Annotated in this window: 56 protein-coding genes (1 of these 56 only partly in view); 29 read left to right on the top strand and 27 right to left on the bottom strand. The window is 57.1% G+C overall.

Translation table 11 applies throughout. From position 1 onward, the window contains the following. On the top strand, positions 1-1134 hold the 3' portion of the coding sequence (locus tag MKR05_RS12645) for a glycoside hydrolase family 127 protein (protein ID WP_072422186.1). Its footprint begins 816 nt before the window's first position; only the last 1134 of its 1950 coding nucleotides appear in the window; its start codon lies off the left edge, out of view; its stop codon occupies positions 1132-1134. A gap of 74 nt (positions 1135-1208) precedes the next feature. Here MKR05_RS12645 and selB read toward each other — a convergent pair whose 3' ends face one another. The 5 genes from selB to MKR05_RS12620 all read right to left on the bottom strand — a co-directional run bounded on the left by selB (position 1209) and on the right by MKR05_RS12620 (position 6750). After that, complete coding sequence (gene selB, locus MKR05_RS12640; RefSeq protein WP_284118617.1) at positions 1209-3050, bottom strand: selenocysteine-specific translation elongation factor; 1842 nt, start codon at positions 3048-3050, stop codon at positions 1209-1211. Next, positions 3047-4435: an L-seryl-tRNA(Sec) selenium transferase gene (gene selA / locus MKR05_RS12635; RefSeq protein ID WP_023291342.1), complete on the bottom strand. Its 1389-nt coding sequence runs from the start codon at positions 4433-4435 to the stop codon at positions 3047-3049. The genes selB and selA overlap by 4 nt, the downstream gene beginning before the upstream one ends. 105 nt (positions 4436-4540) lie before the next feature. Then, entirely contained in the window at positions 4541-5149 is a 609-nt protein-coding gene (locus MKR05_RS12630; protein WP_004152043.1) for a glutathione S-transferase, read from the bottom strand. Between the two features lie 92 nt (positions 5150-5241). Further along, positions 5242-6378: an HlyD family secretion protein gene (locus MKR05_RS12625; RefSeq protein WP_023291343.1), complete on the bottom strand. Its 1137-nt coding sequence runs from the start codon at positions 6376-6378 to the stop codon at positions 5242-5244. Positions 6379-6381: 3 nt separating this feature from the next. Next, positions 6382-6750, bottom strand: a complete 369-nt coding sequence (locus tag MKR05_RS12620) for a DUF3302 domain-containing protein (protein ID WP_032454354.1) — start codon at positions 6748-6750, stop codon at positions 6382-6384. A gap of 538 nt (positions 6751-7288) precedes the next feature. Here MKR05_RS12620 and mtlA point away from each other — a divergent pair. The 3 genes from mtlA to mtlR all read left to right on the top strand — a co-directional run bounded on the left by mtlA (position 7289) and on the right by mtlR (position 11041). Continuing rightward, complete coding sequence (gene mtlA / locus MKR05_RS12615) at positions 7289-9196, top strand: PTS mannitol transporter subunit IICBA (protein WP_023291345.1); 1908 nt, start codon at positions 7289-7291, stop codon at positions 9194-9196. A 100-nt stretch (positions 9197-9296) separates the two neighbouring features. Beyond that, entirely contained in the window at positions 9297-10445 is a 1149-nt protein-coding gene (mtlD, locus tag MKR05_RS12610) for a mannitol-1-phosphate 5-dehydrogenase (protein ID WP_023291346.1), read from the top strand. Next, entirely contained in the window at positions 10445-11041 is a 597-nt protein-coding gene (mtlR, locus tag MKR05_RS12605; RefSeq protein ID WP_002922401.1) for a mannitol operon repressor MtlR, read from the top strand. Before mtlD ends, mtlR begins: the two co-directional genes overlap by 1 nt. Here mtlR and MKR05_RS12600 read toward each other — a convergent pair. After that, entirely contained in the window at positions 11030-11254 is a 225-nt protein-coding gene (locus MKR05_RS12600; protein WP_044525039.1) for a hypothetical protein, read from the bottom strand. The two genes, mtlR and MKR05_RS12600, sit on opposite strands and share 12 nt — an antisense overlap. Before the next feature lie 272 nt (positions 11255-11526). Here MKR05_RS12600 and MKR05_RS12595 point away from each other — a divergent pair, with 272 nt between their 5' ends. The 5 genes from MKR05_RS12595 to trmL all read left to right on the top strand — a co-directional run bounded on the left by MKR05_RS12595 (position 11527) and on the right by trmL (position 16360). Next, positions 11527-11889, top strand: a complete 363-nt coding sequence (locus MKR05_RS12595; protein WP_002922410.1) for a YibL family ribosome-associated protein — start codon at positions 11527-11529, stop codon at positions 11887-11889. A 282-nt stretch (positions 11890-12171) separates the two neighbouring features. Then, entirely contained in the window at positions 12172-13827 is a 1656-nt protein-coding gene (lldP, locus tag MKR05_RS12590; protein ID WP_023291347.1) for an L-lactate permease, read from the top strand. After that, positions 13824-14597 (top strand): transcriptional regulator LldR, encoded by a 774-nt coding sequence (gene lldR, locus MKR05_RS12585; RefSeq protein ID WP_004205041.1) that lies wholly within the window; start codon positions 13824-13826, stop codon positions 14595-14597. Before lldP ends, lldR begins: the two co-directional genes overlap by 4 nt. Then, positions 14597-15781: an FMN-dependent L-lactate dehydrogenase LldD gene (gene lldD, locus MKR05_RS12580; protein ID WP_004205042.1), complete on the top strand. Its 1185-nt coding sequence runs from the start codon at positions 14597-14599 to the stop codon at positions 15779-15781. The genes lldR and lldD overlap by 1 nt, the downstream gene beginning before the upstream one ends. Before the next feature lie 105 nt (positions 15782-15886). Continuing rightward, positions 15887-16360, top strand: a complete 474-nt coding sequence (gene trmL, locus MKR05_RS12575; RefSeq protein WP_023291348.1) for a tRNA (uridine(34)/cytosine(34)/5-carboxymethylaminomethyluridine(34)-2'-O)-methyltransferase TrmL — start codon at positions 15887-15889, stop codon at positions 16358-16360. Between the two features lie 102 nt (positions 16361-16462). Here the strand turns inward: trmL and cysE are convergent, their stop codons facing one another. The 5 genes from cysE to MKR05_RS12550 all read right to left on the bottom strand — a co-directional run bounded on the left by cysE (position 16463) and on the right by MKR05_RS12550 (position 19692). Next, positions 16463-17284 carry a serine O-acetyltransferase gene (gene cysE / locus MKR05_RS12570; protein ID WP_002922426.1) on the bottom strand — a complete coding sequence of 274 codons (822 nt, stop codon included), beginning with the start codon at positions 17282-17284 and terminating at the stop codon, positions 16463-16465. Positions 17285-17357: 73 nt separating this feature from the next. After that, positions 17358-18377, bottom strand: coding sequence for an NAD(P)H-dependent glycerol-3-phosphate dehydrogenase (gene gpsA, locus MKR05_RS12565; RefSeq protein WP_101995456.1), 1020 nt, complete (start codon positions 18375-18377; stop codon positions 17358-17360). Then, positions 18377-18844 carry a protein-export chaperone SecB gene (secB, locus tag MKR05_RS12560; RefSeq protein WP_002922428.1) on the bottom strand — a complete coding sequence of 156 codons (468 nt, stop codon included), beginning with the start codon at positions 18842-18844 and terminating at the stop codon, positions 18377-18379. Before secB ends, gpsA begins: the two co-directional genes overlap by 1 nt. 60 nt (positions 18845-18904) lie before the next feature. Next, positions 18905-19156 carry a glutaredoxin 3 gene (gene grxC / locus MKR05_RS12555; protein WP_002922429.1) on the bottom strand — a complete coding sequence of 84 codons (252 nt, stop codon included), beginning with the start codon at positions 19154-19156 and terminating at the stop codon, positions 18905-18907. 104 nt (positions 19157-19260) lie between these two features. Beyond that, positions 19261-19692: a rhodanese-like domain-containing protein gene (locus MKR05_RS12550; RefSeq protein ID WP_023291350.1), complete on the bottom strand. Its 432-nt coding sequence runs from the start codon at positions 19690-19692 to the stop codon at positions 19261-19263. A 245-nt stretch (positions 19693-19937) separates the two neighbouring features. Between MKR05_RS12550 and gpmM the strand changes: the two genes are divergently transcribed. Genes gpmM through MKR05_RS12535 form a run of 3 tightly spaced genes read left to right on the top strand, consistent with a single transcriptional unit; the run spans position 19938 to position 23723 of the window. Then, positions 19938-21482: a 2,3-bisphosphoglycerate-independent phosphoglycerate mutase gene (gene gpmM, locus MKR05_RS12545; RefSeq protein ID WP_023291351.1), complete on the top strand. Its 1545-nt coding sequence runs from the start codon at positions 19938-19940 to the stop codon at positions 21480-21482. 9 nt (positions 21483-21491) lie between these two features. Then, positions 21492-22763 carry a murein hydrolase activator EnvC gene (gene envC, locus MKR05_RS12540; RefSeq protein WP_023291352.1) on the top strand — a complete coding sequence of 424 codons (1272 nt, stop codon included), beginning with the start codon at positions 21492-21494 and terminating at the stop codon, positions 22761-22763. Between the two features lie 3 nt (positions 22764-22766). Further along, positions 22767-23723 carry a divergent polysaccharide deacetylase family protein gene (locus MKR05_RS12535; RefSeq protein ID WP_023291353.1) on the top strand — a complete coding sequence of 319 codons (957 nt, stop codon included), beginning with the start codon at positions 22767-22769 and terminating at the stop codon, positions 23721-23723. 5 nt (positions 23724-23728) lie between these two features. Here MKR05_RS12535 and MKR05_RS12530 read toward each other — a convergent pair whose 3' ends face one another. The 3 genes from MKR05_RS12530 to kbl form a co-directional block, all read right to left on the bottom strand. Continuing rightward, positions 23729-24517 carry a glycosyltransferase family 2 protein gene (locus tag MKR05_RS12530; protein WP_023291354.1) on the bottom strand — a complete coding sequence of 263 codons (789 nt, stop codon included), beginning with the start codon at positions 24515-24517 and terminating at the stop codon, positions 23729-23731. A gap of 169 nt (positions 24518-24686) precedes the next feature. Next, positions 24687-25712 (bottom strand): L-threonine 3-dehydrogenase, encoded by a 1026-nt coding sequence (tdh, locus tag MKR05_RS12525; protein ID WP_004205051.1) that lies wholly within the window; start codon positions 25710-25712, stop codon positions 24687-24689. Positions 25713-25724: 12 nt separating this feature from the next. Next, positions 25725-26918 carry a glycine C-acetyltransferase gene (kbl, locus tag MKR05_RS12520; protein ID WP_065812615.1) on the bottom strand — a complete coding sequence of 398 codons (1194 nt, stop codon included), beginning with the start codon at positions 26916-26918 and terminating at the stop codon, positions 25725-25727. Between the two features lie 213 nt (positions 26919-27131). Here kbl and rfaD point away from each other — a divergent pair, with 213 nt between their 5' ends. The 5 genes from rfaD to MKR05_RS12495 are packed head-to-tail and all read left to right on the top strand — an operon-like array spanning position 27132 to position 32161. Further along, a complete protein-coding gene (rfaD, locus tag MKR05_RS12515; RefSeq protein ID WP_023291355.1) occupies positions 27132-28064 on the top strand; it encodes an ADP-glyceromanno-heptose 6-epimerase in 933 nt (310 codons plus the stop codon). Positions 28065-28072: 8 nt separating this feature from the next. Then, complete coding sequence (rfaF, locus tag MKR05_RS12510) at positions 28073-29131, top strand: ADP-heptose--LPS heptosyltransferase RfaF (protein WP_044525043.1); 1059 nt, start codon at positions 28073-28075, stop codon at positions 29129-29131. Positions 29132-29134: 3 nt separating this feature from the next. After that, positions 29135-30106, top strand: coding sequence for a lipopolysaccharide heptosyltransferase RfaC (gene rfaC, locus MKR05_RS12505; protein WP_284118623.1), 972 nt, complete (start codon positions 29135-29137; stop codon positions 30104-30106). Next, positions 30106-31014, top strand: a complete 909-nt coding sequence (locus MKR05_RS12500) for a sugar glycosyltransferase (protein WP_050533481.1) — start codon at positions 30106-30108, stop codon at positions 31012-31014. Before rfaC ends, MKR05_RS12500 begins: the two co-directional genes overlap by 1 nt. Continuing rightward, positions 30992-32161, top strand: coding sequence for an O-antigen ligase (locus MKR05_RS12495; RefSeq protein WP_284118624.1), 1170 nt, complete (start codon positions 30992-30994; stop codon positions 32159-32161). Before MKR05_RS12500 ends, MKR05_RS12495 begins: the two co-directional genes overlap by 23 nt. A 44-nt stretch (positions 32162-32205) precedes the next feature. Here the strand turns inward: MKR05_RS12495 and MKR05_RS12490 are convergent, their stop codons facing one another. Continuing rightward, positions 32206-33285 carry a glycosyltransferase family 9 protein gene (locus MKR05_RS12490; RefSeq protein WP_044525046.1) on the bottom strand — a complete coding sequence of 360 codons (1080 nt, stop codon included), beginning with the start codon at positions 33283-33285 and terminating at the stop codon, positions 32206-32208. Between the two features lie 18 nt (positions 33286-33303). After that, a complete protein-coding gene (locus MKR05_RS12485) occupies positions 33304-34266 on the bottom strand; it encodes a polysaccharide deacetylase family protein (RefSeq protein ID WP_023291361.1) in 963 nt (320 codons plus the stop codon). Between the two features lie 111 nt (positions 34267-34377). Between MKR05_RS12485 and rfaQ the strand changes: the two genes are divergently transcribed. The 7 genes from rfaQ to coaD all read left to right on the top strand — a co-directional run bounded on the left by rfaQ (position 34378) and on the right by coaD (position 41312). Then, positions 34378-35454: a putative lipopolysaccharide heptosyltransferase III gene (gene rfaQ, locus MKR05_RS12480; RefSeq protein WP_050533484.1), complete on the top strand. Its 1077-nt coding sequence runs from the start codon at positions 34378-34380 to the stop codon at positions 35452-35454. Further along, on the top strand, positions 35451-36578 hold the full coding sequence (locus tag MKR05_RS12475; RefSeq protein WP_048335567.1) for a glycosyltransferase family 4 protein: 1128 nt from the start codon (positions 35451-35453) through the stop codon (positions 36576-36578). The genes rfaQ and MKR05_RS12475 overlap by 4 nt, the downstream gene beginning before the upstream one ends. A gap of 2 nt (positions 36579-36580) precedes the next feature. Next, a complete protein-coding gene (locus MKR05_RS12470; protein ID WP_023291364.1) occupies positions 36581-37675 on the top strand; it encodes a glycosyltransferase in 1095 nt (364 codons plus the stop codon). A gap of 29 nt (positions 37676-37704) precedes the next feature. After that, positions 37705-38694 (top strand): glycosyltransferase, encoded by a 990-nt coding sequence (locus MKR05_RS12465; RefSeq protein WP_248569195.1) that lies wholly within the window; start codon positions 37705-37707, stop codon positions 38692-38694. A 91-nt stretch (positions 38695-38785) separates the two neighbouring features. Then, complete coding sequence (gene waaA, locus MKR05_RS12460; RefSeq protein WP_004205065.1) at positions 38786-40060, top strand: lipid IV(A) 3-deoxy-D-manno-octulosonic acid transferase; 1275 nt, start codon at positions 38786-38788, stop codon at positions 40058-40060. Next, a complete protein-coding gene (locus MKR05_RS12455; RefSeq protein ID WP_048335571.1) occupies positions 40060-40836 on the top strand; it encodes a glycosyltransferase family 2 protein in 777 nt (258 codons plus the stop codon). The genes waaA and MKR05_RS12455 overlap by 1 nt, the downstream gene beginning before the upstream one ends. Continuing rightward, positions 40833-41312 (top strand): pantetheine-phosphate adenylyltransferase, encoded by a 480-nt coding sequence (gene coaD / locus MKR05_RS12450; protein ID WP_004205067.1) that lies wholly within the window; start codon positions 40833-40835, stop codon positions 41310-41312. The genes MKR05_RS12455 and coaD overlap by 4 nt, the downstream gene beginning before the upstream one ends. Before the next feature lie 123 nt (positions 41313-41435). Here the strand turns inward: coaD and mutM are convergent, their stop codons facing one another. The 4 genes from mutM to radC all read right to left on the bottom strand — a co-directional run bounded on the left by mutM (position 41436) and on the right by radC (position 43687). Beyond that, a complete protein-coding gene (mutM, locus tag MKR05_RS12445) occupies positions 41436-42245 on the bottom strand; it encodes a bifunctional DNA-formamidopyrimidine glycosylase/DNA-(apurinic or apyrimidinic site) lyase (RefSeq protein WP_032454367.1) in 810 nt (269 codons plus the stop codon). Positions 42246-42380: 135 nt separating this feature from the next. Then, positions 42381-42548, bottom strand: coding sequence for a 50S ribosomal protein L33 (gene rpmG, locus MKR05_RS12440; RefSeq protein WP_002922510.1), 168 nt, complete (start codon positions 42546-42548; stop codon positions 42381-42383). A gap of 20 nt (positions 42549-42568) precedes the next feature. Next, on the bottom strand, positions 42569-42805 hold the full coding sequence (gene rpmB, locus MKR05_RS12435; RefSeq protein WP_000091955.1) for a 50S ribosomal protein L28: 237 nt from the start codon (positions 42803-42805) through the stop codon (positions 42569-42571). Between the two features lie 216 nt (positions 42806-43021). Then, a complete protein-coding gene (radC, locus tag MKR05_RS12430; protein ID WP_101990873.1) occupies positions 43022-43687 on the bottom strand; it encodes a RadC family protein in 666 nt (221 codons plus the stop codon). Between the two features lie 172 nt (positions 43688-43859). Here radC and coaBC point away from each other — a divergent pair, with 172 nt between their 5' ends. From coaBC to slmA, 3 genes are all read left to right on the top strand, one after another. Beyond that, positions 43860-45074, top strand: a complete 1215-nt coding sequence (coaBC, locus tag MKR05_RS12425) for a bifunctional phosphopantothenoylcysteine decarboxylase/phosphopantothenate--cysteine ligase CoaBC (protein ID WP_004205070.1) — start codon at positions 43860-43862, stop codon at positions 45072-45074. Continuing rightward, on the top strand, positions 45052-45510 hold the full coding sequence (gene dut / locus MKR05_RS12420) for a dUTP diphosphatase (RefSeq protein ID WP_004145270.1): 459 nt from the start codon (positions 45052-45054) through the stop codon (positions 45508-45510). Before coaBC ends, dut begins: the two co-directional genes overlap by 23 nt. Positions 45511-45634: 124 nt before the next feature. Further along, complete coding sequence (gene slmA / locus MKR05_RS12415; RefSeq protein ID WP_004205072.1) at positions 45635-46231, top strand: nucleoid occlusion factor SlmA; 597 nt, start codon at positions 45635-45637, stop codon at positions 46229-46231. A gap of 45 nt (positions 46232-46276) precedes the next feature. On the opposite strand, the gene pyrE is transcribed toward slmA, so the two are convergent. From pyrE to MKR05_RS12385, 6 genes are all read right to left on the bottom strand, one after another. Continuing rightward, positions 46277-46918 carry an orotate phosphoribosyltransferase gene (gene pyrE, locus MKR05_RS12410; protein WP_004205073.1) on the bottom strand — a complete coding sequence of 214 codons (642 nt, stop codon included), beginning with the start codon at positions 46916-46918 and terminating at the stop codon, positions 46277-46279. A gap of 65 nt (positions 46919-46983) precedes the next feature. Beyond that, positions 46984-47700: a ribonuclease PH gene (gene rph, locus MKR05_RS12405; RefSeq protein WP_023319338.1), complete on the bottom strand. Its 717-nt coding sequence runs from the start codon at positions 47698-47700 to the stop codon at positions 46984-46986. Positions 47701-47796: 96 nt separating this feature from the next. Next, positions 47797-48936: an ABC transporter permease gene (locus MKR05_RS12400; RefSeq protein WP_023291369.1), complete on the bottom strand. Its 1140-nt coding sequence runs from the start codon at positions 48934-48936 to the stop codon at positions 47797-47799. Further along, positions 48923-49840, bottom strand: a complete 918-nt coding sequence (locus MKR05_RS12395) for an ABC transporter ATP-binding protein (protein ID WP_023291370.1) — start codon at positions 49838-49840, stop codon at positions 48923-48925. The genes MKR05_RS12400 and MKR05_RS12395 overlap by 14 nt, the downstream gene beginning before the upstream one ends. Beyond that, positions 49833-50798 carry an HlyD family secretion protein gene (locus tag MKR05_RS12390; protein WP_044525051.1) on the bottom strand — a complete coding sequence of 322 codons (966 nt, stop codon included), beginning with the start codon at positions 50796-50798 and terminating at the stop codon, positions 49833-49835. Before MKR05_RS12390 ends, MKR05_RS12395 begins: the two co-directional genes overlap by 8 nt. Positions 50799-50887: 89 nt before the next feature. Further along, complete coding sequence (locus MKR05_RS12385; protein ID WP_044525052.1) at positions 50888-52588, bottom strand: lysophospholipid acyltransferase family protein; 1701 nt, start codon at positions 52586-52588, stop codon at positions 50888-50890. A gap of 623 nt (positions 52589-53211) precedes the next feature. Here MKR05_RS12385 and MKR05_RS12380 point away from each other — a divergent pair. Next, positions 53212-54075: a YicC/YloC family endoribonuclease gene (locus tag MKR05_RS12380; RefSeq protein WP_002922636.1), complete on the top strand. Its 864-nt coding sequence runs from the start codon at positions 53212-53214 to the stop codon at positions 54073-54075. A 44-nt stretch (positions 54076-54119) separates the two neighbouring features. On the opposite strand, the gene MKR05_RS12375 is transcribed toward MKR05_RS12380, so the two are convergent. Further along, a complete protein-coding gene (locus MKR05_RS12375; RefSeq protein ID WP_050533487.1) occupies positions 54120-55385 on the bottom strand; it encodes a chloride channel protein in 1266 nt (421 codons plus the stop codon). A gap of 275 nt (positions 55386-55660) precedes the next feature. On the opposite strand from MKR05_RS12375, the gene MKR05_RS12370 reads away from it, so the two are divergent. After that, on the top strand, positions 55661-56278 hold the full coding sequence (locus tag MKR05_RS12370; RefSeq protein WP_002922654.1) for a trimeric intracellular cation channel family protein: 618 nt from the start codon (positions 55661-55663) through the stop codon (positions 56276-56278). Position 56279: the final 1 nt, after the last annotated feature.

Genomic DNA, 56279 nt, shown 5'->3' with positions numbered 1-56279 from the left:
GGCGTAGCGCACCTTGCACGCCTGAGCAAGAACGAAGGCAAACGCCAGGACTGCCTGCGGTTATGGAAAAACATGGTCCAGCGTCAGTTGTATATTACGGGCGGCATTGGCTCACAGAGCAGCGGGGAAGCCTTCAGCAGCGATTACGATCTGCCGAATGATACCGTTTATGCGGAAAGCTGCGCCTCTATCGGGCTGATGATGTTCGCGCGCCGCATGCTGGAACTGGAAGCCGACAGCCAATATGCTGATGTGATGGAGCGCGCGCTTTACAATACCGTTCTGGGCGGTATGGCGCTGGACGGTAAACATTTCTTCTACGTCAACCCACTGGAAGTGCAGCCCAAGGCTTTAAAATTCAATCATATTTATGACCATGTTAAGCCTGTTCGTCAGCGCTGGTTCGGCTGTGCCTGTTGCCCACCGAATATCGCTCGTCTCCTGACCTCGCTGGGACATTATATCTATACGCCACGCGAAGAGGCGTTGTATATCAATCTCTACGTCGGTAATCAGGCTGAGATCCCGGTAGGAGAAAAGACGTTACGTCTGCGTATCAGCGGTGACTATCCCTGGCAGGAACAGGTCAAAATTGTCATCGAGTCTCCGTCAGCATTGAACCATACGCTGGCGCTGCGTCTCCCGGACTGGTGCGAGGGGGCACAGCTCACCCTGAACGGCGCGCCGGTCACGCAGGATATACGCCAGGGCTATCTGCATATCCAACATCTCTGGCAGGAAGGCGACACTCTGATGCTAACGTTGCCGATGCCGGTTCGCCGGGTATATGGTAATCCGCTGGTTCGCCACCAGGCAGGCCAGGTGGCGCTGCAACGCGGTCCATTGGTTTATTGTCTTGAACAAGCTGATAACGGTGAGGCGCTGCATAACCTACTGCTGCCACGCGATGCCAGGTTCACGGTGTTTGAAGGAAAGGGGCTGTTTGCTCACAAAATGTTGATTCAGGCCCCAGGCTACAGAAAACATGCAGAAAACGCCGATGTGCAGAAGCTGTGGAGCTACGATCACCCTCTGGCCACCCCCCATTCACAGACGTTGACCTTTATTCCCTGGTTTAGCTGGGCAAACCGCGGAGAAGGCGAAATGCGTATCTGGGTTCGGGAAGCCGAATAAGGCCAGGCACAACGCGACCCCCTCTTCCCCGGCAACACACCGTTCGCTGTCCGCCGGGGAGCAGGCGTTAACGATTAGAGAAACAATGCCTTATCGCGCAGGATATGATCGTTGCCGCGACGGCGGGTGTAGCCAATCCGATCGAAATACTCGAGGATCTGGATCGCCAGCTTCCGCCCTACGTTTAAGGTATCGCGAAAATCCGCCGCGCAGGTTGAGCCGCGCAGCTGATCCAGCTCGCGCACCCGCTGGGCGAACTGCACAATGCGATCGTTGCGGTAGTAACGATCTTTGACGATCGCGGTAATCATCCCCTGCTGCGCCGCCTGGCGCAGCACCGCTCGCATCAGGGACTCTTCAACATGGACTTCGCGCGCGAGATCGCGCACCCACCAGGGATCATCGCCGAACAGGGTCTCCACCTTCCGCCAGACCGCCTGCTGCTCGTCGGTAAACCCGGCTTTATGCTCGGGCAGATGCAGCCAGCCGTGATGGCTGTGGACTAATCCGCTCTCGCGCATCTGCTCAATCAGCAGCAGCACCAGCGCTTCCTCTTCCATCGGCAGCGCGATGCGGCGCAGGCGCTCCCGGCCAGGGCCCGGCTCGTCGCGATGCTGCTCATGGTAGCGCGCCAGGGCATCCAGCAATTTTCGCTGCCAGCGGGCGGCAAGCGGCGCACTCAGCAGGCGCTGTCCGGCCTGCAGATAGTCCGGTCGCTGGATCAAGGCCGCCATTCCGGCTTCACTCAGCTGCCGCGCCCAGGCGAAGCGCTCAAGCCGGACGGCGTCCCGCTGCAGATGCAGCTCCAGGGCCTGCGCATCGTCAGCGCCGACCGCCGCCAGGGCGTGAAGCCACTGCAGATACTCCGGTTTACGCTTGCCGCGGCGCGGGGGATCCAGCGTCACCACCCGTGCGCCGGCCAGCGTTAAGCGAGCGGAGATATCGCGGAGCACCAGCCGGTCGTTATCCGCCAGCCACAGCGGAGTATCCAGCACCAGCTCCGCCAGGCCGCCCTCCAGGAGCGACACCCGGCCGGTGATGTGGCTGGCAGCGTGGTGAATATGCAGCGGCTGCCACTGGCTGAGCGGCGTATGGCACTGCAGTTCGACAATCACCCGCTCTGCAGGCTCCGGCGGCGGTGAGGAGAGCAGCCAGTCACCGCGGTGCAATGCCTCTTTCTGCGCATCGCCGACAATATTCAGCGCAATGCGCTGCCCGGCGTGCGCCTGCTCAACCGCTTGATTCTGGGCATGCAGGCCGCGGACGCGCATCGGCGTGTTGACGCCGGTGAGCCACAAAGTATCCCCGACCCGAACTCCGCCGGAGAGCGCCGTCCCGGTGACCACCAGCCCCGCCCCTTTGACGGTAAAGGCGCGATCCAGCGCCAGGCGAAAACGCCGCTGCTGTGGATGGGGGCGCTCCGCAAGCTGCAGCAGATGGCTGCGCAGTTCGGCAATACCGATGTTATCCACCGCCGCGGTGGGGAAGAAAGCGGCGGCGTCAAAGCCCAGTTCGCGCAGGGTCTGCTCGACCTCCGCCTGAACCTCCGCCACCCTGGCGGCCGCCACGCGGTCCGTCTTGGTGAGCGCTACCGTCAGCGTCGGCTTTCCGGTCAGCTGCAGGATCGCCAGGTGTTCGCGGGTTTGCGCCATCACGCCGTCATCGCAGGCCACCACCAGCAGCGCATGGTCGATCCCTCCCACCCCCGCCAGCATGTTGGACAAAAACTTTTCGTGCCCGGGCACGTCAATAAATCCCAGCACCCGCCCGTCCGGCTGCGGCCAGTAGGCATAGCCGAGATCGATCGTCATTCCCCGCGCTTTCTCTTCCGGCAGACGATCGGCATTTACGCCGGTTATCGCCTGCAGCAGCGTCGTTTTGCCGTGGTCAACATGTCCAGCGGTGGCAATAATCATCGTAACAACATCTCCATAAACCGGGTTTCATCTTCCAGACAGCGCAGGTCCAGCCAGAGCCGACCGTCATAAATGCGGCCAATCACCGGGCACGGCAGCGCGCGCCAGCGGGCCGCCAGCGCCTCCAGCCGGCTGCCGCGGCCGTCATGCGGGGTAAAGGTCAACGCCGCGCCAGGCAGACGGTCGACAGGTAACGAGCCGCTGCCAATCTGCGACTGGCAGGCTGCCACGTTGACGGCAAAATCAGCATAGTGTGCCGCCAGGGCAGGCTGCAGACGTTCGGCCTGCCGGCGGATTTCGTCCGCCGGGCGGGTGAGCAGGCGCAGCGTCGGTAAGGTGTCCCGCAGCGCTTCCGGATGCTGATAGAGGCGCAGCGTGGCTTCCAGCGCCGCGAGGGTCATTTTATCCGCGCGCAGGGCCCGCTTCAGCGGATGGCTTTGCAGGCGGGCAATCAGCGCGCGTTTGCCGACGATAATTCCGGCCTGCGGGCCGCCAAGCAGTTTGTCGCCGGAGAAACTGACCAGGCTCACCCCGGCGGCGATCATCTCCTGCGGCATCGGCTCCTTGGGCAGGCCATACTGACTGAGATCCACCAGCGACCCGCTCCCCAGGTCGGCCACCACCGGGACGTCCAGCTCGCGGCCGATGACCGCCAGCTCCGCTTCGTCGACGGCTTTGGTAAAGCCTTCAATGCTGTAGTTGCTGGTGTGGACCTTCATCAGCAGGGCGGTATTGTCATTCACCGCCTGGCGATAGTCTTTGGCATGGGTGCGGTTGGTGGTGCCCACTTCGTGCAGCTGACAACCCGCCTGGCGCATCACGTCGGGGATGCGGAACGCCCCGCCGATCTCCACCAGCTCGCCGCGGGAGACCACCACCTCCCTGCCGCTGGCGGTAGCCGCCAGCATCAGCAGAACGGCCGCCGCGTTGTTGTTCACGATACAGGCATCTTCCGCGCCGGTGATCTGGCACAGCAGATCGGCAATGGCGCGATCGCGATGGCCACGCCCGGCGTCGTCGAGATCATATTCGAGCGTCACCGGCGCGCGCATCGCGCTGGCGACCGCCTCCACCGCCGCCTCAGCCTGGATGGCGCGCCCGAGATTGGTGTGCAGCACCGTACCGGTGAGATTAAACACCGGACGCAGGGCGCTCTGCCTTCTGGCGGTCAGCCGCTGCGCGCAGGCGCTCAGCCAGTCATGGCTCCAGTCAGGCAGTGTCTGACACTGGCGGATCTGTTCCCGCGCCTCGTCCAGCATCTGGCGCAGTTGCGTCACCACCTGCGAATGGCCGTGCTGCGTCAGCAGGGAGGAAAAAGCGGGGTCGCGGAGTAAGCGGTCAATGGCCGGAAGCCGGGTATAAAGCGCACGAATTTCGGTAGTCATCAATGGGCCTGGCGGTAAGTTATTTTCCCCCCTCCCGACGGGAGAGGGAGTCAACAATCAGCGGCGATTGTAACGCCTCCTTGCGCAAACTGTTACCTGTCTGGGTCAAGTCCGCGGCGGTTCGGTGCGCGCAAAGCTGGCGCGCTGGAACAGCGCATCCACCAGCTTCACCAGCTGCGGCCGGGTGGCGCACCAGCCCGGCGCCACCCGGCGAAAGTTCAGGTAGGCGATGGCGCAGGCCGTGGAGATGGTCGCCAGATTGACCTCGTCGCCGCGCAGCGTCCCGTCCGCCGCGCAGGCTTCCAGCCTGTCGAGGCCGCGCGCCACTTTCTCCCGCTGGCGGAGCAGCTCTTGCTCTGACTGTTGGGCCGCGGGGCGAGCCTTTTCGCGCACCAGCGCCTGGGCGGCCTCCATCACCCCATCCGCCAGCGCCTCTAGCTGGCGCATCCTGAGAGCGGCTCTGGGATCGGCGGGGATCATCGGCGGCGCCACGCCCAGCAGCTCGAGATACTGGGCGATAACCGGGGAGTCAAACCAGCATTCGCCGTCATCCGTCACCAGCGCCGGCACCTTGCCCAGCGGGTTATAGCGCGCCACGCCGTTGCTTTCGCTGTAGGGGGATTCGTTGACAAACTCAAAAGGGATGCGCTTTTCCAGCAGGATCACCGATATTTTGCGCACAAAGGGACTGGTGTAGCTGCCGATCAGTTTCATAGCCTGCTCCTTATCGCCAACAAAGATATGAGTATGGCTCAGGGCGAGGTAAAAGGCAGGTGAGCATCCCGCTCAACCTGCCGCCGATCGCATTAATGATCGAGATAGAGGTAGTGCATCCAGCTGGTCATGCGCAGCAGCACTTTACGCATCACCGAAACGTGGGCGAAATGGTCGGAGTAGACCGCCACCTGAGCGTAGATGCCATCGGGTAGCGCATCAATTTCGGCATTCGGATCGAGCTCGATGGTCGCCAGCACGCCATCGCTGCCCGGCGTCACGGTCAGCGACTGCAACGCCCCCTGCGCCTGATAGGTCCCCCCGGGCACCACCGGTAAAATGCTCACCAGTTTACCGTGGAACACCTGTCCGGGCAGGGCATTAAACACCGCTTCCGCGTCGTCGCCTTTCTCCAGCCTTAACAGCGAATTTTGCCTGAACTGGGCGACGATCAGCCGTTTTTGCTCGGGGATAAACACCATCACCGGCCGCAGCGGCAGCGAGGCGGCGTAGGTCCCCGGACGGATCAACACCTGAGTGATATACCCATCGCTGGGCGCCCGCACAGTGGTCTGATCGAGATTATATTTCGCCTCCGCCAGCTGGGCGCGCAGGCTGGCCACTTGCGACTGTTCGCCGTTGATCATGCTATCCAGCTGGCTCTGGATCTGCGCCTGCTCCGCCACCGACGCCTTGACCAGCGCGTCCTGGGCCAGATAATTCTGCCTGGCGTTATCGATGTCGCTTTCCGAGAACGGATTCACCCGCGCCTGGCTGCCTTTCAGGTAGCGCTGATAGTCCTTGTATAAGCGATCGCGTTCCGCCGACACGCGGGTGGTGTTGGCCTGGGCTTCAGAGAGCTGCGCCTTGAGGGTGTTAATACTGTGCAGCGCTGTCACCAGGTCGGCCTGCAGGCGATCGACCCGCGCCTGGTAGCGCGCCGGGTCAATGGTAAATAACACCTCGCCCTTTTCGACGCGCTGATTCGCTTTGTCGGTGACGCTGCTGACAACCCCGGTCACCTGCGGCGTAATAGGAATAGATATTACCGCCTTTTGCGCCAGAAAGGTGTAAGGGTGGTTATAGTTCATTAATAAAATAAGCGCGCTAACAATAAATACGCCCCCCAGCGCCGCGGTGGGAACCGTCCATTTATTAACCGGTATTTTGAAGATTTTAAATATCGACCAGGCGATGGCCACGTAGGTCAAAATGATCAACAGATCCATAGTTTATTTCTCCGCCGCAGCGGTGGACTGTGGCCGCTGGATGGCCGCCACCTGATGTTCAAGGTCGCTCAGTCGTTGGCGAAGCTGTTGTATATCCGTCTCTTTTTCAGGTTCGTCGGGGTCCGTATTCGCCTTATGCTGCATGCCCCAACCGCGCTCAGGCTGGTACAGCGTGGCCCATATCCATAAAAACGGCCAGATGACGTGGAGCGTAAAAAGACTGACCCATCCGGCGACATGAATAGCATCGGAATGGGGGTGGTTGCGTTTTTTGGCAATCAAATAAGGAATATCGTGAATAATGATAATTCCATAAAAAATGACCAGAAAAACGAAGATCAGAACGCCCAGCGCAAAATAATTGAGAAACATAATTCCCTCGGCTTTACGCTAATAATTTATATGAATTTTAATCACGGCCCACTGATATCCGGACCGCTGATTTGAGCATAATTCACCCCTTTCATTTTTGCCATCCGGCGGAAAAAAGTTATTTAACAAACATGGTTGCTTAGTTACAGCGCCGCCTCGCCCTGGCCGCAAAACCGGGCCGAGATCACAGCGGTAAAAATCCACCGTGAAATTCTTTGTGATCAAAATCACAAACAAACAACAAAAACACGAAACAAAATTGTGACAAATATCACACAAAAACGCAGATTAGCGGCAAAAACGGCGGTCTGTTGTTTTTTTACACAGCTATTATGTGATCGCAATCACTACAAAACCCTCTCAGCCCCCTATATTCATGTGATCTAAATCACACTTAAGGGCGCTGGCTGGACAGCTAAACGATTCAGTGCCAGATTTCGCACTATCAATCAGGGCCCGGCTACCTCTGCCGCCACATTAACAACAAACCTCGGGCTTTTAGCCTGCGCGATACGCAAAACAGAAGAAGGGGTGTTTTATGTCATCCGATATCAAGATCAAAGTGCAAAGCTTTGGTCGTTTTCTCAGCAATATGGTGATGCCGAATATCGGCGCGTTTATCGCGTGGGGTATCATCACCGCGCTTTTCATTCCGACAGGGTGGTTGCCAAACGAAACGCTGGCGAAGCTGGTCGGTCCGATGATCACCTACCTGCTGCCGCTGCTGATCGGTTACACCGGCGGTAAATTAGTCGGCGGCGAACGTGGCGGCGTGGTCGGGGCGATCACCACCATGGGCGTTATCGTCGGCGCGGATATGCCGATGTTCCTCGGCTCCATGATCGCCGGCCCGCTGGGCGGCTACTGCATCAAGAAATTCGATAACTGGGTAGACGGTAAGATCAAATCCGGTTTTGAAATGCTGGTGAATAACTTCTCCGCCGGCATCATCGGGATGATCCTCGCCATTCTCGCCTTCCTCGGCATCGGCCCGGCGGTAGAAGTTCTGTCGAAAATTCTGGCGGCTGGCGTTAACTTCATGGTGGCGCACGACATGCTGCCGCTGGCGTCTATCTTCGTGGAACCGGCAAAAATCCTGTTCCTCAATAACGCCATCAACCACGGTATCTTCTCGCCGCTGGGTATTCAGCAGTCCCACGAGCTGGGTAAATCCATCTTCTTCCTGATTGAAGCTAACCCGGGTCCGGGGATGGGCGTTCTGCTGGCGTACATGTTCTTTGGCCGCGGCAGCGCTAAACAGTCTGCAGGCGGGGCGGCTATCATCCACTTCCTGGGGGGTATCCATGAAATCTACTTCCCGTACGTGCTGATGAACCCACGTCTGATCCTGGCCGTTATCCTCGGCGGGATGACCGGTGTCTTCACCCTGACCATCCTCAACGGCGGTCTGGTCTCTCCGGCTTCCCCGGGCTCTATCCTGGCGGTGCTGGCGATGACGCCGAAAGGGGCCTACTTCGCGAACATCGCAGCCATTATCGCCGCGATGGCGGTCTCCTTCGTCGTCTCTGCGGTTCTGCTCAAGACCAGCAAAGTCAAAGAAGAAGACGATATCGAAGCCGCAACCCGTCGTATGCATGACATGAAAGCGGAATCCAAAGGCGCCAACCCGCTGGCGGCTGGCAATGTCACCAACGACCTGAGCCATGTGCGTAAAATCATCGTCGCCTGCGACGCCGGGATGGGCTCCAGCGCCATGGGCGCCGGGGTACTGCGCAAGAAAGTGCAGGATGCCGGCCTGAGCAACATCTCGGTCACCAACAGCGCCATCAATAACCTGCCGCCGGATGTTGACCTGGTGATCACCCACCGCGACCTGACCGAGCGCGCCATGCGCCAGGTACCGCAGGCGCAGCATATTTCGCTGACCAACTTCCTCGACAGCGGTCTGTACACCAGCCTGACCGAGCGTCTGGTGGCGGCCCAGCGCCACATCGACAACGAAGTTAAAGTCACCGATAGCCTGAAAGACAGCTTTGATGATACTGACAAAAACCTGTTCAAGCTGGGTGCGGATAACATCTTCCTCGGTCGCAAAGCGGCCACCAAAGAAGAAGCCATTCGCTTCGCCGGCGAGCAGCTGGTGAAAGGCGGCTACGTCGAGCCGGAATATGTGCAGGCGATGCTGGACCGCGAAAAACTGACCTCGACCTATCTCGGCGAGTCCATCGCGGTGCCGCACGGCACCATCGAAGCGAAAGACCGCGTGCTGAAAACCGGCGTCGTCTTCTGCCAGTACCCGGAAGGGGTGCGCTTTGGGGAAGATGAAGACGATGTTGCCCGCCTGGTGATCGGCATCGCCGCCCGCAACAACGAGCACATTCAGGTGATTACCAGCCTGACCAATGCGCTGGATGACGAAACGGTGATTGAGCGCCTGGCGAAAACCACCAGCGTCGACGACGTACTGGCGCTGCTGAATAAATAATCAGCGCTATCCAACCCTCTCCTTTGGGAGAGGGTTGGGGTGAGGGAAAAAGCCTCACCCCAGCCCTCTCAGGTAAAAACATTAATTGAAGGTTAATACTATGAAAGCATTACATTTTGGCGCAGGTAATATCGGACGTGGCTTTATCGGTAAACTGCTGGCTGACGCGGGCATCGACCTGACGTTTGCCGATGTCAATCAGACCGTACTTGATGCCCTGAATGCCCGTCATAGCTACCAGGTTCACGTCGTTGGCGAAAATGAGCAGGTGGATACCGTCTCCGGCGTGAATGCCGTCAGCAGCATTGGCGACGAGGTAGTGGAGTTGATCGCCAGCGTCGACCTGGTGACCACCGCCGTCGGTCCCGTCGTTCTTGAGCGCATCGCCCCGGCCATCGCCAAAGGGCTGGCGAAGCGCAAGGCGCAGGGCACCGAACGCCCGCTGAACATTATCGCCTGCGAAAACATGGTGCGCGGCACCACGCAGTTAAAAGGCCACGTATTTAACGCCCTGGCGGAGGAAGATAAGGCCTGGGTGGAAACCCATATCGGCTTCGTCGACTCCGCCGTTGACCGTATTGTGCCGCCATCGGCGTCCGCTACCCATGACCCGCTGGAAGTCACCGTGGAAACCTTCAGCGAATGGATCGTCGATAAAACCCAGTTCAAGGGCGAACTGCCGACCATCCCGGGAATGGAATTAACTGATAACCTGATGGCATTTGTCGAACGCAAGCTCTTCACCTTGAACACCGGGCATGCTATAACCGCCTACCTCGGAAAACTGGCGGGCCACCAGACGATTCGCGACGCGATCCTCGACGAGAAAATTCGGGCCGTCGTGCAGGGCGCGATGGAGGAGAGCGGCGCGGTGTTGATCAAACGCTACGCCTTTGACCCGCAGAAGCACGCGGCTTATATCCAGAAAATTCTTGGCCGTTTCGAGAACCCGTACCTGAAAGACGATGTCGAGCGCGTAGGCCGTCAGCCGCTGCGCAAACTGAGCGCCGGCGACCGTTTAATTAAGCCGCTGCTGGGTACGCTGGAATACGGCCTGCCGCACCGCAATCTGGTGAAAGGGATTGCGGCGGCGATGCATTTCCGTAGCGAAGACGATCCGCAGGCGCAGGAGCTGGCGACACTGATCGCCGACAAAGGGCCGCAGGCCGCGCTGGCGCAGATTTCCGGCCTTGACGCGGCAAGCGATGTCGTCGCGGAGGCCGTTAACGACTATAACGCGGTAAAATGATGCACAACCTGGCGCGGCCGACGTCGCGCCCATTACGACTCCTGTCAGATATGCAGGCAATGATGGAAGAAACACAAGCATTTGAAAACCGTGTGCTTGAGCGTCTGAATGCTGGCAAAACCGTACGAAGCTTCCTGATCGCCACCGTCGAGCTGTTAACGGAAGCGGTCAATATTCTGGTGCTTCAGGTGTTCCGTAAAGACGACTACGCGGTGAAATACGCCGTCGAGCCCTTGCTGGAGGGCAGCGGGCCGCTCGGCGATCTCTCAGTACGCCTGAAGCTGATTTATGGCCTTGGGGTGATAAGTCGTGCCGAATATGAAGACGCCGAGCTGCTGATGGCCCTGCGCGAAGAGCTTAATCACGACGGCAATGAGTACAGCTTTACCGACGACGAAATTATCGGTCCGTTCGGCGAACTGCACTGCGTCGCCGCCCTGCCGCCAACGCCGCAGTTTGATGACAGCGACGCCGAACTGCTGGCAATGCAGAAACTGCGTTACCAGCAGATGGTGCGTTCAACGATGGTGTTGTCCCTGACTGAGCTGATTTCACGAATCAGCTTAAAAAAAGCCTTCCAGAAATCAACGCTCTGATTCCGGCGCCGTCTGGTCGCAGGTCGGCCGGTAAAGCTGACGATAATATTCCAGACGCTGCAGAAACAACGCTTCCTTATCCTGAGGGATATCTCGCGGTACATGCTGCAGCCGCGGAGACTTTTTCAAATACTCCATAAACGCCTGACTGGAAGCCATAAAATCAACCGCTTTGTCGATTAAACGTGGTACGCCGTCGCCGATCTTTGCCATCACGTCCTCCTTTTGGGAATAATCTGATTAAGCATTAGCCAATTCACCGGCGTGGGTTAAGGAAAACGTGCTTATCTGCCGACAGGCTTCACAGAAATGAAATTAGCGCGGGTATCGGAAGGAATAATTATAAAATTCAAATTATTAGCAGATTAAGGTATTGTATTCTGACGGCGATAAACGGCGAATTTTTGATAAATAGCTATCAACAATAGCGGTCACGGCACATACTATAGGCGAATGAAGCCCCTTTATTAACAGATCAAATCACCATGAAAGAAGTCGAAAAGAATGAAATCAAACGTCTGAGCGATCGTCTCGACGCCATCCGCCACCAGCAGGCCGAGCTGTCGCTGGTGGAAGCTGCCGATAAATACGCGGAGCTGGAGAAAGAAAAAGCCACTCTGGAAACGGAGATTGAACGTCTGCGTTCCGTCCAGAGCCAGAAGCTGAGCAAAGAGGCGCAGAAGCTGATGAGCCTGCCGTTCCGCCGCGCGATTACCAAAAAAGAGCAGGCCGATATGGGTAAGCTGAAGAAAAGCGTCCGCGGCCTGGTGGTCGTCCATCCGATGACCGCCCTGGGCCGGGAAATGGGCCTGAAAGAGATGACCGGTTTCGCCCGCAGCGAATTCTGATCCCCAGCCCTCTCCGTTCGGAGAGGGTTATTCTGTCCTTCCCCCCCCCTTTTTCGTTCCCTGCCCGGCCGATTGGTCCAACCAATAATTTTATCTACCCCCGGCAGTTCACAAATCCATCAAAATACATCACAAACCCGTTGCCTAAGAGTAACATCTGGTTAACCATTCGTTGTCATCAACCCTGCTATCCCTAATTGGCCGGGCCAATTTTACCTACGACGGGTCGGCAAAGAGCGCAGACTCAGCCCACCCGTCCTGGCGGCCCGATGGAGACCCTGCATGAATCTCTGGCAACAAAACTACGATCCCGCCGGTAATATCTGGTTATCCAGTCTTATCGCATCGCTACCGATTCTGTTTTTCTTTTTTGCGCTGATAAAGCTCAAACTGAAAGGCTATCTCGCCGCTACCTGGACCGTTGCGATCGCCCTGGCCGTCGCATTGCTGTTCTATAAAATGCCGGTGGATCGCGCCCTGGCCTCGGTGGTGTATGGCTTCTTCTACGGACTGTGGCCCATCGCCTGGATTATTATTGCCGCAGTCTTCGTCTATAAAATCTCGGTGAAGACCGGACAGTTCGACATTATCCGCTCGTCGATCCTGTCGATTACGCCTGACCAGCGCCTGCAGATGCTGATCGTCGGCTTCTCGTTCGGCGCCTTTCTCGAAGGGGCGGCGGGATTTGGCGCGCCGGTGGCGATTACCGCGGCGCTGCTGGTCGGCCTCGGGTTTAACCCGCTGTATGCCGCAGGCCTGTGCCTGATCGTCAACACCGCGCCGGTGGCCTTCGGCGCGATGGGCATCCCGATCCTGGTGGCCGGTCAGGTGACCGGTATCGACAGCTTCGCCATCGGCCAGATGGTGGGCCGCCAGCTGCCGTTCCTGACCATTATCGTGCTGTTCTGGATCATGGCGATTATGGACGGCTGGCGGGGTATCAAAGAGACCTGGCCGGCGGTGATGGTCGCAGGCGGCTCGTTCGCTATCGCCCAGTACCTCAGCTCTAACTTCCTTGGCCCGGAGCTGCCGGACATCATCTCATCGCTGGTCTCCCTGGTCTGCCTGACCCTGTTCCTCAAACGCTGGCAGCCGGCGCGGATCTTCCGCTTTGGCGATATCGGCGCCTCGCAGGTGGATATGACGCTGGCCCGCACGCGCTACACCGCGGGACAAGTGATCCGCGCCTGGTCGCCGTTCCTGTTCCTGACCGCCACCGTGACCCTGTGGAGCGTGCCGCCGTTCAAAGCGCTGTTCGCACCGGGCGGCGCGATGTATGACTTCGTCATCAATATTTCGGTGCCGTTCCTCGACAAAATGGTCGCCCGCATGCCGCCGGTGGTCAGCGCCGCGACGCCTTACGCCGCCATCTATAAGTTTGACTGGCTGTCGGCAACCGGCACCGCCATTCTGTTCGCCGCCCTGCTGTCCATCGTCTGGCTGCGCATGAAGCCGAAAGACGCGCTGACCACCTTCGCCGGAACGCTGAAGGACCTGGCGCTGCCGATCTACTCTATCGGCATGGTGCTGGCGTTCGCCTTTATCTCCAACTACTCCGGGCTGTCGTCGACCCTGGCCCTGGCGCTGGCCCATACCGGCCACGCGTTTACTTTCTTCTCGCCGTTCCTGGGCTGGCTGGGGGTATTCCTGACCGGTTCGGACACCTCGTCTAACGCCCTGTTCGCCGCGCTGCAGGCAACGGCGGCGCAGCAGATTGGCGTCTCCGATATCCTGCTGGTCGCGGCCAATACCACCGGCGGCGTCACCGGCAAGATGATTTCCCCGCAGTCGATCGCCATCGCCTGCGCCGCGGTAGGCCTGGTGGGTAAAGAGTCGGATCTGTTCCGCTTTACCGTCAAACACAGCCTGATCTTCACCTGCATGGTGGGTCTGATCACTACGCTGCAGGCCTACGTTTTAACCTGGATGATACCGTGATAGTGATGCCTAAACGCCTGGCCGACGACGTGGCGCGTCGCGTCCGGGCGCTGATTGAAGAACAACAGCTGGAGGCGGGCATGCGACTGCCCGCCGAGCGCCAGCTCGCCGCTCAGCTCGGCGTCTCGCGCAATTCCCTGCGCGAAGCGCTGGCGATGCTGGTCAATGAAGGGGTGCTGCTGAGCCGTCGCGGCGGCGGCACTTTCGTCCGCTTTCAGCATGAGCCGTGGTCGGAGCAAAACATCGTCCAGCCGCTGAAGACGCTGCTGGCCGATGACCCTGACTACAGCTTCGACATCCTCGAGGCCCGCCACGCCATCGAAGCCAGCACCGCGTGGCACGCGGCGATGCGGGCCACCGACGCCGATAAAGAAAAAATTCGCCTGTGCTTTGAAGCGACCCAGAGCGAAGACCCGGATATCGCCTCGCAGGCGGACGTCCGCTTTCATCTGGCCATCGCCGAAGCCTCGCATAACGTGGTGCTCCTGCAAACCATGCGCGGCTTTTTCGACCTGCTGCACTCCTCCGTCAAGCAGAGCCGTCAGCGGATGTATCTGGTGCCGCCGGTTTTTGCCCGCCTGACCGAACAGCACCAGGCCGTCATGGAGGCGATTGTCGCCGGCGACGCCGAGGCGGCGCGCCAGGCGATGATGGCCCACTTAGGTTTTGTCCACGCCACCATTAAACGTTTTGATGAAGACCAGGCCCGCCAGGCGCGAATTACTCGCCTGCCCGGCGATGCTATTGATAATTCCAGGGAGAATTCGTGATGATTATTTCCGCCGCCAGCGACTATCGCGCCGCCGCCCAGCGTATCCTGCCGCCGTTCCTGTTCCACTATATCGACGGCGGGGCTTACGCCGAACATACCCTGCGCCGCAACGTCGAGGACCTTTCCGACGTGGCGCTGCGCCAGCGTATTCTGCGCAATATGTCGGACCTGAGCCTCGAGACCACCCTCTTCAACGAGAAGCTGGCGATGCCGACGGCGCTGGCGCCGGTGGGGCTGTGCGGAATGTACGCCCGCCGCGGCGAAGTGCAGGCCGCCGGCGCAGCGGATGACAAAGGCATTCCGTTTACCCTCTCCACCGTTTCCGTCTGTCCGATCGAAGAGGTCGCCCCGACCATCAAGCGGCCAATGTGGTTCCAGCTGTATGTTCTGCGCGACCGCGGCTTTATGCGTAATGCGCTGGAGCGCGCGAAGGCGGCGGGTTGTTCAACGCTGGTCTTTACCGTCGATATGCCGACTCCCGGCGCCCGCTACCGCGACGCCCATTCCGGCATGAGCGGCCCGAACGCCGCCCTGCGCCGCTACTGGCAGGCGGTCACCCATCCGCAGTGGGCATGGGACGTTGGCCTCAACGGCCGTCCGCACGATCTGGGGAATATCTCCGCCTATCTCGGCCAGCCGACCGGCCTGGAGGATTACATCGGCTGGCTGGCGAATAACTTCGATCCGTCGATTTCATGGAAAGACCTCGAGTGGATCCGTGATTTCTGGGACGGACCGATGGTGATCAAAGGGATCCTCGACCCGGAGGACGCCCGCGACGCGGTGCGCTTCGGCGCCGACGGCATTGTGGTCTCCAACCACGGCGGCCGCCAGCTTGACGGCGTGCTCTCCTCCGCCCGCGCCCTGCCGGCGATTGCCGACGCGGTGAAAGGCGACATTACCATTCTCGCCGACAGCGGCATCCGCAACGGTCTCGACGTCGTGCGCATGATCGCCCTGGGCGCCGACAGCGTACTGCTGGGCCGCGCTTACCTGTACGCCCTGGCGACCCACGGCAAGCAGGGGGTGGCGAATCTGCTGAATCTGATCGAGAAAGAGATGAAGGTGGCGATGACCCTGACCGGCGCAAAAACCATCGCGGACATTAGCCGTGATTCGCTGGTGCAGAACGCGGAGGCGCTGCAGACCTTCGATGCGCTGAAGCAGCATAACGCGGCATAAGCTGCGCCGTTTTGCTCTCCCCCTCCCCCTCTCCCTCAGGGAGAGGGCCGGGGTGAGGGTTGACCAAATATCTGCTATTCTGCCCCCCGCAATTAAGGGGGCAGTATGCTGAACATCGTGTTATTCGAACCAGAGATCCCGCCAAACACCGGGAATATTATCCGCCTGTGCGCCAACACGGGCTTCAGTCTGCATATCATTGAGCCCATGGGCTTCACCTGGGACGATAAGCGTCTGAGACGCGCCGGACTGGACTATCACGAGTTCACCGCCGTGCAGCGCCACGCCGATTACGCGGCGTTTATCGCCAGCGCGCAGCCACAGCGTCTGTTCGCCCTGACCACCAAAGGTACGCCGGCGCACAGCGCGGTGAGCTATCAGGATGGCGATTTCTTGATGTTTGGTCCGGAAACCCGCGGTCTGCCGGCCAGCATCCTTGATGCCCTGCCGCCGGAGCAGAAAATTCGGATTCCGATGATGCCGGACAGCCGCAGCATGAACCTGTCAAACGCGGTGTCGGTGGTGGTGTACGAGGCCTGGCGGCAGCTGGGGTATCCAGGCGCCGTGCTGCGCAGCTAACTGACCCCTTCTCGGATGGCGGCGCACCGCGCCTTATCCGGGCGACATGCTGGGCGGGGAGAGATCGTAGGCCCGGTAAGCGCAGCGCCACCGGGCAAGAGGTTAAATCCCGTCACCGTACTCGAAAGTGTGGTGGATGCCGTTGAAATGCTGATCCATATCCATCGCCGGCTTGTCGCTCTCCGGCTTGCCGACGATACGCGCCGGCACGCCTGCGGCGGTGGTGTGCGGCGGAACCGGCTGCAATACCACCGAACCGGCGCCAATCTTCGCCCCACGCCCGACTTCGATATTGCCGAGGATTTTCGCTCCGGCGCCAATCATCACGCCTTCGCGAATTTTCGGGTGACGGTCGCCGCTGGTTTTACCGGTACCGCCGAGGGTGACCGACTGCAGTATAGAGACGTCATCCTCAATCACCGCCGTTTCGCCAACCACAATACCGGTGGCGTGGTCGAGCATAATCCCGCGGCCGATTTTCGCCGCCGGGTGGATATCCACCTGGAAAGAGACGGACACCTGGTTTTGCAGGAAAATCGCCAGCGCACGCCGGCCCTGAGTCCACAGCCAGTGGCCGATACGATAGGCCTGCAGGGCATGGAAACCCTTCAGATAGAGCAACGGCGTAGAGTATTTATCCACCGCCGGGTCACGCGTGCGCACCGCCTGAATATCGCAGGCCGCCGAGGCGATCATTTCCGGGTCGGCGGCGTAGGCTTCTTCCACCACTTCGCGAATGGCGATAGCCGGCATAATCGGGGAAGCCAGCTTATTGGCCAGCATATAGCTCAGCGCGCTGCCCAGATTTTCATGCTTGAGTAGCGTTGCGTGGTAAAAACTGGCGAGCATTGGCTCACAGTCCGCCAGAGCCCGGGCTTCGGCTTTAATATTATTCCAGACGATATCCAGTTCTTCACACGGCATTGCATACTCCAGGCGATATGGTAATGACCTGCCAGTTCTGCGCTGGCAGGGTCATTCAGGTGACAAAGGAAAGCTAATTGCTGCTGCGCTCGTCCTTGCGGGCGCGACCCAATAAGGTCAATGCTGCCTCGCGCGCAATTTTTCCGCAATACAATACCTGATAAATTTCCTCGGTTATTGGCATTTCGACACCTAAACGCTGTGCCAGAACGCGAACTTCCTTGGTATTGCGGTAGCCTTCAACCACCTGGCCAATCTTTTCCTGGGCGCTTTGCACGTCCATCCCCTGGCCGAGCATCATGCCGAAGCGACGGTTACGGGACTGGTTGTCGGTGCAGGTGAGCACCAGGTCACCGAGACCGGCCATGCCCATAAAGGTTTCCGGGTCGGCGCCCAGCGCCGCGCCAAGACGAGACATTTCCACCAGGCCACGGGTAATCAGCGCCGTCCGCGCATTGGCGCCGAAGCCGATGCCGTCCGACATCCCCGCCCCGATGGCGATGACGTTTTTCACCGCGCCGCCGAGCTGGACGCCGATAAAGTCCGGGTTGATGTAGACGCGGAAGCTCTTGCCGCAGTGCAGCAGGTGCTGCAGATCCTCGGCAAACTGCGGATCCGTCGCCGCCAGCGAAATCGCCGTCGGCAGGCCGGCGGCCAGCTCTTTGGCGAAGGTTGGCCCGGAGATCACCGCCAGCGGGATATCATCGCCCAGCGCTTCACGCGCCACGTCCTGCAGCAGACGACCGGTTTCGGCCTCGAGACCTTTGGTCGCCCATACCAGACGCGCGTCAGGACGCATCAGCGATTTAATCTGGCGTAACACCTGACCAAACACATGGCTTGGCACCACCACCAGAATATCGCGGCTGGCGGCCAGGGCGGTGGCCAGGTCGCTTTCAAGATGCAGCGTATCCGGGAAAGGCACATCGGGAAGGAACGCGGCGTTGCAGCGATCGTGTTGCAGCGTCGCGATATGTTTCGGGTCATGGCCCCAGAGCACAACGTGGTGGCCATTTCTTGCCAGGGTGATGGCAAGAGCGGTGCCGTAAGAGCCGGCACCGATCACAGTCATTGCAGCATTAAGTGCGTTCATCAGGCATCCTGATGTTGTTCTGCACCTTCGCCAGCCTGCTGCTGCAGATAGTTCATAAACAGCGCATCGAAGTTCACTGGCGCAAGGTTAAGTTGCGGGAAGGTACCGCGGGAAACCAGGCTGGTGATGCACTCGCGCGCGTACGGGAACAGAATGTTCGGGCAGTATGCGCCAAGGCAGTGCGCCATCTGGGTGCCTTCGATGCCGTCGATGGAGAAAATACCGCCCTGCTGTACTTCGCAGAGGAACGCGGTCTCTTCGCCCAGCGCGGCGGTCACGGTTACACGCAGCACCACTTCATAAACGCCTTCAGCCAGCTGGGTGGAGGCGGTATCCAGATCAAGTTTAACTTCCGGCTGCCAGTCTTTCTGGAAAACTTGCGGCGCGTTCGGCGCTTCAAAAGAGATATCTTTGGTATAGATACGCTGGATCTGGAAGGTCATTTCGGTGCTGTTTTGTTCTGACATAGTAAAACCCTTTCGTGTTGTCCTTAAATACGCGCTTCCGGCAGGGAAAGCGCGCAAAAATTAGCGCAAGAGGGGATCAAGTCCACCACGTGAATCAAGCGCATACAAGTCGTCACAGCCGCCAATGTGCTGCGCATCAATAAAAATCTGCGGAACCGTCGTCCGTCCGCTGCGCTGGATCATCTCCTCACGCTTCGCGGCATCGCCATCGATCGGCAACTCATGGAACGTTACGCCTTTGCTGTTCAGCAGCGCTTTCGCGCGGATGCAGAACGGGCAGGTCGCTTTGGTGTAGATCTCAATATTGGCCATGACTTCACTCCTGTTATTACCCTGAGGGTTTTACGCCGCAGCCTGTGTTCCCCTCACGTCAGGCGCGAAGGGGAAAACGCGGCGGCATCACCACGCGAGGTAAGTTATTTGCCGCGTACCAGAGGGAGGTTTTCGCCGCTCCAGCCAGCAATGCCCTCTTTCAGTACAAAGACTTTTTCAAACCCGGCTTTGTTCAGCGCGCTGGCTGGCTCTTGCGCCTGCATGCCGGAACCGTCTACCACAATAATGGGTTGCGATTTGTGTTTTTCCAACTCGCCGACGTTATTCGCTTTGATATCGCTGGGCAGCAGGTTGATGGCGCCGGCAATATGGCCTTTACGGAAATCGTCACGCTGACGCAGGTCGACCACCACCGCGTCTTCTTTATTGATAAGACGCGTCGCTTCACCACGGGTGATGACTTTAACTTTCGACATCAGGCCCTTGAAGGTGGTGAACAGCACCGCCCCCAGCAGCGCGATCCACGCGATGCTCAGAACAGGGTGACGGCCGATGAATTGCATAATTTCTTGCATGGGGGGTTACAACTCCCGACTAAGTGAGAAAAAAACCAGGAAAGGAGTATACCTGTGCCTTGCGGCAATTACAGCCAGTGAGCGCGATGTAATGTATTTTCTGCGGGCGGCGGCGAAAAAAAGCCGTTCTCGCTGACGCGCCGCGGCCCGGCCGCTCCCTTTCTTTGATCTTTCACGGGGATTTAAACGATTCAGCTGTAGTAAAATTACGCAAAATTTCTGTCTTTGAGCATGAGGTTGTCGCAATGTCGGTTACTAAAAAACCTATGGTACTGGTGATTCTGGATGGCTACGGCTATCGCGAAGACCAACAGGATAACGCCATTTACAGCGCTAAAACGCCGGTAATGGACGCCCTGTGGGCCAAACGTCCGCATACCCTGATCGATGCATCCGGCCTGGAAGTTGGCCTGCCGGACCGTCAGATGGGGAACTCCGAAGTGGGCCACGTCAACCTGGGCGCCGGTCGTATCGTCTATCAGGACCTGACCCGTCTCGATGTGGAAATTAAAGAACGCACCTTCTTCGCCAATCCGGTACTGACCGCCGCGGTCGATAAAGCGGTTGCCGCGGGTAAAGCGGTACATATCATGGGTCTGATGTCGCCGGGCGGCGTTCACAGCCATGAAGATCACATCATGGCGATGGTGGAGCTGGCGGCAGAGCGCGGCGCTGAGAAGATCTACCTGCACGCTTTCCTCGACGGTCGTGACACCCCGCCGCGCAGCGCGGAAAAAACGCTGGCAAAATTCGAAGCCAAATTTGCCGCGCTGGGCAAGGGCCGCATCGCGTCGCTCATTGGCCGCTACTACGCCATGGACCGCGACAACCGCTGGGATCGCGTTGAGCAGGCTTACGATCTGATGACGCTGGCGAAAGGCGAATTCCAGGCCGATACCGCCGTCGCCGGCCTGCAGGCTGCCTACGCCCGTGACGAAAACGACGAGTTCGTGAAAGCGACCGTGATCCGCGCCGCCGGCCAGGCCGATGCCGCGATGGAAGATGGCGATGCGCTGATCTTCATGAACTTCCGTGCTGACCGCGCACGCGAAATCACCCGCGCCTTCGTCAACGCCGACTTCGACGGCTTTGCGCGTAAGAAAGTGGTTAACCTCGACTTCGTGATGCTCACCGAATATGCCGCCGACATCAAAGTGGCCTGCGCCTACCCGCCCGCCTCGCTGGCCAATACCTTCGGCGAGTGGATGGCGAAGCACGATAAAACCCAACTGCGCATCTCCGAAACCGAGAAATACGCCCACGTCACCTTCTTCTTCAACGGCGGCGTAGAAGAGCCGTTCAAAGGCGAAGAGCGGATCCTGATTAACTCGCCGAAAGTGGCGACCTACGATCTGCAGCCGGAAATGAGCTCCGCCGAGCTGACCGAAAAACTGGTCGCGGCCATCAAAGGCGGCCAGTACGACACCATCATCTGTAACTACCCGAACGGCGATATGGTTGGCCATACCGGCGTGATGGAAGCGGCAGTGAAAGCCGTTGAAGCGCTGGATCACTGTATCGATCAGGTGGCGCAGGCGGTGGAATCCGTTGGCGGCCAGCTGCTGATCACCGCCGACCACGGTAACGCCGAACAGATGCGCGACCCGGCCACCGGTCAGGCGCACACCGCCCACACCAACCTGCCGGTTCCGCTGATCTACGTCGGTAACAAAGCGGTTAAAGCGGTCAATGGCGGCAAACTTTCCGACATCGCCCCGACCATGCTGTCGCTGATGGGAATGGAAATCCCGCAAGAGATGACTGGCAAGCCGCTGTTCATCGTGGAATAATCCTTCCCCATGAGGGGAAAGGCGACGTATTCAACTACATGGATCGCAACGGCAGTTCGATCCGTCCTTTACGCCAGCGCGCTCAGCGCTGGCGTATTACTGTGCGCGTCATCTGCGCACGCCGACGATCGCGATCAGCTAAAGTCCATCCAGGCCGACATCGCCGCCAGGCAGCGGGCGATTAAGCAACAGCAGCAGCAGCGCGCAAGCCTGCTCGCTCAGCTCAAAGCGCAGGAAGAGGCGATCGCCGCCGCGGCCCGCAAACTGCGCGAAACCCAGGACAGCCTGAACCAGCTCAATAAGCAGATTGACGAGATGAACGCTTCTCTCGCGAAGCTGGAGCGCCAGCGCGCGTCTCAGGAGCGTAACCTCGCCGCGCAGCTTGACGCGGCGTTCCGCCAGGGGCCGCATACCGGCATCCAGATGGTGCTGAGCGGTGAAGAGGGTCAGCGCAATCAGCGGATGCAGGTCTATTTCAGCTATTTCAACCAGGCCCGCCAGGAAACCATCGCGGAACTGAAGAAAACGCGCGAAGAGATGGCGGTGCAAAAGTCGATGCTCGAAGAGAAGCAGAGCCAGCAGCAGACGCTGGTCTACGAGCAAAAAGCCCAGCAGGCGAAGCTGGAGCAGGCGCGTAACGAACGGAAAAAGACCCTTTCCGGCCTGGAGTCCTCCATTCAGCGGGGTCAGCAACAGTTAAGTGAATTGCGGGCTAACGAATCGCGCCTACGCGGTCGTATCGCCCAGGCGGAGGCTGCCGCCAAAGCCCGTGCCGATCGGGAAGCTCGCGATGCGCAGGCGGTGCGCGACCGCCAGCAGGAAGCATCGCGCAAAGGCACCACCTATAAACCAACGGAAAGCGAGCGTTCGCTGATGTCGCGCACTGGCGGGCTGGGCTCGCCGCGCGGTCAGGCGTTTTGGCCGGTTCGCGGTCCGCTCCTTCATCGATATGGCGAACAGCTGCAAGGTGAACTACGTTGGAAAGGGATGGTTATCGCCGCGTCTGAAGGCACCGAAGTCAGAGCGATTGCCGATGGTCGGGTCATTCTGGCCGACTGGCTGCAGGGCTATGGTCTGGTGGTGGTGGTCGAGCATGGCAAAGGCGACATGAGCCTGTATGGCTATAACCAAAGCGCGCTGGTCAGCGTCGGTACGCAGGTGCGTGCCGGTCAGCCTATCGCGCTCGTAGGCAGCAGCGGCGGTCAGGGCCGTCCGTCGCTCTATTTCGAAATTCGCCGCCAGGGTCAGGCGGTCAATCCACAGCCGTGGTTGGGAAGATAAGTTTTGCTTCAATTTCGCGCAATTGCTCTTGCCGTAGCCGGTTCGCTGGCTCTGGCGGCGCCAGCGTTCGCTGGCAAACTCTCCATCGTTATTGACGATTTTGGCTACCGCCCGCAGACCGAAAATCAGGTGCTGGCGCTGCCGTCCACTATCTCCGTCGCCGTGCTGCCGAACGCGCCGCACGCCCGGGAAATGGCCACGAAAGCGCATAATCTGGGCCATGAAGTGCTCATCCACCTGCCGATGGCGCCGCTCAGCAAACAGCCGCTGGAAAAAGACACCCTGCGTCCCGAAATGAGCAGCGAGGAGATCGAGCGCATCATCCGCGAGGCCTATGGCAAAGTCCCCTACGCCGTCGGGCTGAATAACCATATGGGCAGCGCGATGACCTCCAACCTGTTTGGCATGCAGAAGGTGATGCAGGCCCTGGAGCGCTACAATCTCTATTTTCTCGACAGCGTGACCATCGGCAATACCCAGGCCATGCGCGCCGCGCAGGGCACCGGGGTGAAGGTGATTAAGCGTAAGGTGTTTCTGGACGATACGCAGAATGAAGCCGATATCCGCACCCAGTTCAACCGCGCCATCGCCCTGGCGCGGCGTAACGGTTCGGCGATAGCCATTGGCCATCCGCATCCGACGACGGTGCGGGTGCTGCAGCAGATGGTCTATAACCTGCCGCCGGATATCACGCTGGTGCGCCCGAGCAGCCTGCTCAACGAGCCGCAGGTCGACAACTCGACGCCAAACTACGCTCAGCCGCCTGCGCAACAAACGCCGCCGCAGCAGCAGAAGCCGCGTAATCCGTTCCACGGCGTGAAGTATTGCAAGCCGAAGCGCCCGCTGGAGCCCGTGAACGCCAGCCGCTTCTTCACTATCCTCAGCGACAGCATCAGCCAGAGCGCGCTGGTCCAGTACTATCGCCTCAAATGGCAGGGCTGGGACAATCCCGGCAGCTAGACCACTCAGGGGTCCGTTCGCTTTTGCGCGACGGGCGCCTGGTTATCTTCGTGGGCGTACCACGCCTTAAAATATTTGAGAAAGCTGTAAAACGTGGCGTACAGGCCGGTGACCACGCCGACTTTGCCATAGCGCCACGCCCCGCTGAACAGATACCACTTAAAGAAAGCGCCAATGGCGCTGACGATCCCCCGCGTCAGCGAAGGTGTGATCTGCTGGTGCTTCACCAGCCGGGTGGTATAGCTGTTCAGCTTATTAAACACTTCATGCAGCGAATAAAAGGTGTCATGGCGTACAAAGCCCGGCAGCCTGACGGAGCGCGCGTGTCCGACCACCTGATCATCCACCGGCCGGTCGTTAAACCGCGCCTGCTGGCGGTTAAAGAGGCGCACCGGGTAATCCGGCGAGGAAATGGGGTAGATCGTCCGCACCTGCGTGCCGAGGACAAACCAGTAGCGCGGCAAACGCCAGGCGCAGGCCGGGTCAGGCTCCTCCCCCGCTTTTAGCGCCTGAATGGCCGCCACGACGTCGTTATCAAGAATTTCATCGCTGTCCATGCACAGCACCCAGTCATGGCTGGCCAGCCCGATGGCATAGTTCATCTGCGCGCCGTGGGCTTTATAGGCATGATGATGGACGGTGAGACCAAACTGCTGACAAATAGAGACCGTTTCGTCGGTGCTACCGGAGTCGACGACAATACACTCATCGGCCACCTTCAGCAGCGGGGGCAGCACCTCCATGAGCAGACGTGCAGAGTTACAGGTCAGTAAGCATACGGAGAGTTTAAGCATGATCGTTTCAAAGTTAAACCGCGACTAAACACACTGTATAAGCGAATAACCGTAAAATCGATGTAGAAATTGTGCGCTTGATATTAAGCAGGCTAAAAATGTTATCCAAATCTAAATTAAGGCGCCCGCAGGCGCCTTTTTTGCTGATGTTTACAACAGACCGGAGGCGTTATTCCCAGCTCAGAACCACTTTACCGGACTGACCGGAGCGCATGGCGTCAAAGCCCTTCTGGAAGTCGTCAATGCCGAAGCGGTGGGTGATGATCGGCGAAAGATCCAGGCCAGACTGGATCAGCGCCGCCATCTTGTACCAGGTTTCGAACATTTCGCGACCATAGATCCCTTTGATAAACAGCCCTTTGAAGATGACCTTGGTCCAGTCGATGGACATATCCGACGGCGGGATACCCAGCATCGCGATACGGCCGCCGTGGTTCATGGTATCCAGCATGCTGCGGAACGCCGGCGGCGCGCCGGACATCTCCAGACCCACGTCGAAACCTTCGGTCATCCCCAGCTCGGCCATCACGTCGTTGAGGTTCTCTTTCGCCACGTTCACCGCGCGGGTGACGCCCATTTTGCGCGCCAGCTCGAGACGGTACTCGTTAACGTCAGTGATCACCACGTTACGCGCGCCGACGTGTTTCGCCACCGCCGCCGCCATCACGCCGATCGGACCGGCGCCGGAGACCAGCACGTCTTCCCCCACCAGATCGAAGGAGAGCGCGGTGTGCACGGCGTTGCCGAATGGGTCGAAGATGGACGCCAGGTCATCAGAGATATTGTCGGGAATTTTAAAGGCGTTAAAGGCCGGGATCACCAGATACTCGGCAAAGCAGCCCGGGCGGTTGACGCCCACGCCGATGGTGTTGCGGCACAGGTGGGTACGGCCTGCGCGGCAGTTACGGCAGTGGCCGCAGGTGATATGCCCTTCGCCGGAGACGCGGTCGCCAATCTTAAAGCCGCGCACTTCCTGGCCAATCCCCACCACTTCGCCGACATATTCGTGCCCGACCACCATCGGCACCGGAATGGTCTTCTGCGACCACTCATCCCAGTTGTAGATGTGCACGTCGGTCCCGCAAATGGCGGTCTTGCGGATTTTAATCAGCAGATCGTTATGGCCGACTTCCGGTTCCGGTACGTCGGTCATCCAGATGCCTTCTTCCGCTTTCAGTTTGGATAACGCTTTCATCTCACACCCTTATTAGGCGATGACGCCCAGTTGTTTGCCGATGCGGGTAAAGGCTTCCACCGCACGCTCAATTTGTTCAGGGGTATGCGCCGCCGACATCTGGGTGCGAATACGCGCCTGGCCTTTCGGTACCACCGGATAGAAGAAGCCGGTGACATAGATCCCTTCTTTCTGCAGTTCGCGGGCAAAGTTCTGCGCCACCACCGCTTCACCCAGCATCACCGGAATGATGGCGTGGTCGGCGCCCGCCAGGGTGAAGCCTGCCGCAGTCATTTTTTCACGAAACAGACGCGCGTTGGCCCACAGGCGATCGCGCAGGTCTGCGCCCTCTTCGACCATCTCCAGCACTTTGATGGAGGCGGCCACGATGGCCGGCGCCAGAGAGTTGGAGAACAGATACGGACGGGAACGCTGGCGCAGCCACTCGACCACCTCTTTGCGTGCGGCGGTGTAGCCGCCGGAGGCGCCGCCCAGCGCTTTACCCAGCGTGCCGGTGATGATGTCGACGCGCCCCATCACATCGCAGTATTCGTGGGAGCCGCGACCGTTTTCGCCGACGAAGCCGACGGCGTGGGAGTCATCGACCATCACCAGCGCATCGTATTTATCCGCCAGGTCGCAAACGCCTTTCAGGTTGGCGATCACGCCGTCCATCGAGAAGACGCCGTCGGTGGCGATCAGCACGTGACGCGCGCCAGCGTCGCGGGCTTCTTTCAGACGCGCTTCCAGTTCCTGCATATCGTTGTTGGCATAGCGGAAGCGCTTCGCTTTACACAGGCGCACGCCGTCAATGATCGAGGCATGGTTCAGGGCGTCGGAGATAATGGCGTCTTCCGGGCCGAGCAGCGTTTCAAACAGGCCGCCGTTGGCGTCGAAGCAGGAGGAGTAGAGAATTGCGTCTTCCATACCGAGGAAATCCGCCAGCTTCTTCTCCAGCTGCTTGTGCGTATCCTGGGTGCCGCAGATGAAGCGTACCGAGGCCATCCCGAAACCGTGGCTGTCCATACCGGATTTCGCCGCGTCGATCAGCGCCGGGTGGTTGGCCAGACCCAGATAGTTATTGGCGCAGAAGTTAATCACGTGGCTGTTGCCGACGGTAATGTCCGCCTGCTGCGCCGAGGTGATGATGCGCTCTTCTTTAAATAAGCCTTCGGCCCGAGCGGTCTCCAGATTGCTAGTTAACTGTTTGTAGAAATCACCACGCATTGCAACTCTCCAGATTCGGCAAAATTTGGCACATATTACCCAAAGCTATACGCTGATACGAGATGATGCAGGCCTGAATGAATTATTTGCAGCATAAATCACGTCAGCCCAGCACCTTATTCTGCGAATGGCTGTAGGCTTGCTCATGTGGTGATATGATATGAGCATTCATGTCCGGATTGTCTCCGGGCTCTCAACTTCAAAGGTACAGTTATGATCATCGTAACCGGCGGCGCAGGCTTTATCGGTAGCAACATCGTTAAAGCGCTGAATGACAAGGGCATTACCGACATTCTGGTTGTCGACAATCTGAAAGACGGCACCAAGTTTGTGAACCTGGTTGACCTGAACATCGCTGACTACATGGATAAAGAAGACTTTCTGATCCAGATTATGGCAGGCGAAGAGTTCGGCGACATTGACGCAATCTTCCACGAAGGCGCGTGCTCTTCCACCACGGAGTGGGACGGCAAGTACATGATGGACAACAACTATCAGTACTCCAAAGAGCTGCTGCACTACTGCCTGGAGCGCGAAATTCCGTTCCTGTACGCCTCTTCGGCGGCCACCTACGGTGGACGCACCAGCGATTTCATCGAGTCTCGCGAGTATGAGCAGCCGCTAAACGTCTACGGCTACTCCAAATTCCTGTTCGATGAATACGTTCGTCAGATCCTGCCGGAAGCCAATTCGCAGATCGTCGGCTTCCGCTACTTCAACGTCTACGGGCCGCGCGAAGGCCACAAAGGCAGCATGGCAAGCGTCGCTTTCCACCTCAACACCCAGCTGAATAATGGCGAAAGTCCGAAACTGTTCGAAGGCAGCGACGGCTTCAAGCGCGACTTCGTCTACGTCGGCGACGTGGCTGACGTCAACCTGTGGTTCTGGGAAAACGGCGTTTCCGGCATCTTCAACCTCGGCACTGGCCGCGCGGAATCCTTCCAGGCCGTCGCCGACGCGACCCTGGCGTACCACAAAAAAGGCAGCATCGAGTACATCCCATTCCCGGACAAACTGAAAGGCCGCTACCAGGCGTTCACCCAGGCGGATCTGACTAACCTGCGTAAAGCGGGCTATGACAAACCGTTCAAAACCGTTGCCGAAGGCGTAACGGAGTATATGGCCTGGCTGAATCGGGATGCGTAAGAGATAACATGAAAATTCTGGTGGTAGGCCCGTCTTGGGTGGGCGACATGATGATGTCGCAAAGTCTTTATCGTACGCTCAGGGCGCGCTATCCCCAGGCGATTATCGACGTGATGGCGCCAGCCTGGTGTCGTCCGTTGTTATCGCGCATGCCGGAAGTGAACGAAGCGATCCCGATGCCGCTGGGCCACGGCGCGCTGGCTATCGGCGAACGCCGCAAGCTCGGCCACAGCCTGCGCGAGCGTCGCTACGATCGCGCTTACGTGCTGCCAAACTCGTTTAAATCGGCATTAGTCCCCTTCTTCGCCAACATCCCGCTGCGCACCGGCTGGCGCGGCGAGATGCGCTACGGCCTGCTCAACGACGCCCGGGTGCTGGACAAAGACGCCTGGCCGCTGATGGTGGAACGCTACGTGGCGCTGGCCTACGACAACGGCGTGATGCGCTGCGCCAAAGATCTGCCGCAGCCGCTGCTATGGCCGCAGCTGCAGGTCAACGAAGGGGAAAAGTCGCAGGCCTGCAGCGCCTTTAACCTGTCCAACGATCGGCCGATCATCGGCTTTTGCCCCGGCGCGGAGTTCGGCCCGGCAAAACGCTGGCCGCACTATCACTATGCTGCGCTGGCGAAAAAGCTCATCGACGATGGTTATCAGATTGCGCTATTTGGCTCGGCAAAAGATAACGAGGCCGGCAAAGAGATCATCGCCGCCCTCAGCAGCGAGCAGCAGGCCTGGTGCCGGAATCTGGCGGGTGAAACCCAGCTGGAGCAGGCGGTGATCCTGATTGCCGCCTGTAAAGCGGTGGTGACTAACGATTCGGGGCTGATGCACGTCGCCGCGGCGCTGGACCGTCCGCTGGTGGCGCTGTATGGCCCGAGCAGTCCGGACTTTACCCCGCCGCTGTCGCATAAAGCGCGCGTGATCCGTCTGATTACCGGCTACCACAAGGTGCGCAAAGGCGATGCCGCGGAAGGTTATCATCAGAGCCTGATCGACATTACGCCAGAGCGCGTCCTGCAAGAGCTGAACGAATTGCTGACGGAAAAAACCGGGCACGAGGAAGCGTAGCGGATGCGGGTATTGATTGTAAAAACCTCATCGATGGGCGACGTGCTGCACACGCTGCCCGCGCTGACCGACGCCGCGCAGGCCATCCCCGGCATCCGCTTCGACTGGGTTGTGGAAGAAGGCTTCGCGCAGATCCCCTCCTGGCATGACAGCGTCGAGCGGGTGATCCCGGTGGCGATCCGCCGCTGGCGTAAAGCCTGGTTCTCCGCGCCGATCAAAGCGGAGCGTAAAGCCTTTCGCGAGGCCGTCCAGGCGGTCAAGTATGACGCCATTATCGACGCCCAGGGGCTGGTGAAAAGCGCTGCGCTGGTCACCCGTCTGGCGCACGGCGTCAAGCATGGTATGGACTGGCAAACGGCCCGCGAGCCGCTGGCCAGCCTGTTTTACAACCGCCGCCACCACATTGCGAAACAGCAACACGCGGTGGAGCGTACCCGCGAGCTGTTCGCCAAAAGCCTCGGCTACGCGAAACCCCAAACCCAAGGGGATTACGCCATTGCGCGCCATTTCCTGCAGCACGAGGCTAACGCTGCCGCCCCCTATCTGGTGTTTCTGCACGCCACCACCCGCGACGATAAGCACTGGCCGGAAAACCGCTGGCAGGAACTGCTCGATCTGCTGGCCGACAGCGGCATCCGCATTAAGCTGCCGTGGGGCGCCCCGCACGAAGAGGCGCGGGCGAAGCGGCTGGCGGAAGGCCGGGAGTATGTTGAAGTGCTGCCGCGCATGAGCCTTGAGCAGGTGGCGCAGGTTCTGGCCAGCGCCCGGGCCGTCGTCTCGGTCGATACCGGCCTGAGTCATCTGACCGCCGCGCTGGATAAACCGAACTTCACGCTCTACGGCCCGACCGATCCGGGGCTGATTGGCGGATACGGTAAAAACCAGCACATCGTGCGGCCGGAAAACAGCGCCAGCACCGGCGATATTACCGCCAGCCGGGTTCATCTTCTTCTGCAAAATCAGGGGCTGCTCTGATGGGATCCCTGTTTAAGCAGATCTATCGCTACACCCGCCCTCGCGCTTATCGTCACAATGAAAATCTGTGGCCTTTTACCCGCATCGCCCGCGCGCCGAGCGGCGAAATCAGCGCGTTGCGTTATAAAGGGAAAACGGTGCCGCTGGTCAGCCTGAGCGCGCTGAAAAACAGCATGCAGGGCGAAGTCCTGCTGACCGCCACTGGCCCTTCGACCCGCAATATCGATTTTTCCCTGTTGTCGAAAACGATCCCGGTGATGGGCGTCAATGGTGCCTGGCATCTTGCCGACCGCCTGCACTTTTCGCTCTATACCATCGTCGACATGGAGTTTTTCGATAAGAAGCCGGACATTATCCGCGCCATCGTCAGTCAGCCGGACATTCTGCTGTTCACCACCATGCATGGGATCGCCAAAATCGTCGATCGCCATGCGGACGCGCTGCGCTGCCGTTTGGCGTTGATTGAGGACGGTTGCTATAAGATTTACCAGCCGAAAGTCGCCAGCGAAGCGATAAAGCGCACTTACCAGCAGAATCCGGCGATGTGCTTTCATCCCCAGCGCCCGGATATCTGTTTTAGCACCGATATTCGCCAGGGCGTCTTTGATGCCGGCACGGTGGTCTACTGGGCGCTGCAGATCCTCGCCTGGCTGGGCTTCAACACTATCCTGGTGAGCGGTCTGGATATGACTAACTTCAACCAGCCGCGATTCTACGAAACACAACAAGAAAAATTGCCTTCGTACCTGGCAACAAAAGTGGATACCCTCGTCATGCCCTCCTTTGCGCATGCCGCGCAGGTACTGCAGCAACGCCAGATCCGGGTCATTAATTTTTCACCAGAAAGCGCTGTGCCGGACACTATTTTCGAAAAGGTTGCGTTTAATGAGTACTTTAAAAATGAGTAACTACGCCAGACAGGGTTACTCGATTGTTTTTCCTTTGTTTTTATTTTTCAGCGCGATTTTTTGCATGTCCACCCGGACCAATAACCTGCTGCATTTATCGATCCTGCTGCTCTTGCTCTCGCTGGTACGCCCGGAAAACCGCCAGGCGCTGGCCGGCGTGTTACGCGAACAGTGGCAGACCTGGGCGCTGCTGGCGGTCTTCTTTATCTATTACGCCCTCAGTAACTTGTGGGGCCATACGCCGCAGCATATCGACTCGCCGATCACCCACGGCGTGTACCTGACGGGCTATCTGTTGCTGATGGCGATGCTGCTCTGCGACGAACGAACCCGCCGCCCGGCCATGCTGGCGGTGGTTGGCGGGATCACTGTGCTCTCGCTGTGGACGCTGATGTTCGACCACACCCTGGTCCTCACCGAACGGGCGGTCTCCCCCGAGAACCCCGGGCCAACAAACGTTATCGACCTTGCCGGATACTGCGGCATCGGCATCTTAATCTGCGGCATGCTACTGAAAGAAAAAGCCAGCCACTGGCTCTATCTGCCAGTGGCCATCATGCTGGTGATGATGCTGCTGACCCAAAGCCGCGGGCCGATCATCGCCCTGGTGCTGGCGGTCGGCTGTACGCTGCACCTGCACGTCTTCACCCGCCGCAACCTGCTGATCGCCGCGGCGCTGGCCGTGCTGGTGGCTCTGCTTTTGGTCATGACGCCGGTGGGCGACATGCTGCTCGCCCGTTTCGAAGAGTTGGGCACCCAAAGCGGGCTGCGCCTGAGCATCTGGCACCATACGCTGTCGGAGATGGCCAGCCAGCCCTGGCTGGGACGCGGTTTCAGCTATGAACTGGATTTCATCAACTACAGCGGCGAACACATCACCACCACCCACAGCGTATATATGGGCGCCCTGCTGAAAGGCGGCATCGTGGGTTTACTGCTGTTGCTGGCGGTCATTGCCTGCGGACTGTGGCAGGCGTGGCGCAAGCGCCGCTCCGACAGCCGCTACAGTCTGGCGATCCTGTTTTACGCGCTGGTATTTATGGCCTCGCAGGGGATGTTTATCATCAGCAACCCCCGGGAGACCTGGGTGCTGTTCTGGCTGCCGCTGGGCATTGCGCTCAGCAAAGGGCTGGCGGAAAAGCGTTAACAAGAAAGGGCCGCTGACGGCCCTTTTTTATATTCACTTTTCTATTAACTGCGGGCGGCGACCAGTCGGTCGGCCTGCTCTTTAATCACCGGCCATACCGACTCAATCGCCACATCGGCGACATTCGCTTCTTCACAAACGATCTGCCTCGCTTTGTCATAGCCCGGCGCCCAGATATGATAGCCGGGCAGCCCGGTATCCTTGAGTTTGCGTTTGTTATAGACCGCCACCATCGGTTTATCGAAAGCGCGGGCGATATGCACGATCGAGGTGTCCGGCGTAATGACTAAATCACAGCTGCGAATCACCTCCACGGCGGAGTTGATAGTGCTGTCGGCGACGTACAGCGCCATATCCAGCCCCAGCTGCTGAATTTTCTCGCTGCGACCCACCATCACGATACAGACCCGGTAAGGCAGAGCATGTAGCCGCTCGACCAGGGTCGCCACCTGATGACGACAGAAGTCTTTATCCTCGGAGGCGGTAAAAGGGTTAATGGCGACGCGCAGTGCGACCTCTCCGGCCTGGGAAAGCAAGCGCGCCACTTTCTCCCGCTCATGGCGACAGCCGGGGAGATGATAGTCGTATGGCTGGTCGTCAACGACGCCAAAAAGCTTCACCACCTGCTGATAGCGCAGGGAAATATGGCTGTTGCTGTCAAAAAAAGCGATCGAATGATCGTAAAGTTTATAGGGCTCTTTATTAAAGCCAATCACGCTGGTCGCCCGTAAATCGGCGAGTAATTTAAAGCGTTCATAGCTGGTCACGTCATCAAAATCGATAACCGCATCAAAACCCGCCGCCCGTAACGTATTTAAGGACATGCGTGGTCGATATAAATATACTTGCTCAATGAATTCTGAGCCGGCTAATATTTCGCAGCATATTGGTCCGGTTAACACCGAAACCTGATATCCCCTTTCGGCCAGTATTCTGGCGCAGCCGGTGGTCACCACCATATCGCCGACTTTATCGTCCAGGCGCAATAGCAGCACGCGGCGCACGGGGGCCGGGTCGAAGGGTTTGCGCGCCGGCTTATTTCTGTATCGATAGTTAATTAAATTAAATTTAATACCGCGGAAAAAAGCGTTCTTTTTCCGCGTCAATTGTTTAAGGATACGCATACGGTACCTTGAGCTGTGTTAGCGCTGTGTGATTTTCCGCTGGTAATATTCTGCCAACGTCATGCCCTTCACCTGCGGCGCCAGCCAGCTAAAAAAGGCTTCAAGGTCAGCGTATAAACGCTCAATATCCCGTTCATTCTGGAACGTGGGGCTGCCGCCGGGCATATATTCTGAAGAGTGGAGCATATATTCCACGTAGTCATTGCCCTGCGTCAACGTTTGTTCGACGACTTTTTTCATCGTCTCCACGTTGCCGCCCATCGGACGCAGCCAGTGCACGGAGGGGGAACGCACTTTGCCGCGCAGGCGGTCGTAGCCCTGCTTCACGCTGTTCATCCACGCGGAGTGCTTGTACTGAATGCTCATCGGCACTTCCAGCAGCGGCGAGCGGCCCTCGCGGCTGATGTCATTTTCATCGAGGAAATAGGCATGCTGCGGGAAGCGACGATAATCGGTCCCGCCATCGCCCTGCGGCGCCCCCTTGGCGGTCTTCCAGTTCACCCGCGGGGTCACCGAGCAATCCACCTGATACCCGTACTCCACCAGCAGACGCGCATAGCGCTCGTCAAAGGCCCAGCGCCCGGCGCGATGACTAACCATTTTGGTCTGGAAGGTGTCCTCCAGCAGACGCGTCATATAGTCGACCTTCTCACGCATCATGGCATCGCTGTATTCAATGAGATAAGGCTTATGCCGCCAGTCATCGGCGGTCAGCGGCTCGGTCGGCGGGCTGTTCCAGGCATGCAGATGCATACCGACTTCCGCGGTGCCGCGGGCAATCACGTCTCTGGCGAATTCGATATAAAAGGGATCGATGGCCATTTCATAATTGGTCAAATAGACCGGTTTAAAGCCATACTTTTCGCAAAGCTGCTGAAAACGCGGGAGATAACGCGCATTCTCGGTGGTGATGCTGTCATGTTTTTGCCAGAGGTTATCGCCCTCTGTATCAATCGTGATGAGAAATGCGGGATTGTGCACGAAAACGTCCTCAGGCCATACGTATCGGGTCATGGTAGAGCAATACAACGCTTCTCTCAATCTGTCTGATCCCCTAGAATCGGAACCCTTATCCTGGATGAAGAACAGAGTATGACGCCTGAAACCCTCTCCCGCAGCCCCTTGAACCCGGCGCGGATCCTGGTCATTAAGCTGCGCCATCATGGCGACATGCTGCTGATCACCCCGCTTATTCACGCGCTGAAACAGCAGTATCCCGCCGCCAGCGTGGATGTCCTGCTGTATGAAGAGACCCGGGATATGCTCGCCGCCAACCCCGATATCCACCAAATTTATGGTCTCGACCGCCGCTGGAAAAAGCAGGGGAAAAAGCATCAGCTGAAGATGCAATGGCAGCTCATTCAGACGCTGCGCCAGCAGCGATACGATATGGTGCTCAACCTTGCCGACCAGTGGCCGAGCGCGATTATCAGCAAACTGACCGGCGCCGCGACGCGGATCGGCTTTGATTTTCCGAAGCGTCGCCACCCGTTCTGGCGCTATTGCCACACCGCGCTGGCCGCCACCCAACAGCATAATCAGCTGCATACGGTACAGCAGAATCTCTCTATCCTCGCTCCGCTCGGTATTCAGTTGAACGACGCCCCGGCGCGGATGGGCTACAGCGAAGCAGACTGGGCCACCAGCCGCGCCCTGCTGCCGGAGGACTTCCGGGATAACTACATCGTCATCCAGCCAACGTCGCGTTGGTTCTTTAAATGCTGGCGCGAAGACAGGATGAGCGCGCTGATCAACGCGCTGTCCGCCGAAGGGTACGCGGTGGTACTCACCTCCGGCCCCGACGATAGAGAGAAGAAGATGGTGGAGACCATCATCGCCGGCTGCCCGCAGGCGCGGCTGCACTCTTTAGCCGGCCAGTTAACGCTGCGCCAGCTGGCGGCGGTGATCGATCACGCCCGGCTGTTTATCGGCGTCGACTCGGTGCCAATGCATATGGCTGCGGCTCTCGGCACCCCGCTGGTCGCCCTGTTCGGCCCCTCGAAGCTGACCTTCTGGCGTCCATGGCAGGCGAAAGGCGAGGTGATCTGGGCAGGCGACTTCGGTCCACTGCCCGACCCGGACGCCATCAACACCAACACCGACGAACGTTATCTCGATTTAATTCCTACCGACGCCGTGATCGCGGCGGCGAAAAAGGTACTGGCATGAGTAAATTCAGGCTGGCTCTGGTGCGGCAGAAGTACCGCCCGGACGGCGGCGCAGAACGCTTTGTCTCCCGCGCGCTGGAAGCCCTCGACAGCAGTCATCTGCAGCTGAACGTCATCACCCGCGAATGGCAGGGGCCGGTGAAACCGGACTGGCAGATCCATATCTGTAATCCGCGCAAATGGGGGCGCATCAGCCGCGAGCGCGGGTTTGCCAACGCCGCGCGGGCGCTCTGGCAGCGCGAATCCTTCGACCTGGTGCAGAGCCATGAGCGTATTCCCGGCTGCGATCTCTACCGCGCCGGCGACGGCGTTCATCGCCGCTGGCTGCAACAGCGCTCGCGCATTTTACCGGCCTGGAAAAGCCGCCTGCTGTTTGCCGACCGCTACCACCGTTATGTGATGCAAGCGGAACGGGAGATGTACGAAGACCCGCATCTGCGCGGGGTGATCTGCAACGCCGAGATGATCAAACGCGAGATCATCGAAGACTTTGGCCTGCCAGCGGACAAGATCCACGTTATCTATAACGCCATTGATAACCAGCGTTTCCTGCCGCCGGGCGAAGAAACCTTTGCCGCCTTACGCGCCAAATGGCAGTTGCCGCTGCAGGCGACCTGCCTGATTTACGTCGGCTCCGGCTTTGAGCGTAAAGGGCTGGCGGCGGCGATCCGCGCCATCGCCCCGACCGATCGCTATCTGCTGGTGGTTGGCAAAGATAAAGATCAGCCGCGCTATCAGGCGCTGGCGAAGAGTCTCGGCTGCGAAGCGCGGGTGCGCTTCTTCGGCATGCAGTCGGAGACGCTGCCGTTCTATCAGATGGCTGATGGCCTGCTGCTGCCGACCCTCTACGATCCGTTCCCCAACGTCATCCTTGAGGCAATGGCCTGCGGTCTGCCGGTGATCACCACCACCGGCTGCGGCGGGGCGGAGTTTATCGTCAACGGCCACAACGGTTACGTCTGCGACGCCCTGGATATCCCGGCGCTGCAGCAGGCGGTGATGGCCCTGCCTGCCCGCGCGCTGGGCTCCGCGGAAGGCGACCGCGCCCGCGAGCGCATCATGGCCTGCACCAGCAAGCGCCTCTCAACCCAGCTGCTTTCCCTTTATCAGGATCTGGTGAAATAACGATGCGCATCTTATTTGTGATTGACGGATTGCCCGGCGGCGGCGCGGAGAAAGTGGTTCTCACCCTGGCGGCGCAGTTCCTGCGCGACGGCGATCGGGTCTCGCTCATTTCGCTACGCGACGTCTGCGAGTACCCATTGCCCGAGGGGCTCGACTACCAGGTGGTGGCCGATCGCTGCCGCAAACCATGGCGCAAGCTGACCGAGCTGTCCCGCCGCGCCCGCCAGCTGGACGCCGCGGTCATCCGGGCCGAGCAGCAGGGACAATTTGACCTTGTGCTCTCCAACCTGCACAAAACCGACCGCATCGTCGCCCGCAGCCGGGCGCTGCGCGAGCGCAACGTCTGGTTCTGCCTGCACGGCGTCTTCTCGGCCTCTTATCTTGGTCACCGTACCGGCTTTGACCGCTGGATGAAGCAGCAGAAAATTAAGCGGATTTACCAGGGGCGCAACGTGGTGGCGGTTTCCGACGCCGTGGGGCGCGATCTGGTGGACGCCTTCGCCCTGCGCCCGGCGCAGCTGAAAACCATCTATAACCCGTTCGATATCGCCGCCCTGCGCGCCGGGGCGGAAGCCGACAGCGAGCGCCCGGACGGCGACTACCTGATTCACGTCGGCCGCTTCCATCCCGGCAAACGCCACGACCGCCTGCTCGAAGCCTACGCGCAAAGCGGCATCGACGCGCCGCTGGTGCTGTTAGGCCAGGGGAAACCGGAGCAAGAGCAGCGCCTGCGCCAGCTGGCCAAAACGCTGCAGATTGACGACCGGGTGTGGTTCAAAGGTTTTCAGGAAAACCCCTTACCGTGGATCAAAGGCGCGCGGATGCTGGTTTTGAGCTCGGATAGCGAAGGATTCGGCAATGTGGTGGTGGAGGCGCTGCTGTTGCATACCCCGGTCGCCAGCACCCGCTGCCCCGGCGGCGTCACCGAGATCCTCACCGGCGAACTTGCCCGCGGTCTGGCGGATCTCACCAGTCCGGCGCTGGCTCAGACGATGCAAAGCATTTACCATAACCCGCCGGCCATCGACGATGCCGCGCTGGAAAAATTCAGCGTCGTGTCCATTTGTCAGCAGTACCGTCAGCTGCAGCGCATCTGACGCCGTTAGTTAACCAGGATCGAAGATTTATGAGTCAAACGCCTTTACTGAGCATCGTGGCTGCCGTCTACAACGGTGAGAAATTTCTTGCGCAATTCTTTGAGTGCATTGAACAGCAGCAGCTGGACAGCTATGAACTGATCCTGGTGAACGATGGGTCGACGGACAACAGCCTGGCGGTGATCGCCGAATGGCGGGATCGGCTGCAGAACGTCCAGGTGCTGGAGCAGGAAAACCAGGGCGTCTCGGTCGCGCGCAATACCGGCCTGGCGGTTGCCAGCGGCAAGTATCTCGCGTTTCCGGACATCGACGATAAACTCTATCCGGGCATGTATCGCACGCTGCTGGAGATGGCGGAGAAAGCACATCTCGATATCGCCACCTGCAACGGCACCTACGTGTACGAAAAGGGCCGCGAGAGCCACCCGATCTTTCCGCTGGACCTCTTGCCCTCGACCGGTGTGTTGCCGGGGCATGTCTGGCTCAAGCAGGCCCTGGATTCGCGGAAATTTCTGCACGTCACCTGGCTCAATATCTATCGCCACGATTTTATCCGCCAGCATCACTTCCATTTCGAGCCCGGCCTGCGCCATCAGGATATCCCGTGGACCACAGAGGCGCTGCTGGCCGCGGAGCGCGTGCAGTACACCAGTCAGCAATTCTATGATTACTACATCCACTCTGAGTCGGTGTCGCATAAGCCGGACAACGACGACACGCTGATGCGTTCGGCGCGCCATTACATGAAAATTCTGGAGATGCTGGAGGCGATCAACCAGCGTTACCCGGACAAAGTGCGCCATATCGCCGCCTGTCGCTGGCAGATCGCCAAAGAAGGCCTGGGGATCATCCACACCTTCGACAGTATGAAAGATGAGTCGAAAAAGCATGTTATCATTAAAGAATTCTTCGACCGCGGTATCTGGCGGTTAATCTGGAAAAACGCCTGTACTTTCCGTTTACGCTGGCGCCTGGGACGCCGTTATCTGCGTATTAAGCGTTATCGCCACGCGGGATAGACCAAAAACCCGCTGTTTCCGCCAAAGAGATAGCTTTACGCGGGCTAAATGCTTAGAATTTGCCCGCCAAAACAGAGAACGGATAAATAGTTTGGAATTGCTTTATACCACCCTACTTTACCTTATTCAGCCGCTGGTGTGGCTGCGGCTGCTGCTGCGCAGTCGTAAGGCTCCTGCCTATCGTAAACGCTGGGCGGAACGCTATGGCTTCTGTCAGAACAAGGTAGAGCCGGATGGCATTCTGCTGCACTCCGTTTCCGTCGGCGAGACCTTAGCCGCCATCCCGCTGGTTCGCGCCCTGCGCCACCGCTACCCTTCTCTGCCGATCACCGTCACCACCATGACGCCGACCGGCTCCGAGCGCGCCATGTCGGCCTTCGGCAAAGATGTCCATCACGTCTATCTGCCCTACGATCTGCCCGGCGCCATGAACCGCTTCCTGGACACCGTTCAGCCGAAGCTGGTGATCGTCATGGAGACCGAACTGTGGCCAAATATGGTAGCCGCGCTGCATAAGCGTAAGATCCCGCTGGTGATTGCCAACGCCCGCCTGTCCGAACGTTCCGCCAAAGGCTATGCCAAGCTGGGCGGCTTTATGCGCCGCCTGTTGAGCCGTATTACGCTTATCGCCGCGCAGAATGAAGAAGATGGCAACCGCTTCCTCGCGCTGGGACTGAAGCGCAACCAGCTGGCGGTCACCGGCAGCCTGAAATTCGATATCTCCGTCACGCCAGAGCTGGCGGCCCGCGCGGTGACGCTGCGCCGGCAATGGGCGCCGCACCGCAAAGTCTGGATTGCCACCAGCACCCACGATGGCGAAGAGCAAATTATCCTCCAGGCGCATAAAAAGCTGCTGGAGACCTTTCCGAACCTGCTGCTGATCCTTGTTCCTCGCCATCCGGAGCGCTTCCCTGACGCCCGCGACATGGTGCAAAAAGCCGGAATGAGCTTCACTCTGCGCAGCACCGGCGAGATCCCCTCCTCCAGTACCCAGGTGGTCATTGGCGATACCATGGGCGAACTGATGCTGCTCTACGGCATTGCCGACCTCGCTTTCGTCGGCGGCAGCCTGGTGGAGCGCGGCGGCCATAATCCGCTCGAGCCGGCGGCACACGCCATTCCGGTGCTGATGGGGCCGCATACCTTCAATTTCAAAGATATCTGCGCCAAGCTGCAGCAGGACGATGGCCTGATCACCGTCACCGACGCTAACTCGCTGGTCAAAGAGGTTTCCACGCTGCTGACCGATGAAGACTACCGCCTGTGGTATGGCCGTCACGCGGTGGAAGTGCTGCACCAGAACCAGGGCGCGCTGTCGCGTCTGCTACAGTTACTGCAACCTTACCTGCCGCAGCGGAGTCATTAATGTCGAACCGGCTTTCCGTGGTGATGATCGCCAAAAACGCAGCGGACCTGCTGCCGGATTGTCTGGACTCCGTTAGCTGGGCGGATGAAATTATCGTCCTCGACTCCGGCAGTACCGACGGCACCGTCGAGCTGGCTCGCCGCCTCGGGGCGCAGGTCTATACCCATACCGACTGGCGAGGCTATGGCATTCAGCGCCAGCGCGCGCAGGACTACGCCACCGGCGACTGGGTGTTGATGATCGATACCGATGAGCGCGTCACGCCGGAACTCAGACAGGCTATTCTTACGGTCCTGGCAGCCCCGCAGCGCGGCGCCATCTACAGCATCGCCCGCCGTAACTATTTTCTCGGACGCTTTATGCGCCACAGCGGTTGGTACCCCGATCGTGTCCTGCGCCTGTACGAACGCGCCCGTTACCGCTATAACGATAATCTGGTCCATGAATCGCTGGATAGCCTGGGCGCCGAGGTCATTCCGTTGACCGGCGATCTCCTGCATCTGACGTGCCGCGACTTCGCTGGCTTTCAGCAAAAACAGCTGGCGTATGCCGCCGCATGGGCGCTAGAACGCCACCAGAAGGGCAAGAAGACCTCGATGACGGGGATATTCAGCCACACGCTGGGCGCGTTCCTGAAAACGCTGCTGCTGCGCGGTGGGGTGCTGGACGGTAAGCAGGGCTGGTTACTGGCGATGGTCAACGCGCAGTATACGTTTACGAAATATACCGAGCTGTGGGCGCTGAGCCACGGCTACTCGGAGAAAGAGTCATCATGAGCACAAAAGCGATCTATCCGGGTACCTTCGATCCCATCACCAATGGCCATATCGATATCGTCACCCGCGCGGCGAGTATGTTCGATAAAGTGGTGCTGGCTATCGCCGCCAGCCCGAGTAAAAAGCCGATGTTCAGCCTTGATGAACGTATTGCGCTGGCGGAGCAGGCGACGGCCCACCTGGTGAATGTTCAGGTGGTCGGCTTCAGCGACCTGATGGCCAGCTTCGCGCGCGCGCAGCAGGCCAATATCCTGATCCGCGGCCTGCGGGCGGTGGCGGATTTCGAATATGAGATGCAGCTGGCCCATATGAACCGCCATTTGATGCCCACCCTTGAGAGCGTGTTCCTGATGCCGTGCAAAGAGTGGTCGTTTATCTCCTCTTCGCTGGTCAAAGAAGTCGCGCGCCACCAGGGCGATGTCTCTCACTTCCTGCCAGCCAACGTCCACCAGGCGCTGTTGAATAAGCTGAAGTAACGCATCTGCTGGGGCATGAGCCAGGCTGGCGCTGCGCTTATCTGGCCTACAAACGTCCCCGGCCCACCAGATGCGCACCCGCAGGTCCGCTGACCTGACCGACAATCATTCCTGTTCCGGTGACTATTTCTGACACTGGCGGCAATAAAAGGTCGCCCGCTGGGCATGCTTGGTCCCGACAACCGGCGTGCCGCAGATCCGGCAGGGTTCGCCCTTGCGGCCATAGACCTGTAGCTCCTGGGCAAAATAGCCGGGCTTGCCATCGCTTTGCAGGAAGTCCTTCAGCGTGGTGCCGCCCTGCTCTATCGAACGCAGCAGGACCAGCTTAATCACCTTCACCAGCTGCTCGCACTCGTCCCGCGACAGTGAGGACGCCAGCCTGTCAGGGTGGATCCCGGCGGAGAACAGCGATTCACTGGCGTAGATATTGCCGACGCCCACCACCAGCTTGTTATCCATCAGCCAGGGTTTGATCGCGGTTTTCTTCTTCGCGCATTTCTGCTGGAGATAATCGGCGTTGAAGGCGTCGCTCAGCGGCTCCGGCCCCAGATGCGCCAGCACCGGGTGGCCTTCCAGCTCTTTGGTCCACAGCCAGGCGCCAAAGCGGCGCGGATCGGTATAGCGCAGGACTTTACCGTTACTCATAACCAGATCAACGTGATCGTGTTTTTCCGCAGGCAGCTCTTCGCTCAGGATGCGCAGGCTTCCCGACATCCCGAGATGGACAATGATCCAGCCGTTCGGGAGTTCCAGAAGCAGGTATTTGGCGCGACGACGCACGCTGAGCACCGGAACGTCGCTCAGGCGATAAATCTCTTCAGAAACCGGCCAGCGCAGCCGTCCGTTGCGCACGACGGCGTGCAGAATGGTTGCGCCAACCAGGTGCGGCTCAATGCCGCGGCGGCTGGTTTCAACCTCTGGTAATTCAGGCATGATTTTCCTCCATTTACCCGGCGTATTGTGCTTCACGGACAGGTGGCTGAAAAGGGAGTGTGTGAAAGCAATATGGGGGAGTTTTAAAAACAAAAAACCCCGCCGGAGCGGGGTTTTTATACAAGGAGGCTAAAATTATTTGATTTTAGCTTCTTTGTAGATAACGTGCTGACGTACAACCGGATCGTACTTTTTCAGTTCCATTTTTTCCGGTTTGGTACGTTTGTTCTTCGTGGTGGTGTAGAAGTGACCAGTACCAGCGGAAGAAACCAGCTTGATTTTCTCACGAATACCTTTAGCCATGATTTATTTCCTCTAAGTACTTAGTACTTTTCGCCACGGGCACGCAGTTCAGCCAGAACTGTATCGATGCCTTTCTTATCGATTACACGCATACCTTTAGCAGATACGCGCAGGGTGACAAAACGCTTCTCGCTCTCAACCCAGAAACGGTGAGAGTGCAGGTTCGGCAGGAAACGGCGTTTAGTCGCGTTCAGTGCGTGGGAACGGTTGTTACCGGTCACCGGACGCTTGCCAGTAACTTGGCAGACTCGGGACATGTCTATTCTCCAAAAATCAAATTAGCTCGAGCTTCGTATGGGGTATTGGCGCCTCGTCAGGCTTTACAGCCTGGTCATCGCAGTTCAATGTGAACTCTCGACTGCCAGGCCCAAATGCCAAACCCGAGATTCTCAAAGGTGGCGTAGTATACGCTGACTCGGCGATGTGCTCAAGTCCCGAACAGACAAAGATCCCGAAGGATCGCCAGTTCGGGGCTAAATCCAGCCACGTTCGGCAAAAGATACATACGCACCGCGGCCGATAACCAGATGGTCAAGCACACGTATCTCCATGAATCGACAACACTTTACCACCCTTTCGGTAATCAGCCTGTCAGCCTGACTCGGCTCCGGACTACCGGAGGGATGATTATGCGCAAGGATCACGGCGGCGGCGTTCACTTTGATGGCTTCGCGTACAATTTCTCGCGGATGCACCTCAACGTGGCTAAGAGTACCAGAAAAAAGGCGGCTATGTTTCAACACGCGGTTCTGATTATCTAAAAAGATCACCATAAAGATCTCGCGCTCCTCTTCCGTCAGCTGGCTTTGCAAAAATTCCCGCGTCATCGAGGGGGTGACCAGCGCGACCTCCTCAACCAGCTGCGAGCTAAAATAGCGCCGCGCCAGCTCGGCAATCCCCTTCAGTTGCGCATATTTCGCCAGCCCCAGCCCGTCAACGGCAACCAGTTGCGCTTTATCAGCGGAAAGCAGAGCGTAGAGCGAACCAAAACGCTGCAATAACGCCTGGGCGTAGCTCAGCACATCCTGACGGCGTGTGCCAATGCGCAGAAACAGCGCCAGTAGCTCAACATCCGTCAGCGCCTCGATGCCGAATTGCAGCATCTTCTCCCGTGGCATCAGATTTTCCGTTCCGTCCATGCGCCCTCCTGCGTGAATCAGCCTATCCTGGCACAACCTGACGACGCTGCCGACCCGCCGCTTTTCACCCTGCGTAGCCGCTCGCAAAGTGAATGCCCGTCAGAGGCACGACGGCGGCAGGATTGTGATAAGATGCGCGGATTCTGGTCTACGGCAACAGGAATACATCATGATGACTCTGGCGGGTAAAAAAATCGTCCTGGGCGTCAGCGGCGGTATCGCGGCGTATAAAACCCCGGAACTGGTACGGCGACTACGTGAACGCGGCGCGGAAGTGCGTGTCGCAATGACGGAGGCGGCAAAAGCGTTCATCACCCCACTCAGCCTGCAGGCGGTATCCGGCTATCCGGTTTCCGACAGCCTGCTCGATCCGGCGGCGGAAGCGGCCATGGGCCATATTGAGCTCGGAAAATGGGCCGACCTGGTGATCCTCGCCCCGGCGACCGCCGATTTGATCGCCCGCGTGGCGGCAGGCATGGCCAATGATTTGGTGTCGACGATCTGTCTCGCCACCCCTTCCCCGGTTGCCGTCTTGCCCGCCATGAACCAGCAGATGTATCGCGCGCAGGCCACCCAGCATAATCTGCAGACGCTCGCTTCCCGCGGCCTGCTGCTGTGGGGACCGGACAGCGGTAGCCAGGCCTGCGGCGACGTCGGCCCGGGGCGAATGCTCGATCCGTTAACCATCGTGGAGATGGTTGCACAGCATTTCGCCTCCCCTGTCAAAGATTTGCAACATCTCAACCTCATGATTACCGCGGGCCCGACCCGTGAGCCGTTGGATCCGGTGCGTTACATCTCAAACCACAGCTCCGGTAAGATGGGCTTCGCGATTGCCGCCGCCGCCGCACAGCGCGGCGCGAACGTGACCCTGGTCAGCGGACCGGTATCGCTACCGACACCGCCCTTTGTGCAGCGCATTGATGTAACTACCGCGCTGGAAATGGAAGCGGCCGTCCAGGCCAGCGCTCAGCAGCAGCACATTTTTATTGGCTGCGCCGCGGTGGCGGATTACCGCGCCGCCGCCATCGCCGAAGATAAAATAAAAAAACAAGGTGATGAATTAACAATAAAAATGGTTAAAAACCCGGATATCGTCGCCGGGGTTGCAGCGCTAAAATCGCATCGCCCCTACGTCGTTGGGTTTGCCGCCGAAACGAATAATGTGGAAGAATATGCGCGGCAAAAACGTGCCCGCAAAAACCTCGACCTGATTTGCGCCAACGATGTTTCCCAGCCTAATCAGGGATTTAACAGCGATAGCAACGCATTACACCTTTTCTGGCAGGATGGGGAAAAGCGCTTACCACTTGAGCGCAAGGAACTCCTGGGCCAATTATTACTCGACGAGATCGTGACCCGTTATGATGAAAAAAATCGACGTTAAGATTCTGGACCCGCGTGTCGGCCAGCAATTTCCGCTGCCGACCTATGCCACCTCCGGCTCCGCCGGACTTGACCTGCGAGCCTGTCTCGACGACGCCGTAGAGCTGGCGCCGGGCGCAACCACGCTGTTGCCGACCGGCCTTGCGATTCATATCGCCGATCCCTCTCTGGCGGCGGTGATCCTGCCGCGCTCGGGCCTGGGTCATAAGCACGGCGTGGTGCTGGGCAACCTGGTGGGCCTTATCGACTCCGATTACCAGGGGCAGCTGATGGTGTCCGTCTGGAACCGCGGTCAGCAGAGCTTTATTATCGAGCCGGGCGAACGTATCGCGCAGATGGTCTTTGTGCCGGTCGTGCAGGCGGAATTTAACCTGGTGGAATCTTTCGATGCCACCGACCGCGGCGAAGGCGGCTTCGGTCACTCAGGGCGTAAATAAGCCCAGCAACACGGAATCTGCATCCCAACGCGCATAATGCAATAACATCACCGCAAACTCTGGTTTGCGGTCGCGTTGTGGATGTCTGCCTGACAAGTGCTTATTTTCAGGGGTATTTTAAAACATGGCAGAAAAGCAAACTGCGAAACGGAATCGTCGCGAAGAAATACTTCAATCTCTGGCGCTAATGCTGGAATCCAGCGATGGTAGCCAACGTATTACCACCGCGAAACTGGCGGCTTCCGTCGGCGTTTCTGAAGCCGCGCTGTATCGCCATTTTCCCAGCAAAACCCGCATGTTTGACAGCCTGATCGAGTTCATTGAAGACAGTCTGATTACGCGCATCAATTTGATTCTGAAAGATGAGAAGGACACATCCGCGCGCCTGCGCCTGATTGTTCTGTTGATTCTTGGGTTTGGCGAGCGTAATCCTGGGCTGACGCGCATCCTCACCGGACACGCGCTGATGTTCGAACAGGATCGGCTGCAGGGCCGTATCAACCAGCTTTTTGAACGCATCGAAGTGCAGCTGCGTCAGGTGATGCGCGAGAAAAAAATGCGCGAAGGCGAAGGCTATACTCTCGACGAAACGCTGCTGGCCAGCCAGCTGCTGGCCTTCTGCGAGGGCATGCTGTCGCGCTTTGTGCGCAGCGAGTTCAAATACCGTCCGACGGATGATTTCGACGCCCGCTGGCCGCTGGTCGCCGCACAGCTGCAGTAGTTTTTTTGCATTGCCCGGTAGCGCTCTGCTTACCGGGCTTTTTCGTTACACGCCGTAGGCTTCGCGATAAGCGCGAACTGCCGCCAGGTGTTCCGCCATCTCCGGTTTCTCTTCCAGGTAAGCGATCAGCTCTTTCAGGGTGACGATCGAGATAACCTGGCAGCCGTAATCCCGCTCCACTTCCTGAATGGCGGAGATTTCGCCGCGGCCGCGCTCCTGACGATCCAGGGAGATCAGCACACCCGCCAGCTGCGCGCCGTTGGCCTGGATGATCTCCATGGATTCGCGAATCGCCGTACCGGCGGTGATCACATCATCCACCAGCATGACCCGGCCCTGCAGTGGACTACCGACCAGATTGCCGCCTTCGCCGTGAGTCTTTGCCTCTTTACGGTTAAAGCAGTAAGGCAGGTCGCGGTCATGGTGTTCGGCTAACGCCACCGCGGTGGTGGTGGCAATCGGGATCCCTTTGTAGGCCGGGCCAAACAGCAGGTCGAACTCAATCCCGGAATCCACCAGCGCCTCGGCATAAAAACGGCCCAGCAGAGCCAGATCGCGCCCGGTGTTAAACAGGCCGGCGTTAAAGAAATAGGGGCTCTTACGCCCGGATTTCAGCGTGAACTCGCCAAACTTAAGAACCTGCTTGCTAAGCGCAAACTCAATAAACTGGCGCTGATACGGCTTCATGGATTCGCTCCTCATCTTACTTTTTTACGGTCAAAAAAAAGGCGACTTCTCAGTCGCCTTAAAAACTAATCTGCTAACGCCGCCTTCTGCGTCGTAATAATGGATTCGATCCCCCCTCGGGCTAACGCCAGGAGAGTGAGGAGCTCTTCATGGGTGAACGGCTCGCCTTCTGCCGTACCCTGCACCTCGATGATGCGACCATCTTCGGTCATCACCACGTTCATATCGGTTTCCGCGGCAGAGTCTTCGATGTACTCCAGATCGCAGATGGCTTCGCCATTAACGATCCCAACAGAGACCGCCGCCACCATCCCTTTCATCGGGTTAGTTTTCAGCTTGCCGGCCGCCACCAGCTTATTCAGCGCATCGGCCAGCGCCACGCAGGCACCGGTAATAGACGCGGTGCGGGTGCCGCCGTCGGCCTGCAGCACATCGCAGTCGAGGGTGATGGTAAACTCGCCCAGCGCTTTCAGATCAACCGCCGCGCGCAGCGCACGGGCGATCAGGCGCTGAATTTCCATCGTCCGGCCGCCCTGTTTGCCTTTTGCCGCTTCACGCGCGTTACGCGTGTGCGTTGAACGCGGCAGCATGCCATATTCAGCGGTGATCCACCCCTGTCCCTGTCCTTTCAGGAAACGCGGTACGCCTTCGTCAATGGAGGCGGTGCACAGCACTTTGGTATCACCGAATTCAACCAGCACAGAGCCTTCAGCGTGTTTTGTGTAATTACGGGTCAGGGTAACGGGGCGCACCTGGTTGGCGCTACGACCTGCTGGACGCATGATAGAAATCTCCGGCTTGAAACGAATGTAAGGCCGCATTATACGAATTTCATGGCGAAAAGCCTATGCCAACACCTGCCGGGCGCGCACATAATGTCAGTCCAGCGTTTTCCGATAAGATTTCAACCCTACGCCGATCACTATCACCGCCAGGCCAATCAGCGGCAACAGATCGGGTAATAATGCCGTCGCAGAATACCCTTTCAGCATAATGCCCTTTACCAACCGGATGAAGTAGGTCAGCGGCAAACAGGAGCCAATGGCTTTCGCCCAGTCGGGCATACTAATAAAAGGACTGATAAAGCCAGACAGCATAATGGAAGGGATAAAATAAAATGACGACATTTGCAGCGCCTGCAGTTGGTTTTGCGCTATGCCAGAAATACCAATGCCGATTGACAGGCAGAGGAAGACATAAATTAACAACACCAAAAAAAGCAGGAAAACGCTGCCATGAAGAGGAATATCAAATAACAGAACGGCGGCAATCAGAATTAACGTCGCCTGAAACAGGCCAATGATAACAAAAGGTGTTATCTTACCAACAATGACCTCAAGCCCCGTCAAAGGAGAAACCAGTAAATTTTCTAACGCACCGTTTTCTCTCTCACGAGTAATCGACAGAGCGGTCATCAGGATCAAGGTTGTACTGAGTATCGACCCCATAATACCGGGAATCGTATTAAACTGGGTGATCCCCTCCGGGTTAAACATGCGATGGATAATAAGCTCAAAATCATCCTCTTTTTGCTCTACACGCATTTCACCCGGCAAGTCTTGCTGAAACATCGATTTCGCAACCTGCACCAGAGCACTTAACGCATTTCCCGTGGTCATCGGATCGATAGCATCCCCCTGAATGAGCAGCTGAGGTTTTTCTCCACGCAGCATCTTGCGCGTAAACCCCTCGGGGATCGTTACGATAAAAGTGACATCACCTCGAACAAATGCTTTCTGAGCTGCCTCTTCAGAATCGACTGGTATCATCGAAAAATATCCGGTATTTTGCGCTCCTGTCACAAAAACCTGACTCATGCGTTCGCTATCGTAATTCAGTAATGCGGTAGGAAGATGATGCGGGTCCATATTTATCGCATAGCCAAGAATGATCAGCTGAAAAATAGGGGTAAGGAGTACCATGCTGATACTGACTTTATCACGACGTAATTCGTGGATCTCCTTAATAACCACACCGAACCAGCGGATTAGAGAGAAGTTTAAATTAATTTTTTTCACAATTGTTTTTCATCAAATAGGTAAATGCGTCTTCCAGATTGGTATCGACCTGGCAGAACTCATAACCCTGTTGTTTAAAAGCAAATAGCGCGGATGCTAACTTCGCTTCATCTCTGGAAGTAACATAAAGCTGATTGCCAAAAATGACCGTTTGTTCAATATCCGGCAAGCGCTGGAGCTGGCTTTCAAGCACCGTCAGCCCAGCGCCGCTGGTTCTCACGGTAATAAGATTCTGCGAAGCGATAATCGATGCAATAGTGCCATTCGCCAGTAGCCGACCATAAGAGAGGTAAGCAACTTTATGGCAGCGCTCTGCCTCGTCCATATAATGCGTACTCACCAGTATTGAGATCCCTTTGTCAGAGAGCTGATGCAGCATTTGCCAGAACTCCCGTCGCGCTTTTGGATCCACGCCAGCGGTCGGTTCATCCAGAAACAGCAAAACAGGTTCATGCAACATGCAGGCGGCGAGGGCCATTCTTTGCTTCCAGCCGCCAGAAAGTTCCTTAGCCAGCTGGTGCTGCCGGGAAGTAAGACCTAATTCTGTAAGCGCATCCTCAACCCGGGCCTTACGCTGGTCAAGGCCATATAATCGTGCAATAAAATATAAGTTTTCCCGAATAGTTAAATTTCCCCACATCGAGAAATACTGAGTCATGTAGCCTATCTTTTGTTTTATTTTTTCCCGCTGAGTGAAGATGTCCATACCCAGACAAAAACCTTCACCTGAATCGGGCGTAATCAAACCGCACATCATCCGTATCGATGTCGTTTTTCCGCTACCGTTCGGACCAAGAAAACCATAAATCTCGCCTTTTGCCACCTGTAATGAGAAATCCTTTACGACATGATGTTCGCCAAAATGTTTATTGAGATTTTTCACATCAATACAAAGATTATTCATTGCCAATAATCTCCACATCAAACGGCTGACCGATTTTCATCCGTTCAGCCTGCTCCAGGACAGGGATCGCCTCGGCCATAAAAATAAGTTTTTCACGGCGTTTCGTACTGTAAATAACCGGGGGCGTAAACTCTGCTTCAGGACTGATATAATTAATAACGCCAGGAATAGGTTCTGCACAACCGTCGCATAAAAGTCTTACCTTCGTCCCGATATAAAATTTACCGAGCATCGCCTCGGGTATAAAGAAGCGTACTTTTATATTCTCAGGTGGTAACAGACTGATTATTGGTCTGCCGGCTGAAGGACGCTCCCCGACACGATATATAATATCAAAAACTTTGGCATTTATTGGAGATACAATCGTCGTTTGCTGAACATCCCGAAGCGCTTTATCACGTTCGAGTTTTGCCGCGGCCACCATCGAGAGCTGTTGGCTAATCTCATCCTGACGGGCCGGTAGTTGCCGTGCCTTGAGTTGATTAATTAACTCTTCAACCTGTGCGCCTTTTTGCGTTAACTCATCCCTGATATCCTCCCATTCCGCCCGCGATATGGCATGGTTGGCATAAAGATGACGATATCGCCCAAGCTGCCGCTTTACCTGTGATTCTGCCGATTGGGCTTTTTTTAGCTGTGACCGTATAATATCCAGCTCTTCTGGCCGCTCTCCCGATTTCAGATTTCGTAACACTGCGCTCTCAGCTGAAAGTTTTTCTTCAGCACGCAGGAAAATATTTTGTGCATCGAAGGAGTCAATCTTCACTAACTCCTGTCCTGGAATGACATTATCGCCCTTATTAATGAAGATTCGTTCTATTTTTTCATTACCAGAATAAGAAAGGTATACAAATTCACCATGTGAATAACCGGATAGCATGTTATCCGGTTTGTTATCACATCCCGAGAGTACTAGCATCGAAATCATGACAAAGCATTTAGTTACTGACTTTTGCATTAAAACGTATCCATACGCATATCATTTCCCTTATTACTGACGGCTGGATTAAAGCATCATTACTCCAGTACCCGCTAGTCATCGTCAACTCAGTCTTTTAAATAATGTTTAACGTATACTTCATTCAATTTATCAATAGCGCTCAGATTTAACCCAGCTATCGAGTTAAAAGCCTCATCTTTAGTAAATGAAATAATCGACGACCCACCTGGAGAGAACCATTTAGCAGTCTGTTTAAAAGGCCAGGGCAGCTTATAACCTTTTTCTCTCAGAAGATGATTTAACATACTCCAGTCTTCGCTAAAATCGTTTCCGCTAAAAGGACTATCGCTTTGTGTAGTTTCTACCGTGAACAGGGCTATTGGTGTACAAAAATCAGTCGTGGTGGGAAAGTACATATTATAAAAACTCACAATCAGTTTCTGTACCTCTTCAGGAAAAGATCCTGGGATAGTCAACACACCTAATAAATATTTATAGTTGGGGTATCTTTTTATAAAATCGAATATACCTTGCCATAAATAATCAAGAACATTACCTTTTTGATAAGGTTTCTGGATAAAGCCACGACCTATTTCTACACACTGCTCTAAGCACAAATAGGCGCTATCATGATATTTAAATAAGCTATTACTATAGAGGCCAGCTATTCCATGGCGGGCGAGTTGCTCGCCAACAGGAACGAGACGGTACGCCCCCAGAATTTCTGTTTCAGCAGGATCCCACAATAAAATGTGATAATAACTTTCATCAAAAATATCATTATCTCTATCTTTACCGGACCCTGAACCAATATCGCGATAACAGCGTTCGCGTAAGCGTCCTAACTCATCAATAATTGGTGAGAAACGGCCAGTATTGCAGCGATAAATCAATAATTTTCTTCCATCATCAAACTGTCTTAATATTTCGCACTCATCTATCGCACTTATTAAATCCTCTCTATCTTCTTTTAGTCCTTGTGGCGAAATCGTATCGACAAGAGCTGCTCCATTCTTCCCTATGCTCTGGAGGTGCATCAAACATACATTAGCTGCTGCAGAAAGATCTTCATTGTATTTTTGCAATGAAGATAAGGTTATTTGCTGTCCGATATTGATTCCCATGGTCTTTCCACGATGGCGGAGAGCTTCACGAATAACCATTATATTTGACAGTTGCCGCCAGATCGTTGCAGTAAGATAATAAACGTTACTGTTTTTACCCGTAATATGAATAGGCACCAGCGCCGCATTATTTCTCATCGCCAGCTGTAAAAAACCGGGGTTCCACTTATGCTCCTGTAAACCTGAAAGAGACCAGTTAGCCAGTTTACCCGCTGGACATATAATTAATACGCCTCCCTCTCGCAGATGATTGTTCATCTCTCTAAATTTTTTATGGCTCATCTTACCGGCCATATTTTCAATACCAATGGTCAGTTCTGCCACCTGTGGAAATATAATTGGCAAAATGTGGTTGGCAATTATTTTTATATCTTTCCTCACCCGGGAGACCGTATGTATTAAAGCAAGACCATCGATGACAGTTGGATGATTTGAAATAACAACCGCTGCCCCATTTTCGGGTATGTTATTAAATTGATGTTGTTCGGTTGCACATTGCAATTCAAGGAGATCGACGACCGAATTAACCCATTCGACTCCACTTTGATTAACTAACCGATCGTTATATATTATGCGAGTAAATTTCTTATTGCCGAAAGCGGACCTGAAAAGCCATTTTTTCCAAAAGGGTATATTTGTATTTGGGAAAAATTCTCTAATGACTTTATCAAAGATAGTGTCCATATTAAAATCCTTTTTATAGAACTCATCTAAAATGACTATACTCGCGATCTTGCTGCCGGACAATACTACATAAAGTTAAATCATTGCCATTACAAAACAAATAAATATAATTAAATTGATTATATTCATGAAGAGAATGCACCCAACAGAGATATTAATACTTTTGTCATATTGAATTCAGAAAAAGCATACATAATAGTTAAAGGTAATACCCCATAACATTTTTGGCGGTTATACTTTGTAAAAAATACCACGATATAGCTTTAAGACGATACAAAAACATGTGGATGATCATACTCACATTCAATAATAAAAATAGGCCTACGGTTTTTCACTCTTTTTTATTCTGCCTGAAAGCAGGGAGAGATAGCTTTACTGCGAATAGACAGAATTCATTTGATAAAAATTAACAGCATAATGATGCTTAAGCCGCGAAAGAATCAAAGCTTATTTCCTATCTGCTATAAAAGGATACATTTCACTAAGCAAAGTAATCGCATTAAATACACCGAAGCTATGTCCCTTAAAAAATCAGTCTTGAAGTATTTCATCACTATTCCTGTTAAGTCACCGCCGGCATAGCTATAATCCTTGCATTCATTATTACGAAAACAGGAACGTCTATGATCCGCAGTATGACCGCCTATGCCCGCCGTGAAATCAAGGGTGACTGGGGTAGCGCCGCATGGGAGCTGCGCTCGGTAAACCAGCGCTATCTGGAAACGTACTTCCGCCTGCCGGAGCAGTTCCGTAGCCTGGAGCCCGTGGTACGCGAGCGCATTCGCGCCCGCCTGACTCGCGGTAAAGTCGAATGCACCCTGCGTTTTGAACAAGACCCCAGCGCTCAGGGCGAACTGATTCTCAACGAAAAGCTGGCTAAACAGCTGGTTAACGCCGCCAACTGGGTAAAAATGCAGAGTGATGAAGGGGAAATCAATCCGGTTGATATCCTGCGCTGGCCGGGCGTGATGGCCGCCAAAGAACAGGATCTTGACGCCATCGCCGCCGATATTCTGGCAGCCCTTGACGGCGCGCTGGATGACTTCATCGTCGCTCGCGAAACGGAAGGCCAGGCGCTGAAAGCGCTTATCGAGCAGCGTCTTGAAGGCGTGAGCGGCGAAGTGGCGAAAGTTCGCGCCCATATGCCGGAAATTCTCCAGTGGCAGCGCGAGCGTCTGGTCGCCAAGCTGGAAGATGCTGAAGTGCAGCTGGAGAATAACCGTCTCGAGCAAGAGCTGGTGCTGATGGCGCAGCGTATCGACGTTGCCGAAGAGCTGGACCGCCTCGAAGCCCACGTAAAAGAGACCTACAACATTCTGAAAAAGAAAGAGGCTGTGGGTCGCCGTCTCGACTTTATGATGCAGGAGTTCAACCGTGAGTCGAACACCCTGGCGTCAAAATCGATCAATGCCGAGGTCACCAACTCTGCGATTGAGCTGAAAGTGCTGATCGAGCAAATGCGCGAGCAGATCCAGAATATCGAGTAATCTCAGATACCTTTCTGAAGGCCGGTTTACCGGCCTTTTTTCATTCATTTCAAAAGCACTATTTTTTTATCCAGTACCCGGCAGGTCAAAAACGCCCCTGCCGCGCACAGCAGCGTCGGGGCCAGATAGCTGTGATCCATGTGGGTGAACTCCATCACCAGCACCACCGCCGTCAGCGGCATCTGCATGGAGGCGGCGAGAAAAGCGGCTGCCCCCACCAGGGCGAAACTGCTTTCATCTCCGCCAGGGAACCCTGATTGCCAGAGCGCGCAGAGCAGCAGGCTGGCCAGCCCGCCCACCGCCAGCCCCGGGGTTAACAACCCGCCTTCCGCGCCGCCGCGCAACACCGCCAGGATCACCACCAGCTTCAGCCCTAACAGGATCGCGACCATGGAGTGAGGCAGCCCGTCGCTGAGCGCCAGCTGCATCGGCCCCTTGCCATTGCCCGGTAGCGCAGGGAACCAGAGGCTAAGGACGGCCAGAAGCGAAAACGCCAGCAGACAGAACACCGGCATCTGCCAGTTACTTCGCACGCGTGAACGCGCTGCGCTGGTCGCTTTGCGAAAGAGCCAGGCGCCGGCGCCAAGAATCGGGCCCGCCAGAATCGCCCACCAGAGAAAGGTGTGCGGAAGCGCGCTGGAAACAAAATGGTATTGCGATTCATCCCCTAACCCGAGGGTGGCCGTCCAGGCGGCAATCGCCGAGGTCATTATCGCCGCCAGCGTTTTTTCCCAGCTAAACGACAGCAGCATGACCTCGAGGGTGAACAACGCCCCTGCCAGCGGGACGTTATACACCGCCGCCAGGCCCGCGCCCGCCCCACAGGCAATCAGCGTACGGGTTTCATCCTCCAGCAGGCGCAGCTTACGCGCCACCATCCCCGCTCCCAGCGCGCCCATTTCCCGAGGAGCCACTTCGCGGCCAAGCGGGGACCCCAGCGCTACGGTGACGATCTGCAGCAGAGCGTGGATCGTCGTGGTGCCCGCGGGCATGGGGACGGAAGGGTTAGCCACCGCCGCGGCAATGGAAACCCGCTTCTGCCCATAGCGACCAAGCAGCCACCAGCCAAATCCGGCGACGATGCCGCCGGCCACGATTGCCGCGATGCGACGTGGCCAGGGCGACGCCGTGACGCCCTGTAAAAATGACACCGAACCAACGATATGCGCTGGACTGTAGCCAAAAGCCAGGTGCTGAATGGCATGTAAAATCAGCGCCAGCGCCATACCGGACAGACCGGCCAGAATCCCGGTTAATACCACAGCCATCAGGCGAGTCAGATAATGTTTGTTCCCGGCGGCGACACGCATTTTCTCATCTCCTCGAGAAAGAAAATAAAAGGATAAAGGTCGGGACTTAAACATTAGGTATTCATAGCGTTTTCAATATAGATAACCGATCGGGAATAAGACATTACTTTTTCTAATCTGTAAAAATTCAAAAAATAATACTTAACCACCAAATAAAGCCAATTTAAGCCATGTTGTCATTACTTTTTCCTGGCCTAACGACTTCACTTTAGAAAATATCAATCGTGATCCTGCGCACAAATCGTTAACCTGCCGGCCACTGTCTGGGGGGATCTATGCTGCTTCATGTTCTGTATTTAATCGGTATCACCGCGGAAGCCATGACCGGAGCGCTGGCTGCCGGTCGTCGGCGGATGGACACGTTTGGCGTCATTATTATCGCCACCGCGACCGCGCTGGGCGGGGGTTCTGTTCGCGATATCCTGCTGGGACACTATCCTCTCGGCTGGGTGAAGCATCCGGAATACGTCATCATTGTCGCCGTCGCCGCCGTCCTTACCACAATTGCCGCCCCGGTAATGCCGCACCTTCGCCGGCTTTTCCTGGTGCTGGATGCGCTGGGGCTGATCGTGTTTTCCATCATCGGCGCGCAGATCGCCCTGGATATGGGCGAAGGCCCGGTTATCGCCTCTATTGCTGCGGTCATCACCGGCGTTTTCGGCGGCGTACTGCGCGATATGTTCTGCAAGCGCATTCCGCTGGTCTTCCAGAAAGAGCTGTATGCCGGGATCTCGTTTGCCGCAGCGGTACTCTATATAGCGCTGCAACACTACGTCAGCAGCCACGATGTGGTGGTTCTGGCCACGCTGCTGTTCGGCTTTACCGCCCGCATGCTGGCGCTGCGCTGGAAGCTCGGGCTACCGGTCTTCCACTACACCCACGACGCCCACTAAC

Source organism: Klebsiella sp. K5-204, from assembly GCF_030128585.1.
GTDB lineage: Bacteria > Pseudomonadota > Gammaproteobacteria > Enterobacterales > Enterobacteriaceae > Klebsiella > Klebsiella quasipneumoniae.
The sequence above is the reverse complement of the archived record's forward strand: the minus strand, read 5'-3'. Positions and strand labels throughout refer to the sequence as shown.

What these genes read in the sequence shown, in the direction of transcription:
- selB (WP_284118617.1), bottom strand. Translation starts at nt 3,050, where the DNA reads ATGATTATTGCCACCGCTGGACATGTTGACCACGGCAAAACGACGCTG.
- selA (WP_023291342.1), bottom strand. Translation starts at nt 4,435, where the DNA reads ATGACTACCGAAATTCGTGCGCTTTATACCCGGCTTCCGGCCATTGAC.
- MKR05_RS12630 (WP_004152043.1), bottom strand. Translation starts at nt 5,149, where the DNA reads ATGAAACTGATCGGCAGCTACACCAGTCCCTTTGTGCGCAAAATATCG.
- MKR05_RS12625 (WP_023291343.1), bottom strand. Translation starts at nt 6,378, where the DNA reads ATGGATCTGTTGATCATTTTGACCTACGTGGCCATCGCCTGGTCGATA.
- MKR05_RS12620 (WP_032454354.1), bottom strand. Translation starts at nt 6,750, where the DNA reads ATGTTTCTCAATTATTTTGCGCTGGGCGTTCTGATCTTCGTTTTTCTG.
- mtlA (WP_023291345.1), top strand. Translation starts at nt 7,289, where the DNA reads ATGTCATCCGATATCAAGATCAAAGTGCAAAGCTTTGGTCGTTTTCTC.
- mtlD (WP_023291346.1), top strand. Translation starts at nt 9,297, where the DNA reads ATGAAAGCATTACATTTTGGCGCAGGTAATATCGGACGTGGCTTTATC.
- mtlR (WP_002922401.1), top strand. Translation starts at nt 10,445, where the DNA reads ATGCACAACCTGGCGCGGCCGACGTCGCGCCCATTACGACTCCTGTCA.
- MKR05_RS12600 (WP_044525039.1), bottom strand. Translation starts at nt 11,254, where the DNA reads ATGGCAAAGATCGGCGACGGCGTACCACGTTTAATCGACAAAGCGGTT.
- MKR05_RS12595 (WP_002922410.1), top strand. Translation starts at nt 11,527, where the DNA reads ATGAAAGAAGTCGAAAAGAATGAAATCAAACGTCTGAGCGATCGTCTC.
- lldP (WP_023291347.1), top strand. Translation starts at nt 12,172, where the DNA reads ATGAATCTCTGGCAACAAAACTACGATCCCGCCGGTAATATCTGGTTA.
- lldD (WP_004205042.1), top strand. Translation starts at nt 14,597, where the DNA reads ATGATTATTTCCGCCGCCAGCGACTATCGCGCCGCCGCCCAGCGTATC.
- trmL (WP_023291348.1), top strand. Translation starts at nt 15,887, where the DNA reads ATGCTGAACATCGTGTTATTCGAACCAGAGATCCCGCCAAACACCGGG.
- cysE (WP_002922426.1), bottom strand. Translation starts at nt 17,284, where the DNA reads ATGCCGTGTGAAGAACTGGATATCGTCTGGAATAATATTAAAGCCGAA.
- gpsA (WP_101995456.1), bottom strand. Translation starts at nt 18,377, where the DNA reads ATGAACGCACTTAATGCTGCAATGACTGTGATCGGTGCCGGCTCTTAC.
- secB (WP_002922428.1), bottom strand. Translation starts at nt 18,844, where the DNA reads ATGTCAGAACAAAACAGCACCGAAATGACCTTCCAGATCCAGCGTATC.
- grxC (WP_002922429.1), bottom strand. Translation starts at nt 19,156, where the DNA reads ATGGCCAATATTGAGATCTACACCAAAGCGACCTGCCCGTTCTGCATC.
- MKR05_RS12550 (WP_023291350.1), bottom strand. Translation starts at nt 19,692, where the DNA reads ATGCAAGAAATTATGCAATTCATCGGCCGTCACCCTGTTCTGAGCATC.
- gpmM (WP_023291351.1), top strand. Translation starts at nt 19,938, where the DNA reads ATGTCGGTTACTAAAAAACCTATGGTACTGGTGATTCTGGATGGCTAC.
- envC (WP_023291352.1), top strand. Translation starts at nt 21,492, where the DNA reads ATGAGGGGAAAGGCGACGTATTCAACTACATGGATCGCAACGGCAGTT.
- MKR05_RS12530 (WP_023291354.1), bottom strand. Translation starts at nt 24,517, where the DNA reads ATGCTTAAACTCTCCGTATGCTTACTGACCTGTAACTCTGCACGTCTG.
- tdh (WP_004205051.1), bottom strand. Translation starts at nt 25,712, where the DNA reads ATGAAAGCGTTATCCAAACTGAAAGCGGAAGAAGGCATCTGGATGACC.
- kbl (WP_065812615.1), bottom strand. Translation starts at nt 26,918, where the DNA reads ATGCGTGGTGATTTCTACAAACAGTTAACTAGCAATCTGGAGACCGCT.
- rfaD (WP_023291355.1), top strand. Translation starts at nt 27,132, where the DNA reads ATGATCATCGTAACCGGCGGCGCAGGCTTTATCGGTAGCAACATCGTT.
- rfaF (WP_044525043.1), top strand. Translation starts at nt 28,073, where the DNA reads ATGAAAATTCTGGTGGTAGGCCCGTCTTGGGTGGGCGACATGATGATG.
- rfaC (WP_284118623.1), top strand. Translation starts at nt 29,135, where the DNA reads ATGCGGGTATTGATTGTAAAAACCTCATCGATGGGCGACGTGCTGCAC.
- MKR05_RS12500 (WP_050533481.1), top strand. Translation starts at nt 30,106, where the DNA reads ATGGGATCCCTGTTTAAGCAGATCTATCGCTACACCCGCCCTCGCGCT.
- MKR05_RS12495 (WP_284118624.1), top strand. Translation starts at nt 30,992, where the DNA reads ATGAGTACTTTAAAAATGAGTAACTACGCCAGACAGGGTTACTCGATT.
- MKR05_RS12490 (WP_044525046.1), bottom strand. Translation starts at nt 33,285, where the DNA reads ATGCGTATCCTTAAACAATTGACGCGGAAAAAGAACGCTTTTTTCCGC.
- rfaQ (WP_050533484.1), top strand. Translation starts at nt 34,378, where the DNA reads ATGACGCCTGAAACCCTCTCCCGCAGCCCCTTGAACCCGGCGCGGATC.
- MKR05_RS12475 (WP_048335567.1), top strand. Translation starts at nt 35,451, where the DNA reads ATGAGTAAATTCAGGCTGGCTCTGGTGCGGCAGAAGTACCGCCCGGAC.
- MKR05_RS12470 (WP_023291364.1), top strand. Translation starts at nt 36,581, where the DNA reads ATGCGCATCTTATTTGTGATTGACGGATTGCCCGGCGGCGGCGCGGAG.
- MKR05_RS12465 (WP_248569195.1), top strand. Translation starts at nt 37,705, where the DNA reads ATGAGTCAAACGCCTTTACTGAGCATCGTGGCTGCCGTCTACAACGGT.
- MKR05_RS12455 (WP_048335571.1), top strand. Translation starts at nt 40,060, where the DNA reads ATGTCGAACCGGCTTTCCGTGGTGATGATCGCCAAAAACGCAGCGGAC.
- coaD (WP_004205067.1), top strand. Translation starts at nt 40,833, where the DNA reads ATGAGCACAAAAGCGATCTATCCGGGTACCTTCGATCCCATCACCAAT.
- mutM (WP_032454367.1), bottom strand. Translation starts at nt 42,245, where the DNA reads ATGCCTGAATTACCAGAGGTTGAAACCAGCCGCCGCGGCATTGAGCCG.
- rpmG (WP_002922510.1), bottom strand. Translation starts at nt 42,548, where the DNA reads ATGGCTAAAGGTATTCGTGAGAAAATCAAGCTGGTTTCTTCCGCTGGT.
- rpmB (WP_000091955.1), bottom strand. Translation starts at nt 42,805, where the DNA reads ATGTCCCGAGTCTGCCAAGTTACTGGCAAGCGTCCGGTGACCGGTAAC.
- radC (WP_101990873.1), bottom strand. Translation starts at nt 43,687, where the DNA reads ATGGACGGAACGGAAAATCTGATGCCACGGGAGAAGATGCTGCAATTC.
- coaBC (WP_004205070.1), top strand. Translation starts at nt 43,860, where the DNA reads ATGACTCTGGCGGGTAAAAAAATCGTCCTGGGCGTCAGCGGCGGTATC.
- dut (WP_004145270.1), top strand. Translation starts at nt 45,052, where the DNA reads ATGATGAAAAAAATCGACGTTAAGATTCTGGACCCGCGTGTCGGCCAG.
- slmA (WP_004205072.1), top strand. Translation starts at nt 45,635, where the DNA reads ATGGCAGAAAAGCAAACTGCGAAACGGAATCGTCGCGAAGAAATACTT.
- pyrE (WP_004205073.1), bottom strand. Translation starts at nt 46,918, where the DNA reads ATGAAGCCGTATCAGCGCCAGTTTATTGAGTTTGCGCTTAGCAAGCAG.
- rph (WP_023319338.1), bottom strand. Translation starts at nt 47,700, where the DNA reads ATGCGTCCAGCAGGTCGTAGCGCCAACCAGGTGCGCCCCGTTACCCTG.
- MKR05_RS12395 (WP_023291370.1), bottom strand. Translation starts at nt 49,840, where the DNA reads ATGAATAATCTTTGTATTGATGTGAAAAATCTCAATAAACATTTTGGC.
- MKR05_RS12390 (WP_044525051.1), bottom strand. Translation starts at nt 50,798, where the DNA reads ATGCAAAAGTCAGTAACTAAATGCTTTGTCATGATTTCGATGCTAGTA.
- MKR05_RS12385 (WP_044525052.1), bottom strand. Translation starts at nt 52,588, where the DNA reads ATGGACACTATCTTTGATAAAGTCATTAGAGAATTTTTCCCAAATACA.
- MKR05_RS12380 (WP_002922636.1), top strand. Translation starts at nt 53,212, where the DNA reads ATGATCCGCAGTATGACCGCCTATGCCCGCCGTGAAATCAAGGGTGAC.
- MKR05_RS12375 (WP_050533487.1), bottom strand. Translation starts at nt 55,385, where the DNA reads ATGCGTGTCGCCGCCGGGAACAAACATTATCTGACTCGCCTGATGGCT.
- MKR05_RS12370 (WP_002922654.1), top strand. Translation starts at nt 55,661, where the DNA reads ATGCTGCTTCATGTTCTGTATTTAATCGGTATCACCGCGGAAGCCATG.